General features: G+C 70.4%; 50 protein-coding genes (2 of these 50 cut by a window edge). 28 read left to right on the forward strand and 22 right to left on the reverse strand.

The window, feature by feature from the left end:
• The 19 genes from thrB to ACFPA8_RS06470 form a co-directional block, all read left to right on the forward strand.
• Nucleotides 1–179, forward strand: partial view of a homoserine kinase gene (gene thrB / locus ACFPA8_RS06380; protein ID WP_386443557.1) — the final stretch only. 769 nt of this gene lie to the left of the window's left edge; 179 of the gene's 948 nt are visible here — the last part of the coding sequence; its start codon lies beyond the left edge, outside the window; its stop codon occupies nt 177–179.
• A gap of 456 nt (nt 180–635) precedes the next feature.
• The gene (gene rho / locus ACFPA8_RS06385; protein WP_386443560.1) at nt 636–2,669 is read left to right on the forward strand and encodes a transcription termination factor Rho; all 2,034 of its coding nucleotides are present in this window, start codon (nt 636–638) and stop codon (nt 2,667–2,669) included.
• A gap of 354 nt (nt 2,670–3,023) precedes the next feature.
• A complete protein-coding gene (locus ACFPA8_RS06390; RefSeq protein ID WP_386443563.1) occupies nt 3,024–4,151 on the forward strand; it encodes an LCP family protein in 1,128 nt (375 codons plus the stop codon).
• A gap of 191 nt (nt 4,152–4,342) precedes the next feature.
• Nucleotides 4,343–4,570, forward strand: a complete 228-nt coding sequence (rpmE, locus tag ACFPA8_RS06395) for a 50S ribosomal protein L31 (RefSeq protein WP_189037388.1) — start codon at nt 4,343–4,345, stop codon at nt 4,568–4,570.
• Between the two features lie 104 nt (nt 4,571–4,674).
• Complete coding sequence (gene prfA / locus ACFPA8_RS06400) at nt 4,675–5,754, forward strand: peptide chain release factor 1 (protein WP_386443567.1); 1,080 nt, start codon at nt 4,675–4,677, stop codon at nt 5,752–5,754.
• A 34-nt stretch (nt 5,755–5,788) separates the two neighbouring features.
• The gene (prmC, locus tag ACFPA8_RS06405; RefSeq protein ID WP_386443569.1) at nt 5,789–6,670 is read left to right on the forward strand and encodes a peptide chain release factor N(5)-glutamine methyltransferase; all 882 of its coding nucleotides are present in this window, start codon (nt 5,789–5,791) and stop codon (nt 6,668–6,670) included.
• Nucleotides 6,670–7,317: an L-threonylcarbamoyladenylate synthase gene (locus ACFPA8_RS06410; protein WP_386443572.1), complete on the forward strand. Its 648-nt coding sequence runs from the start codon at nt 6,670–6,672 to the stop codon at nt 7,315–7,317. Before prmC ends, ACFPA8_RS06410 begins: the two co-directional genes overlap by 1 nt.
• 151 nt (nt 7,318–7,468) lie before the next feature.
• Nucleotides 7,469–8,143, forward strand: coding sequence for an arsenate reductase/protein-tyrosine-phosphatase family protein (locus ACFPA8_RS06415; RefSeq protein WP_386443575.1), 675 nt, complete (start codon nt 7,469–7,471; stop codon nt 8,141–8,143).
• Between the two features lie 67 nt (nt 8,144–8,210).
• Complete coding sequence (locus ACFPA8_RS06420) at nt 8,211–9,608, forward strand: MraY family glycosyltransferase (RefSeq protein WP_386443577.1); 1,398 nt, start codon at nt 8,211–8,213, stop codon at nt 9,606–9,608.
• 162 nt (nt 9,609–9,770) lie between these two features.
• Nucleotides 9,771–10,223 carry a hypothetical protein gene (locus ACFPA8_RS06425; protein WP_386443580.1) on the forward strand — a complete coding sequence of 151 codons (453 nt, stop codon included), beginning with the start codon at nt 9,771–9,773 and terminating at the stop codon, nt 10,221–10,223.
• Nucleotides 10,224–10,451: 228 nt separating this feature from the next.
• Nucleotides 10,452–11,285: a F0F1 ATP synthase subunit A gene (atpB, locus tag ACFPA8_RS06430; protein WP_386443583.1), complete on the forward strand. Its 834-nt coding sequence runs from the start codon at nt 10,452–10,454 to the stop codon at nt 11,283–11,285.
• A gap of 79 nt (nt 11,286–11,364) precedes the next feature.
• Entirely contained in the window at nt 11,365–11,601 is a 237-nt protein-coding gene (atpE, locus tag ACFPA8_RS06435; RefSeq protein WP_055488475.1) for an ATP synthase F0 subunit C, read from the forward strand.
• A 41-nt stretch (nt 11,602–11,642) separates the two neighbouring features.
• Complete coding sequence (locus ACFPA8_RS06440) at nt 11,643–12,185, forward strand: F0F1 ATP synthase subunit B (RefSeq protein ID WP_386443586.1); 543 nt, start codon at nt 11,643–11,645, stop codon at nt 12,183–12,185.
• The gene (locus tag ACFPA8_RS06445) at nt 12,182–12,997 is read left to right on the forward strand and encodes a F0F1 ATP synthase subunit delta (RefSeq protein ID WP_386443589.1); all 816 of its coding nucleotides are present in this window, start codon (nt 12,182–12,184) and stop codon (nt 12,995–12,997) included. Before ACFPA8_RS06440 ends, ACFPA8_RS06445 begins: the two co-directional genes overlap by 4 nt.
• A 118-nt stretch (nt 12,998–13,115) precedes the next feature.
• Nucleotides 13,116–14,687, forward strand: a complete 1,572-nt coding sequence (gene atpA / locus ACFPA8_RS06450) for a F0F1 ATP synthase subunit alpha (RefSeq protein ID WP_386443592.1) — start codon at nt 13,116–13,118, stop codon at nt 14,685–14,687.
• Between the two features lie 3 nt (nt 14,688–14,690).
• Nucleotides 14,691–15,635 (forward strand): F0F1 ATP synthase subunit gamma, encoded by a 945-nt coding sequence (locus ACFPA8_RS06455; protein ID WP_386443595.1) that lies wholly within the window; start codon nt 14,691–14,693, stop codon nt 15,633–15,635.
• A gap of 2 nt (nt 15,636–15,637) precedes the next feature.
• On the forward strand, nt 15,638–17,080 hold the full coding sequence (atpD, locus tag ACFPA8_RS06460) for a F0F1 ATP synthase subunit beta (RefSeq protein WP_386443598.1): 1,443 nt from the start codon (nt 15,638–15,640) through the stop codon (nt 17,078–17,080).
• Between the two features lie 105 nt (nt 17,081–17,185).
• On the forward strand, nt 17,186–17,566 hold the full coding sequence (locus ACFPA8_RS06465) for a F0F1 ATP synthase subunit epsilon (protein WP_386443601.1): 381 nt from the start codon (nt 17,186–17,188) through the stop codon (nt 17,564–17,566).
• A 187-nt stretch (nt 17,567–17,753) separates the two neighbouring features.
• The gene (locus tag ACFPA8_RS06470; protein ID WP_386444670.1) at nt 17,754–18,320 is read left to right on the forward strand and encodes a DUF2550 domain-containing protein; all 567 of its coding nucleotides are present in this window, start codon (nt 17,754–17,756) and stop codon (nt 18,318–18,320) included.
• 15 nt (nt 18,321–18,335) lie between these two features.
• Here ACFPA8_RS06470 and ACFPA8_RS06475 read toward each other — a convergent pair whose 3' ends face one another.
• The 3 genes from ACFPA8_RS06475 to ACFPA8_RS06485 form a co-directional block, all read right to left on the reverse strand.
• The gene (locus ACFPA8_RS06475) at nt 18,336–19,262 is read right to left on the reverse strand and encodes an AEC family transporter (protein ID WP_386443604.1); all 927 of its coding nucleotides are present in this window, start codon (nt 19,260–19,262) and stop codon (nt 18,336–18,338) included.
• Nucleotides 19,263–19,369: 107 nt separating this feature from the next.
• A complete protein-coding gene (locus ACFPA8_RS06480; RefSeq protein ID WP_386443606.1) occupies nt 19,370–20,059 on the reverse strand; it encodes a response regulator in 690 nt (229 codons plus the stop codon).
• Complete coding sequence (locus ACFPA8_RS06485) at nt 20,056–21,411, reverse strand: sensor histidine kinase (protein WP_386443609.1); 1,356 nt, start codon at nt 21,409–21,411, stop codon at nt 20,056–20,058. Before ACFPA8_RS06485 ends, ACFPA8_RS06480 begins: the two co-directional genes overlap by 4 nt.
• A 163-nt stretch (nt 21,412–21,574) precedes the next feature.
• On the opposite strand from ACFPA8_RS06485, the gene ACFPA8_RS06490 reads away from it, so the two are divergent.
• Nucleotides 21,575–22,186 carry a hypothetical protein gene (locus ACFPA8_RS06490; RefSeq protein ID WP_386443612.1) on the forward strand — a complete coding sequence of 204 codons (612 nt, stop codon included), beginning with the start codon at nt 21,575–21,577 and terminating at the stop codon, nt 22,184–22,186.
• A gap of 85 nt (nt 22,187–22,271) precedes the next feature.
• Here the strand turns inward: ACFPA8_RS06490 and ACFPA8_RS06495 are convergent, their stop codons facing one another.
• From ACFPA8_RS06495 to ACFPA8_RS06510, 4 genes are all read right to left on the reverse strand, one after another.
• Nucleotides 22,272–22,562 (reverse strand): hypothetical protein, encoded by a 291-nt coding sequence (locus tag ACFPA8_RS06495; RefSeq protein ID WP_386443615.1) that lies wholly within the window; start codon nt 22,560–22,562, stop codon nt 22,272–22,274.
• Between the two features lie 54 nt (nt 22,563–22,616).
• Nucleotides 22,617–23,765, reverse strand: coding sequence for a hypothetical protein (locus ACFPA8_RS06500; protein ID WP_386443617.1), 1,149 nt, complete (start codon nt 23,763–23,765; stop codon nt 22,617–22,619).
• A 202-nt stretch (nt 23,766–23,967) separates the two neighbouring features.
• Complete coding sequence (locus ACFPA8_RS06505; RefSeq protein ID WP_386443620.1) at nt 23,968–24,585, reverse strand: hypothetical protein; 618 nt, start codon at nt 24,583–24,585, stop codon at nt 23,968–23,970.
• Between the two features lie 65 nt (nt 24,586–24,650).
• Nucleotides 24,651–25,247, reverse strand: a complete 597-nt coding sequence (locus ACFPA8_RS06510; RefSeq protein WP_386443622.1) for a hypothetical protein — start codon at nt 25,245–25,247, stop codon at nt 24,651–24,653.
• Between the two features lie 725 nt (nt 25,248–25,972).
• Here ACFPA8_RS06510 and ACFPA8_RS06515 point away from each other — a divergent pair.
• Nucleotides 25,973–27,169 (forward strand): glycoside hydrolase family 3 N-terminal domain-containing protein, encoded by a 1,197-nt coding sequence (locus ACFPA8_RS06515; RefSeq protein ID WP_386443624.1) that lies wholly within the window; start codon nt 25,973–25,975, stop codon nt 27,167–27,169.
• Nucleotides 27,170–27,265: 96 nt separating this feature from the next.
• Here ACFPA8_RS06515 and ACFPA8_RS06520 read toward each other — a convergent pair whose 3' ends face one another.
• Nucleotides 27,266–27,838 (reverse strand): cob(I)yrinic acid a,c-diamide adenosyltransferase, encoded by a 573-nt coding sequence (locus ACFPA8_RS06520; protein ID WP_386443627.1) that lies wholly within the window; start codon nt 27,836–27,838, stop codon nt 27,266–27,268.
• 425 nt (nt 27,839–28,263) lie between these two features.
• Here ACFPA8_RS06520 and ACFPA8_RS06525 point away from each other — a divergent pair, with 425 nt between their 5' ends.
• From ACFPA8_RS06525 to ACFPA8_RS06535, 3 genes are all read left to right on the forward strand, one after another.
• Nucleotides 28,264–29,112 (forward strand): 3-hydroxyacyl-CoA dehydrogenase family protein, encoded by an 849-nt coding sequence (locus tag ACFPA8_RS06525; protein WP_386444673.1) that lies wholly within the window; start codon nt 28,264–28,266, stop codon nt 29,110–29,112.
• Nucleotides 29,113–29,357: 245 nt separating this feature from the next.
• Nucleotides 29,358–29,690 carry an STAS domain-containing protein gene (locus tag ACFPA8_RS06530; protein WP_386443630.1) on the forward strand — a complete coding sequence of 111 codons (333 nt, stop codon included), beginning with the start codon at nt 29,358–29,360 and terminating at the stop codon, nt 29,688–29,690.
• 141 nt (nt 29,691–29,831) lie between these two features.
• On the forward strand, nt 29,832–32,693 hold the full coding sequence (locus ACFPA8_RS06535) for an ATP-binding protein (protein ID WP_386443633.1): 2,862 nt from the start codon (nt 29,832–29,834) through the stop codon (nt 32,691–32,693).
• Nucleotides 32,694–32,731: 38 nt separating this feature from the next.
• Here the strand turns inward: ACFPA8_RS06535 and ACFPA8_RS06540 are convergent, their stop codons facing one another.
• Together ACFPA8_RS06540 and nucS are read right to left on the reverse strand one after the other, a co-directional pair.
• Complete coding sequence (locus tag ACFPA8_RS06540; RefSeq protein ID WP_386443636.1) at nt 32,732–34,471, reverse strand: enoyl-CoA hydratase-related protein; 1,740 nt, start codon at nt 34,469–34,471, stop codon at nt 32,732–32,734.
• A 223-nt stretch (nt 34,472–34,694) separates the two neighbouring features.
• A complete protein-coding gene (gene nucS, locus ACFPA8_RS06545) occupies nt 34,695–35,366 on the reverse strand; it encodes an endonuclease NucS (RefSeq protein WP_386443639.1) in 672 nt (223 codons plus the stop codon).
• 233 nt (nt 35,367–35,599) lie between these two features.
• Here nucS and ACFPA8_RS06550 point away from each other — a divergent pair, with 233 nt between their 5' ends.
• On the forward strand, nt 35,600–35,992 hold the full coding sequence (locus tag ACFPA8_RS06550) for an SCO5389 family protein (protein WP_386443642.1): 393 nt from the start codon (nt 35,600–35,602) through the stop codon (nt 35,990–35,992).
• Between the two features lie 53 nt (nt 35,993–36,045).
• Here the strand turns inward: ACFPA8_RS06550 and ACFPA8_RS06555 are convergent, their stop codons facing one another.
• Nucleotides 36,046–37,116, reverse strand: coding sequence for an LLM class flavin-dependent oxidoreductase (locus tag ACFPA8_RS06555; RefSeq protein ID WP_386443645.1), 1,071 nt, complete (start codon nt 37,114–37,116; stop codon nt 36,046–36,048).
• 215 nt (nt 37,117–37,331) lie between these two features.
• On the opposite strand from ACFPA8_RS06555, the gene ACFPA8_RS06560 reads away from it, so the two are divergent.
• On the forward strand, nt 37,332–37,667 hold the full coding sequence (locus ACFPA8_RS06560) for an ATP/GTP-binding protein (protein WP_386444676.1): 336 nt from the start codon (nt 37,332–37,334) through the stop codon (nt 37,665–37,667).
• Between the two features lie 88 nt (nt 37,668–37,755).
• Here the strand turns inward: ACFPA8_RS06560 and nrfD are convergent, their stop codons facing one another.
• The 10 genes from nrfD to mce form a co-directional block, all read right to left on the reverse strand.
• Nucleotides 37,756–38,709 carry an NrfD/PsrC family molybdoenzyme membrane anchor subunit gene (gene nrfD / locus ACFPA8_RS06565; protein WP_386444679.1) on the reverse strand — a complete coding sequence of 318 codons (954 nt, stop codon included), beginning with the start codon at nt 38,707–38,709 and terminating at the stop codon, nt 37,756–37,758.
• A 290-nt stretch (nt 38,710–38,999) separates the two neighbouring features.
• Nucleotides 39,000–40,064 (reverse strand): 4Fe-4S dicluster domain-containing protein, encoded by a 1,065-nt coding sequence (locus tag ACFPA8_RS06570; protein WP_386443648.1) that lies wholly within the window; start codon nt 40,062–40,064, stop codon nt 39,000–39,002.
• Nucleotides 40,061–43,372, reverse strand: a complete 3,312-nt coding sequence (gene fdh / locus ACFPA8_RS06575; RefSeq protein WP_386443651.1) for a formate dehydrogenase — start codon at nt 43,370–43,372, stop codon at nt 40,061–40,063. The genes ACFPA8_RS06570 and fdh overlap by 4 nt, the downstream gene beginning before the upstream one ends.
• A gap of 207 nt (nt 43,373–43,579) precedes the next feature.
• Nucleotides 43,580–44,578: an ABC transporter permease subunit gene (locus ACFPA8_RS06580; RefSeq protein ID WP_386443654.1), complete on the reverse strand. Its 999-nt coding sequence runs from the start codon at nt 44,576–44,578 to the stop codon at nt 43,580–43,582.
• A complete protein-coding gene (locus ACFPA8_RS06585; protein ID WP_386443657.1) occupies nt 44,575–45,918 on the reverse strand; it encodes an ABC transporter ATP-binding protein in 1,344 nt (447 codons plus the stop codon). Before ACFPA8_RS06585 ends, ACFPA8_RS06580 begins: the two co-directional genes overlap by 4 nt.
• 189 nt (nt 45,919–46,107) lie before the next feature.
• Entirely contained in the window at nt 46,108–46,878 is a 771-nt protein-coding gene (locus ACFPA8_RS06590; RefSeq protein WP_386443660.1) for an ABC transporter permease, read from the reverse strand.
• 2 nt (nt 46,879–46,880) lie between these two features.
• Complete coding sequence (locus tag ACFPA8_RS06595; protein WP_386443663.1) at nt 46,881–47,837, reverse strand: ABC transporter ATP-binding protein; 957 nt, start codon at nt 47,835–47,837, stop codon at nt 46,881–46,883.
• Between the two features lie 358 nt (nt 47,838–48,195).
• Nucleotides 48,196–49,149: a coiled-coil domain-containing protein gene (locus ACFPA8_RS06600; RefSeq protein WP_386443666.1), complete on the reverse strand. Its 954-nt coding sequence runs from the start codon at nt 49,147–49,149 to the stop codon at nt 48,196–48,198.
• A gap of 124 nt (nt 49,150–49,273) precedes the next feature.
• Complete coding sequence (scy, locus tag ACFPA8_RS06605; protein ID WP_386443669.1) at nt 49,274–52,618, reverse strand: polarized growth protein Scy; 3,345 nt, start codon at nt 52,616–52,618, stop codon at nt 49,274–49,276.
• 168 nt (nt 52,619–52,786) lie between these two features.
• Nucleotides 52,787–53,248 carry a methylmalonyl-CoA epimerase gene (mce, locus tag ACFPA8_RS06610; protein ID WP_386443672.1) on the reverse strand — a complete coding sequence of 154 codons (462 nt, stop codon included), beginning with the start codon at nt 53,246–53,248 and terminating at the stop codon, nt 52,787–52,789.
• 205 nt (nt 53,249–53,453) lie between these two features.
• Here mce and ACFPA8_RS06615 point away from each other — a divergent pair, with 205 nt between their 5' ends.
• Both ACFPA8_RS06615 and meaB read left to right on the forward strand, forming a co-directional pair.
• Nucleotides 53,454–54,671: an acetyl-CoA C-acetyltransferase gene (locus ACFPA8_RS06615; protein ID WP_386443674.1), complete on the forward strand. Its 1,218-nt coding sequence runs from the start codon at nt 53,454–53,456 to the stop codon at nt 54,669–54,671.
• 101 nt (nt 54,672–54,772) lie between these two features.
• On the forward strand, nt 54,773–55,762 hold the full coding sequence (meaB, locus tag ACFPA8_RS06620; protein WP_386443677.1) for a methylmalonyl Co-A mutase-associated GTPase MeaB: 990 nt from the start codon (nt 54,773–54,775) through the stop codon (nt 55,760–55,762).
• Nucleotides 55,763–55,863: 101 nt separating this feature from the next.
• Here meaB and ACFPA8_RS06625 read toward each other — a convergent pair whose 3' ends face one another.
• Nucleotides 55,864–56,544, reverse strand: partial view of a PepSY domain-containing protein gene (locus ACFPA8_RS06625; RefSeq protein WP_386443680.1) — the 3' portion only. 75 nt of this gene lie beyond the right edge of the window; only the last 681 of its 756 coding nucleotides appear in the window; its start codon lies off the right edge, out of view — the gene reads right to left on this strand; its stop codon occupies nt 55,864–55,866.

The raw sequence follows: 56,544 nt of genomic DNA on the forward strand, positions 1-56,544 counted from the left end.
CAGTTGTCTCGGGTGCGGGGCCCACGGTGCTCGCGCTTCCCGAGGGGGACGGAGCCGCCGAGAAGGTGGCCCGCCTGGCAGGAGAGCAATGGACGGCGAACAGGCTGAGCCTCGACGCCGCGGGCGCGTGCGTGCTGCCGCTCAAGGCGGACGGTACGGCCCGCGGCGCACCTCAGTGACAGGACAGGAACTCTCCGGGCCGGTCGGGGCCCGGGCAGAGGACGACGACCGGAGAGATCCGGGAGAGATCCGAGAGAGGGGGAATGTTTGTTGGATCCGGTAGTGTTAACCTCAAGTCTGTACTCGCAGTCTCGTGGTCCACACGTGAAATCCTGTGGTGGCCCGTAGAGTGCAGTGCTTGTGTGGTCCCCCAGGGCAGAGCCCCAGGGATCGCCTCTTCTTCCAGGAGCCTCCCACGCTGCTTCGCCTCGCTTGGCAGTCTCGAGCACGCTCCGGAGCCGACGTGCAGGACAACACGTCCTTTGTTGTACGTCGAACCATGAATTGATCTCCCCGCCACACATGCAGGCGGGACCACCGTTTCGGTCAGGTCCGCTCGTACAGGACCCCCGCCGGACAGCACGACCGGTCGCCGAGCCAGACAGGCCGACGTCCGCTCCAGGGAAGGACCCTTAGTGAGCGACACCACCGATCTGATGGGCGTGAACGCCGCTGCCTCCGAGGCCGGCGGCTCGGGTGGTACCCCTTCCGGGGGTACGTCCGGGAACAATGCCGACGCGCCTGCTACGGACGCTTCTGCCGCGCCTGCCTCCGGTGCTGCGCCCAAGCGTCGGCGCTCCGGCACCGGGCTTGAGGGCATGGTTCTCGCCGAGCTCCAGCAAGTCGCCTCCGGTCTCGGCATCAAAGGCACCGCGCGGATGCGCAAGAGCCAGTTGATCGAAACCATCAAGGAGAAGCAGTCGGGCGGTTCTGGCGGACCGTCAGCTGCTCCTGACCGTGCGAAGGACGCCGGGAACGCCGCCGACGGGGAAGCCGGGGACGCGGGCACCAAGCCGAAGCGCCGGGCGACCTCCAAGGCGCGTACGGGCGACGACGCCGCTGACGGCGGGCAGGACGCCCAGCAGATCGACATCCCCGGCCAGCCGGCCAACGAGGAGAAGGCCGCGGACGGGCGGCGCGGCCGCCGCGAGCGGAGTGAAGGCAACGGCAAGGCCGAGGCCGCCGTGGACGCGGCCGAGGGCCGGCAGCAGGACGGCGGCCAGTCCGGCAAGGGCGAGGCCCGTGGCGACGGCTCCCGGGGCGACCGCAACGACGGCCGGGGTGACGGCGGCGGGCGGCAGCAGCAGGACCGTCCCTCCAAGCGCGACCGTCAGCGCGGCCGCGGCAAGGGCGGCGACGGCGGCGGTCAGAGCCAGGGCGGCGGCCAGAACCAGAACCAGGGCGGCGGCGGCCGTCGTGACGACGACGATTTCGAAGGCGGCCGGCGTGGCCGCAGGGGCCGCTACCGTGACCGCCGCGGCCGTCGCGGCGGGCGTGACGAATTCGAGCCGCAGGTCGCCGAGGACGACGTCCTGATCCCGGTTGCCGGGATCCTCGACATCCTCGACAACTACGCGTTCGTGCGGACCTCCGGATACCTGCCGGGCCCGAACGACGTGTACGTGTCGCTGGCACAGGTCCGCAAGAACGGACTGCGCAAGGGCGACCACATCACCGGTGCGGTCCGTCAGCCCCGCGAGGGCGAGCGGCGGGAGAAGTTCAACGCGCTGGTGCGCCTCGACTCGGTCAACGGCGCGACTCCCGAGGGCGGCAAGTCGCGGGCGGAGTTCAACAAGCTCACCCCGCTGTACCCGCAGGAGCGGCTGCGGCTGGAGACGGAGCCGAACCACCTGACCTCGCGGATCATCGACCTGGTCTCGCCGATCGGCAAGGGCCAGCGAGGTCTGATCGTGGCACCGCCCAAGGCGGGCAAGACGATGGTGCTCCAGTCCATCGCGAACTCGATCACGGTGAACAACCCCGAGTGCCACTTGATGGTGGTTCTGGTCGACGAGCGGCCCGAAGAGGTCACCGACATGCAGCGGTCGGTCAAGGGAGAGGTCATCTCCTCGACCTTCGACCGTCCCGCCGAGGACCACACCACGATCGCGGAGCTGGCGATCGAGCGCGCGAAGCGGCTCGTGGAGCTCGGTCACGACGTGGTCGTGCTGCTGGACAACATCACCCGGCTCGGGCGCGCCTACAACCTCTCGGCTCCGGCCTCGGGGCGCATCCTCTCCGGTGGTGTGGACTCCACCGCGCTGTACCCGCCGAAGAAGTTCTTCGGTGCGGCGCGCAACATCGAGGACGGCGGTTCGCTGACGATCCTGGCCGCCGCGCTGGTGGAGACCGGTTCGCGCATGGACGAGGTGATCTTCGAGGAGTTCAAGGGCACCGGCAACATGGAGCTCAAGCTCGACCGGAAGCTCGCCGAGAAGCGCATCTTCCCCGCCGTGGACGTGGACGCCTCCGGCACCCGCAAGGAAGAGATCCTCATGCCGTCGGACGAGCTCCAGATCATCTGGAAGCTCCGCCGCGTGCTGCACGCCCTGGACCAGCAGCAGGCCATCGAACTGCTCCTGGACAAGATGAAGCAGACGAAGTCGAACACCGAGTTCCTGCTCCAGATCCAGAAGACGACGCCCACGCCCGGCAACGGCGGCGACTGACGAAGGCCGCTCCGCCGGGGCCTTGAGGGCCCGGTCGACGAGGACCGCCCCACCACATGTGGTGGGGCGGTCCTCGCTGTGCGTGACGGACGCTGAGAGCTTGCCCACACCCACGGCCCGCCGGCATACCGCTGCTCATCGCTGAGTTGGCGCATCGCCGCAGGTCGGACGCGTACGGCCACTCTCTGTACGAACCCGCGCCGATCATCACAGCAGAGGCGTCGAAGTCACCGTGTGTGCCACTCTTCGCGGGGCGTGACTCCGGTGCGGCACCCGGGCCCCGCCCGGCAGCGGTCGCGTACCCGCACCGGCAACGACGGCAGGCGCAGCCAGAGCAGGACTGAGGAAGTGACGATGGCGGACGACCACACGGACGGGCAGGCGGCGGCCGGGGGCCGCTCCCCGGGCGGTCTCCGTGCCACCGGACGCCGTCGTAAGCCGCTCGATCACCGCCGGCGGCTCCTCAAGGCGGCCGCCTGGACGGCGGGGGGCGTCTTCGTCCTCGGCGGGTCCGGGCTCGGCTTCGCCTACGTCAAGCTGAACGGCAACATCTCAGGCGTCGACATCAACGCCGAACTCGGCAAGGACCGGCCCGACGACGCCCCCGACGGCTCCGTGGACATACTCGTCCTCGGCTCCGACACCCGCTCCGGCGCCAATGCCGAGTACGGCAGGGGCCAGGCCGGTGCCCGCTCCGACACAGCGATGATCGTGCACGTCAACAAGGAGCACGACAGGGCGAGCGTGGTCTCGATACCGCGCGACACCATCGTCGAGCGCCCCGGGTGCGCGAAGGACGACGGCAGCGGTACGGCGCCCGCACAGCGGACGATGTTCAACTCCGCCTACGAGGTGGGCGGACCGGCCTGCGCGGTCAAGACCGTCGAATCGATGTCCGGCGTGCGCATGGACCACTACGTCGAGGTCGACTTCGCCGGCTTCAAGAAGCTCATCGACACCCTCGGCGGCGTCGAGGTCACCACCGGGAAGCCGATCGACGACAAGGACAGCCACCTGGCCCTGGAGCCCGGCCGCCACAAGCTCAGCGGCGAGCAGTCCCTCGGGCTCGTACGTACCCGGCACGCGGTCGGCGACGGCAGCGACCTGGGCCGCATCCAGCTCCAGCAGGCGTTCGTGAAGGCGCTGATGGACCAGGCCGACAGCGTCGGGGTCTTCAGCAGTCCGAAGAAGCTCTACAACCTCGCGGACAGCGCCACATCCGCCGTGACCACGGACTCCGAGCTGGACTCGGTCGCCGACCTCGTGGGTGTGGCCAAGCTGCTCAAGAGCGTGAAGTCCGACGACATCGCGTTCTCGACGCTGCCCGTCACCTACGACCCCGCCGACCCGAACCGGGTCGTGCCGATGGAGTCCAAGGCGCGGAAGATGTGGTCGGCGCTCAAGCGGGACGCGGCCATACCGGAGTCGGCGACGAAGGGCTCGGCGGGCGACCGGACCGACATCGGCGCCGTCGTGCGCTAGCCGCGCCCGGCGCTCCCGGGCGGGGCGCACCCGGGCCGTACGCCCGCTCATGTGCCGGATCGCGGAATAATCACCGCCCGCCCCCGGTTTTGGGAGGCACGGCCAGTGATGGCAGACTGGACCGTCGGCTCCGGTTCACGGAAGACAATCCGTCCTTCCGACCCGGCGCCCTCCCGGAACTAGGAGACACCTTGAAGCAGGACATCCACCCCGAGTACGTGGAGACCCAGGTCAGCTGCACCTGTGGCAACTCCTTCACCACGCGCAGCACGGTCGGCAGCGGCGTCATCCGCGCCGACATCTGCTCCGCGTGCCACCCCTTCTACACCGGCAAGCAGAAGATCCTCGACACCGGAGGCCGCGTGGCCCGCTTCGAGGCCCGCTTCGGCAAGAGCGCCGGTAACGCCAAGAAGAAGTAGCACCGCTCGAGCGCCGGTCCTCGGCACGCCCCCGCGCCGGGCGTGAGGGACCGGCGCTCTTTTGCGCTGCCCGGCACTTTCTTCTTCCACGTAAGGGACAAACGATGTTCGAGGCGGTCGAGGAACTGATCGGCGAGCACGCGGAGCTGGAGAAGCAGCTCGCCGACCCGGCGATCCACGCCGATCAGGCGCGCGCCCGCAAGCTCAACAAGCGGTACGCCGAGCTGACGCCCGTGATCGCCACGTACCGCTCGTGGAAGCAGGCCGGTGAGGACCTGGTGACGGCTCGCGAACTCGCCGCCGACGACTCCGATTTCGTCGCCGAGGTCAAGGAGCTCGAGGGGCAGCGCGAAGAGCTGACGGACAAGCTCCGGCTGCTGCTGGTGCCGCGCGACCCGAGCGACGACAAGGACGTCATCCTCGAGATCAAGGCGGGCGAGGGCGGCGACGAGTCCGCACTCTTCGCCGGCGACCTGCTGCGGATGTATCTGCGCTACGCCGAACGCGTCGGCTGGAAGACCGAGTTGATCCAGTCGACGGAGTCCGATCTGGGCGGCTACAAGGACGTGCAGGTGGCCGTGAAGTCCAAGGGGGGTTCCGGAGCGTCGGAGCCCGGCCAGGGCGTGTGGGCGCGGCTGAAGTACGAGGGCGGCGTGCACCGGGTGCAGCGCGTGCCGGCGACCGAGTCGCAGGGCCGCATCCACACCTCGGCGGCGGGCGTCCTCGTCCTCCCCGAGGCGGAGGACGTGGACGTCGAGATCAACGCGAACGATCTGCGCATCGACGTCTACCGCTCCTCCGGCCCGGGCGGCCAGTCGGTCAACACCACCGACTCCGCCGTGCGGATCACCCACGAACCCACGGGCATCGTGGTCTCGTGCCAGAACGAGAAGAGCCAGCTGCAGAACAAGGAGCAGGCGCTGCGCATCCTGCGCGCGCGGCTGCTGGCCGCCGCCCAGGAGGAGGCGGACCAGGAGGCGTCGGACGCCCGTCGCAGCCAGGTACGTACGGTGGACCGGTCGGAGCGGGTGCGCACGTACAACTTCCCGGAGAACCGGATCTCCGATCACCGGGTGGGCTTCAAGGCGTACAACCTGGACCAGGTGCTCGACGGAGAACTGGACCCGGTGATCCAGGCGTGCGTCGACGCCGACTCCGCGGCCAAGCTGGCCGCGGCCCAGTAGAGCGCTTGTACGGACGGGTGGTAGGGAACTCACGATGCTGCATTCGTCCGGGGGGCAGCCCCCGAACCGCCGCGGCCTGCTCGTCACCGAGGTGGCACAGGCGACCCAGCGGCTCGCCGACGCCGGCGTGCCCTCGCCGAGGTTCGACGCGGAGGAACTCGCCGCGTTCGTGCACGGCGTCAAGCGCGGTGAGCTGCACAGGGTCTCCGACGCCGACTTCGACGCCCGGTACTGGGAGGCGGTGGCCCGCCGTGAGGCGCGTGAGCCGCTCCAGCACATCACCGGGCGGGCCTTCTTCCGGTACCTCGAACTCCAGGTGGGGCCAGGGGTGTTCGTGCCCCGGCCCGAGACCGAGTCGGTGGCCGGCTGGGCGATAGACGCGGTCCGGGCCATGGACGTGGCCGAACCTCTCATCGTCGACCTGTGCACCGGCTCGGGCGCCATCGCGCTCGCCCTCGCGCAGGAAGTGCCGCGCTCGCGGGTGCACGCCGTCGAACTGGACGAGGGCGCCTACAGCTGGGCGGTGAAGAACGTGGAGGGCAGCCGCGTCGTCCTGCACCACGGGGACGCGCTCACGGCCCTGCCCGAACTCGACGGCCAGGTCGACCTGGTGGTCGCCAACCCGCCGTACATCCCGCTCACCGAATGGGAGTATGTGGCACCCGAGGCCCGGGACCACGATCCCGAACTCGCGTTGTTCTCGGGGGAGGACGGGCTGGTCACCATCCGCGGCCTGGAGCGCGCGGCGCACCGGCTGCTGCGCCCCGGCGGCGTGGTGGTCGTCGAGCACGCCGACACCCAGGGCGGCCAAGTCCCCTGGATCTTCACCGAGGACCGCGGCTGGGCCGACGCCGCAGACCACCCCGACCTCAACAACCGGCCCCGATTCGCCACAGCCCGCAGGGAGGTGCCGTGATGGCACGGCGTTATGACTGCACGGACTCGACCGACCGCAAGACCGGCCTGCGCGAGGCCACTTCGGCGGTCCGCCGCGGTGAACTCGTCGTACTCCCCACGGACACCGTCTACGGGATCGGCGCCGACGCCTTCAGCCCGGACGCCGTCGGCGACCTGCTGGAGGCCAAGGGCCGCGGCCGCAACATGCCCTCGCCCGTGCTCGTCGGCTCGCCGAACACGCTGCACGGCCTGGTCACCGACTTCTCCGAGTCCGCCTGGGAGCTCGTGGACGCCTTCTGGCCGGGCGCGCTGACCCTCGTCGCCCGTCACCAGCCGTCGCTGACGTGGGACCTGGGCGACTCGCGGGGCACCGTCGCCGTACGGATGCCGCTGCACCCCGTCGCGATCGAACTGCTCAAGGAGTTCGGGCCGATGGCCGTCTCCTCGGCCAACCTCAGCGGCCACCCCGCGCCGCAGGACTGCGACGCCGCACAGGAGATGCTGGGCGAGTCCGTCGCCGTCTACCTGGACGGCGGCCCGACGCCGGACTCGGTGCCTTCCTCCATCGTCGACGTGACGGGGAAGAACCCCGTGCTGCTGCGTGCGGGCGCCCTGAGCGCGGAGGAGCTGCGCAAGGTCGTACCCGACCTGGAGGTGGCGTCATGACAGGGGGCGTGCAGCCCCTCAGGACGCTCGTACGGCCGTCTCCGCCCTTCCGCCTCCGCACCCGCTCCCGTACCCGCCCCGCCGCGGCCGCAGGGACCGGCACGGCGCGCACGACCCCGACGAGCGCCCACCGGGCCGGGAGATGCCTGCAGTGAACACCCCGCACGGGCGTGGCACCGCGGACCCCGGCGGCATAAGCGGCACCGATGGCATCTTCCGCATCCTCCACGTCTCCACCGGCAACGTCTGCCGCTCGCCGCTGACCGAGCGGCTGACGCGGCATGCCCTGGCGGAGCGGCTGGGGGACGGGCGCAGCGGCGGCATCGTCGTGGAGAGCGCGGGCACCTGGGGGCACGAGGGCGCACCCATGGAGGAGCACGCCGCCGAGGTGCTGCTGGAGCTCGGAGCGGACCCCGAGGGCTTCCGCGGACGGGAGCTGCTGGACGAGCACGTCATCCGTGCCGACCTGGTGCTTACGGCGACCCGTGACCACCGTGCGCAGGTCGTCTCCATGGGGCACTCGGCGGGACTCCGCACCTTCACGCTGAAGGAGTTCACGCGGCTGGTGAAGGCGATAGACGCCGCCACGCTCCCGGACGCGGCTTCGGCGCAGGGCGTCGTCGAGCGGGCCAACGCCCTCGTGCAGGCTGCGGCGGCACTGCGCGGCTGGCTGCTGGCCCCGAGCCCCGAGGCGGACGAGATCCACGACCCGTACGGGGCACCGATCCCGTATTTCCGCTCCGTGGGTGAGGAGATCAACAATGCCCTCGAACCGGTCGTCACGGCGCTGACCGGCGTGCCCGCCCGTATGTATCCCCACACGTGAAACCGCCGGTGGCGGGCAGGTGTCTTAGGGTGTGGGGCCAAGGAGAAAGCAAACCTCTGGGGAGCCCGTGCGTGAATACCTGCTGACGCTCTGCGTCACGGCTGCGGTCACCTATCTGCTGACCGGGCCGGTGCGGAAGTTCGCCATCGCCGCAGGAGCGATGCCGCAGATCAGGGCGCGCGACGTGCACCGCGAGCCGACTCCGCGCCTGGGCGGCATCGCGATGTTCGGCGGGCTGTGCGCGGGGCTCCTGGTCGCCTCCCAACTCACCAATATCGGCGAGCTGTTCATCCTCTCCGACGAACCCCGCGCGCTGCTCTCCGGCGCCGGGCTGATCTGGCTGCTGGGCGTCCTCGACGACAAATGGGGAGTGGACGCGCTCGTCAAGCTCGGCGGGCAGATGATCGCGGCGGGCGTGATGGTGCTCCAGGGCCTGACCATCCTGTGGCTGCCGGTGCCCGGTGTGGGCAACGTCGCCCTGACCCAGCTGCAGGGCACGCTGCTCACGGTCGCGCTGGTCGTGATCACGATCAACGCCGTCAACTTCGTGGACGGGCTGGACGGCCTGGCATCCGGCATGGTCACCATCGCCGCCGCGGCGTTCTTCATGTACGCGTACAGGATCTGGTACGGCTACGGCATCGAGGCCGCGGCTCCGGCGACCCTGTTCGCGGCCGTGCTCATGGGCATGTGCCTCGGCTTCCTGCCGCACAACATGCATCCCGCGCGCATCTTCATGGGGGACTCGGGCTCGATGCTGATCGGGCTCGTACTGGCCGCGGGCGCCGTCTCCATCACCGGCCAGGTCGACCCGGACCTCGTGGTGGAGCACACCCGGTCCGTACGGGCGGCGGTCCACCAGATGGTGCCGCTGTACATGCCGCTGCTCCTGCCGTTGACGATCATCGCGATCCCGGTCGCGGACCTGGTGCTGGCGATCGTGCGCAGGACGTGGCGGGGGGAGTCGCCGTTCGCGGCCGACAAGGGCCACCTCCACCACCGCCTGCTGGAGATCGGGCACTCGCACAGCCGCGCGGTGCTGATCATGTACTTCTGGTCGGCGCTGATCGCCTTCGGCGCCGTCGCGTTCTCCGTGCAGTCCGCGAGCATGGTGATCGTGCTGGCCGTCGTCTGCCTGTGCGCCATCGGGCTCGTCGTGCTGCTGATGCCGCGCTTCACGCCCCGAGTGCCGGGCTGGGCCCACGCGTTCGTGCCGCCGCGGTACCGGCACAAGATCGCCGGTGATGCGCCCTTGGCCGGGGAGAATGTCCAACTTGCCGCCGATGAGCAGGAATCGGGCGATCCGTCCACGAAGGCCGGGACCGTGACGGCTGAGGGTGCGAAGACGGGCCAGCAGCCCCAGCCGGCCTTCGCCGGACTCAACGGCGCGACGGCCATCGGGGGCAACCAGCAGCAGGGGACGCGCAGTTCAGCGTCCTCGTGTGACGGCCAGCACACCAAGTAGGTAAAGACCTCATCAAATAGTTTGTGATACCGTTCACGAAACCCGGCGAGGGGGCCGAAGGACCGTAGTGCGACGGTCCTCGGCGTGAGGTCCGCTCCTCCTTCGCGCCGGGGAGACAGTCGTCCAGGGCGACACTCACCCCCGATCTTCGGAGCAACTCCCATGCAGTCGAACGACGCTCGCATGCTCTTGCAGTGCGCCGTCCCGACCGCCCTCGCTGGTGTCGTGGCCGCCGTTGTGAGTGCCGTACTCACAGGCAGTAAGGGCGCCGTCGGCGCGGCCGCCGGCGCCACCGTGGTGATCCTCTTCATGGGGATGGGCCTCGTCGTGCTGCAGCGCACGGCGAAGTCCCTGCCGCACCTCTTCCAGGCGATGGGGCTGCTGCTCTACACGACGCAGATCCTGCTGCTGGCCCTGGTGTTGATCTTCTTCAAGAACACGACCCTCTTCGACACCAAGGCGTTCGCCTTCTCGCTTCTCGCCGCCGCTCTCGTGTGGGTCGCCGCGCAGGCGCGGGCGCACATGAAGGCGAAGATCCTCTACGTGGAACCCGATTCGTCCGGCAGTGCCGGTGGTGACAACAAGAAGACCGCTGCCACAGGGGCCAATTCATGATCCCCGGCAGAGGTAGGGTCGGGATAAGCGACCGCTCCGGCAACTGCTATCGTCCGTTGCCAACTGCGGTCCAGCAGGCGCAGGCGGCTGAGTTCGCCCGTCCCACGGGACGGAACGGGCGGCCCCGCTCGCTGACAAGCTGCCGCCCCCACATTCGTCAGAACAGTCCAGTGCCGCTCCGTGGCCGCGTGCCGCGCCGACACATCGAGGTAGCCGTATCCATGCGCCATGCAGAAGGAGTTCGCGGTGAGTGCTGACCAGATGCTCGCCTTCGACACCGATTGCCACCTCTTCGGTGGATGTGGCTTCAAGGAAGTCTCGCCGGGCCTGCACTCCTTCGTCTTCAAACCGATCGCCAACGTCGGCGGCGTCGACATCAACAAGACCATGCTGCTGGCGCTGTTGGGGACGATCGCGATCCTCTGGTTCTTCTGGGCCGCGTTCAGCAAGCCCAAGATCGTGCCGGGCAAGCTCCAGATGATCGGTGAGGCGGGCTACGACTTCATCCGCCGCGGCATCGTCTACGAGACCATCGGCAAGAAGGAGGGCGAGAAGTACGTCCCCCTCATGGTCTCCCTCTTCTTCTTCATCTGGGTGATGAACCTCTGGTCGGTCATTCCGCTCGCCCAGTTCCCGGTGACGTCGATCATCTCGTACCCCATGGGTCTTGCGCTGATCGTCTACATCCTGTGGGTCTCCCTGACCTTCAAGCGGCACGGCTTCGTCGGCGCGTTCAAGAACTTCACCGGCTACGACAAGTCACTCGGCCCGGTGCTGCCGATGAGCATGACCATCGAGTTCTTCTCGAATCTGCTCGTGCGGCCCTTCACCCACGCGGTGCGGCTCTTCGCGAACATGTTCGCTGGCCACCTGCTGATCGTGATGTTCACGATCGCCAGCTGGTACATGCTCAACGGCATCGGGATCGCCTACGCGGGCGTCTCCTTCCTGATGACCATCGCGATGACCGCCTTCGAGCTGTTCATCCAGGCTGTCCAGGCGTACGTCTTCGTCCTCCTGGCGTGCAGCTACATCCAAGGCGCACTCGCCGAGCACCACTGAGACCCCCTGCCCGTACACGACCACCTGGTTGTCCGGTGGCCAACCCCCACCGGTCCGTGAAACAGAAGGAAGAAACGGCATGTCCGCTCTCCAGAACCTTGCTGCTGTCAGCGGCTCCCTCGGCTCCGTCGGCTACGGCCTCGCCGCCATCGGCCCGGGCATCGGCGTCGGCATCGTCTTCGGCAACGGCACCCAGGCGCTCGCCCGTCAGCCCGAAGCCGCTGGTCTGATCCGTCAGAACCAGATCCTCGGCTTCGCCTTCTGTGAGGCGCTGGCCCTGATCGGCATCGTCATGCCGTTCGTCTACGGTCCGTGATCGTCGCTCACTGACCGAATCACTCGTCGAAAGGCACTGATGTGATCGCCCTGGTAAACATGGCGGCCGAGGAGCAGAACCCCCTCCTCCCGCCGCTCCCAGAGCTCGTCATCGGCCTGATCGCTTTCGCCATCGTCTTCTTCTTCCTCTGGAAGAAGCTGCTCCCGAACATCAACAAGGTTCTGGAGCAGCGCCGAGAGGCCATCGAGGGTGGTATCGAGCAGGCTGAGGCGGCTCAGGAAGAAGCCGCTGAGGTCCTCAAGCAGTACAAGGACCAGCTCGCCGAGGCACGGCACGAAGCCGCGCGTCTGCGCTCCGAGGCGCAGGAGCAGGGCGCCACGCTCATCGCGGAGATGCGCGCGGAAGGCCAGCGCCAGCGTGAGGAGATCGTCGCGGCCGGTCACGCCCAGATCGCGGCCGACCGCAAGCAGGCCGCTCAGGCGCTGCGCCAGGACGTGGGCAAGCTCGCCACGGACCTGGCCGGCAAGCTCGTCGGGGAGTCCCTCGACGACCACGCGCGTCAGAGCCGCACCATCGACCGTTTCCTCGACGAGCTCGAGGAGAAGGCCGAGGCTGCCCGATGAACGGCGCGAGCCGTGACGCACAGGCCGCCGCCCGCGAGAACCTGACGGCGTTGACCGACAACACGTCGGTCGACGCCACTCAGCTCGCCGACGAGCTGGCCGCCGTGACAGGGCTGCTCGACCGTGAGGTGTCCCTGCGCCGGGTCCTGAGCGACCCGTCGCGGAGCGGTGAGCGCAAGGCCGAACTGGTCGGGAACGTATTCGGCGGCAAGGTGGGCGGCCCGGCCGTCGACCTGATCTCCGGCATGGTGCGCTCCCGCTGGTCCGCCACGCGTGACTTCGTCGACTCCGTCGAGATGCTGGCGGACTACGCCGACCTCGTCGCCGCGGAGCGGGACGGCTCGCTGGAGGAGACCGAGGACGAGCTGTTCCGGTTCTCCCGGACGGTCTCCTCGTCCCCCGAGCTGCGGGCGGCGCTCGCCAACCCCAGCGCGTCGGCCGAGGCGAAGTCGCGGCTGCTGCACACGCTGCTGGGCGGCAAGGCGAGGCCCGCAACGGAGCGCCTGATCACGCGTCTCGTGAGCCAGCCCCGTGGACGTAGCCTGGAGGGTGGCCTGGAGTCCCTCTCCAAGCTGGCTGCAGAGCGGCGTGACCGCTCCGTGGCGGTCGTCACCTCGGCGGTGCCGCTGAGCGACCAGCAGAAGCAGCGTCTCGGATCGGTACTGGCGAGGCTGTACGGCCGTCAGATGCACCTCAATCTCGACGTGGACCCCGAGGTCCTCGGCGGAATCATGGTGCGCATCGGAGACGAGGTCATCAACGGCTCCATCGCGGACCGCCTCAGCGAGGCGGAGCGCCGCATGGCGGGCTGAGCTCCGGCAGTACGCCGGGTGCGCGGCCCGCGCTCACCAACTCAACAGCATCACTTAGCGGCCCGAGTTGGGCCGTAGAAGATCGATACGGTCCCAACAAGGAGAGCAGGGAACCCAGATGGCGGAGCTCACGATCCGGCCGGATGAGATCCGGGATGCGCTGGAGAATTTCGTCCAGTCGTACGAGCCGGACGCGGCCTCGCGCGAAGAGGTCGGGACGGTCAGCGTTGCCGGTGACGGCATCGCGAAGGTCGAGGGACTGCCCTCGGCCATGGCTAACGAGCTGCTGAAGTTCGAGGACGGCACCCTCGGCCTCGCCCTCAACCTTGAGGAGCGCGAGGTCGGCGCGGTGGTCCTCGGTGAGTTCAGCGGCATCGAGGAGGGCCAGCAGGTGCGCCGCACCGGCGAGGTCCTGTCGGTTCCGATCGGCGACGGCTACCTCGGCCGCGTCGTGGATCCGCTGGGTGCCCCCGTCGACGGCCTCGGCGACATCGAGTCCGAGGGCCGCCGCGCCCTCGAGCTCCAGGCCCCCTCGGTCATGGACCGCAAGTCGGTGCACGAGCCGATGGAGACGGGCTACAAGGCCGTCGACACCATGACCCCGATCGGCCGCGGCCAGCGTCAGCTGATCATCGGCGACCGGCAGACCGGCAAGACGGCGCTGTGCGTCGACACGATCATCAACCAGCGCGACAACTGGCGTACCGGCGACCCGGACAAGCAGGTCCGCTGCATCTACGTCGCCATCGGCCAGAAGGGCTCCACCATCGCGTCCGTGCGCGGTGCGCTGGAGGAGGCCGGCGCGCTGGAGTACACGACGATCGTCGCCGCTCCCGCGTCCGACCCGGCCGGCTTCAAGTACATCGCGCCCTACACCGGCAGCGCGATCGGCCAGCACTGGATGTACCAGGGCAAGCACGTCCTCGTCGTCTTCGACGACCTGACCAAGCAGGCCGACGCCTACCGCGCCGTGTCCCTGCTGCTGCGCCGCCCGCCGGGCCGCGAGGCCTACCCGGGCGACGTCTTCTACCTGCACTCCCGGCTGCTGGAGCGCTGCGCGAAGCTCTCCGACGACATGGGCAAGGGCTCCATGACGGGCCTGCCGATCGTCGAGACGAAGGCGAACGACGTGTCGGCGTTCATTCCGACCAACGTCATCTCCATCACCGACGGCCAGTGCTTCCTGGAGTCCGACCTGTTCAACGCGGGTCAGCGCCCGGCGCTGAACGTGGGTATCTCGGTCTCCCGTGTGGGTGGTTCCGCGCAGCACAAGGCGATCAGGCAGATCACCGGTTCGCTCCGCGTGGACCTCGCCCAGTACCGCGAGCTGGAGGCGTTCGCCGCCTTCGGCTCCGACCTGGACGACGCCTCGAAGGGCGCGCTGGAGCGCGGCAAGCGTGTGACGGAGCTGCTCAAGCAGTCGCAGTACAACCCCTTCTCGACCGAGGACCAGGTCGTCTCCGTCTGGTCGGGCACCAGCGGCAAGATGGACGACGTGCCGGTCGAGGACATCCGCCGGTTCGAGCGCGAACTGCTGGAGTACATGCACCGCGAGCACAAGGGCCTGCTGACCAGCATCGTCGAGGGCGGCAAGATGTCCGACGACACGGTCCAGGCCCTCGGTGACGCGGTGGACGCCTTCAAGAAGCAGTTCGAGACCTCGGACGGCAAGCTCCTGGGCGAGGACTGAGCCATGGGTGCTCAGACCAGGGTCTACAAGCGGCGGATCAAGTCCGTCAAAGCGACCAAGAAGATCACCAGGGCGATGGAGATGATCGCCGCCTCGCGCATCGTCAAGGCGCAGCGCAGGGTGGCGGCGTCCCAGCCGTACGCGACCGAGCTCACCCGTGCGGTGACCGCGGTCGCCACGGGCTCGAACGTCGAGCACCCGCTCACCACCGAGGTGGAGAAGCCGACGCGGGCCGCGGTCCTGCTCATCGTGAGCGACCGCGGTCTGGCGGGCGGCTACAACTCCAACGCCATCAAGGCGGCCGACCAGCTCACCAACCGGCTGATCGGGGAGGGGAAGGAGGTGGTCAACTACATCGTGGGCACCCGCGGTGTGACCTACTACCGCTTCCGTGAGCGTGCGATCACGCAGTCGTGGTCGGGCTTCACGGACAACCCCACCTACGCCGACGCCAAGGCAGTGGCCGAGCCGCTGATCGAAGCGATCCAGGCCGAGCGGGGCGCCGACCACAGCGTGGACGAACTCCACATCGTGTACACGGAGTTCATCTCGATGATGACGCAGACGCCGGTCAAGAACCGGATGCTGCCGCTGAGCCTCAAGGAGACGGCGGAGGAGTCCGCGGAGGTCATCGAGAGCCACATCAAGCGGGGTCCCGAGATCCGTCCGCTGTACGACTTCGAGCCTTCGGCGGAGGAGGTGCTCGACGCGCTGCTGCCGCGGTACGTCGAGAGTCGCATCTACAACGCGCTGTTGCAGGCCGCCGCTTCGAAGCACGCCGCCACGCGGCGCGCGATGAAGTCGGCGACGGACAACGCCGAGGAGCTCATCAAGTCGCTGACGCGGCTTGCCAACGCGGCCCGCCAGGCCGACATCACCCAGGAAATCAGCGAGATCGTCGGTGGCGCGAGCGCGCTGGCTGACGCTTCTGCGGGGAGTGACCGCTAACCATGACCACTACTGTTGAGCAGGCCACGGCGGCGGGCCGCGTCGCACGGGTCATCGGCCCGGTCGTCGATGTGGAGTTCCCCGTCGACGCGATGCCGGACATCTACAACGCGCTGACCGTCGAGATCGCGGACCCGGCCGAACAGGGCAAGAAGAAGATCCTTACCCTCGAGGTCGCGCAGCACCTCGGCGAGGGTGTCGTCCGCGCCATCTCGATGGAGCCGACCGACGGCCTGGTCCGCCAGGCCGAGGTCACCGACACCGGCAACGGCATCACCGTGCCCGTCGGCGACGTCACCAAGGGCCGGGTGTTCAACACCCTGGGCCGCATCCTGAACGAGCCGGAGGCCGAGTCCGAGGTCACCGAGCGCTGGCCGATCCACCGCAAGGCCCCCGCCTTCGACCAGCTCGAGTCCAAGACCGAGATGTTCGAGACGGGCCTGAAGGTCGTCGACCTGCTGACCCCGTACGTCAAGGGCGGAAAGATCGGCCTGTTCGGCGGCGCCGGCGTCGGCAAGACCGTCCTCATCCAGGAAATGATCATGCGTGTGGCGAAGCTGCACGAGGGCGTTTCCGTCTTCGCGGGTGTGGGCGAGCGTACGCGTGAGGGCAACGACCTCATCGACGAGATGGCCGAGTCGGGCGTCCTCCCGCAGACCGCGCTGGTCTTCGGGCAGATGGACGAGCCGCCGGGCACCCGTCTCCGCGTCGCACTGGCCGGCCTGACCATGGCGGAGTACTTCCGCGATGTGCAGAAGCAGGACGTGCTGTTCTTCATCGACAACATCTTCCGCTTCACCCAGGCGGGCTCCGAGGTCTCCACGCTGCTCGGCCGCATGCCCTCCGCGGTGGGCTACCAGCCGAACCTGGCCGACGAGATGGGTGTGCTCCAGGAGCGCATCACCTCGACCCGTGGTCACTCCATCACTTCGATGCAGGCGATCTACGTGCCCGCGGACGACCTCACCGACCCGGCCCCGGCGACGACGTTCGCGCACCTCGACGCGACGACCGTCCTCTCGCGGCCGATCTCCGAGAAGGGCATCTACCCGGCGGTCGACCCGCTGGACTCGACGTCCCGGATCCTGGACCCGCGTTACATCTCGCAGGACCACTACGACTGCGCCCAGCGCGTCATCGGAATCCTGCAGAAGTACAAGGACCTCCAGGACATCATCTCGATTCTCGGCATCGACGAGCTGTCCGAGGAGGACAAGCTCACCGTCAGCCGGGCCCGCCGTATCGAGCGCTTCCTGTCGCAGAACACCCACGCGGCGAAGCAGTTCACCGGCCTGGACGGATCGGACGTCCCGCTGGACGAGTCGATCGCGGCCTTCAACGCGATCGCCGACGGCGAGTACGACCACTTCCCCGAGCAGGCGTTCTTCATGTGCGGTGGCCTGGAGGACCTCAAGGCCAAGGCCAAGGATCTCGGCGTCTCCTGACGCCAGGCCCGTACGGTCGGCGGGGCCGGGCCGGGGTGCGACAGCCCTCGGTCCGCCCCCGTCTCCGCACCCCTTATCCTTTTCCTAACCTACGAAGGAGCCACTGTGGCTGAGCTGCACGTCGAGTTGGTCGCCGCGGACCGTCAGGTCTGGTCGGGCGAGGCCAGCCTGGTCGTCGCGCGCACCACTTCGGGCGACATCGGCGTCATGCCCGGCCACCAGCCGCTGCTCGGCGTGCTGGAGCCGGGTTCGGTCACCATCCGCACGGCGGGCGAGAGCGGTGAGGGCTCGGTCGTCGCCGCGGTGCACGGCGGGTTCCTCTCCTTCGCGGACGACAAGCTGTCGCTGCTCGCGGAGATCGCGGAGCTTGCGGATGAGATCGACGTCGCGCGGGCCGAGCGAGCCCTCGAGCGGGCCAAATCGGAGGCCGACGCGGCCGCCGAGCGGCGCGCCGAGGTCCGGATGCGAGCGGTGGCGGGCCGCTGAGACGGCCGACGCCGGGCGCGAAGCCGGGCACGACAGGTACGAGGCTCAGCCGCGGGCTGTTCCGGGTCACCCCGGACCAGCCCGCGGCTGAGCCCATACAGAGGGGGGCGCGGGATCCAGGAGATCCGGCGTCTCCGCGGGCACCGCGTCACATGCGGTACGAGAGAGTGCGAGGAGGTCGGTGATGATGGTCCTCGTTCTGTCCCTGTGCGGCGCGGCCCTGCTGCTGGCGCTGGCGGGCCTGTTCGCCTTCGGGGTACGCCGCCGGCTGCTTCAGCGTTCGGGCGGCACCTTCGACTGCAACCTGCGGTGGGACGCCCCTGCGCCTCCTGTGTACGCCGACGAGACCGCCCACGACGACCAGGCGCGAGGCCCGGGCCCGGGGCAGGGCCCCGCCCAGAGCACAGGCCGAGGCGCGGGTCCGGGAGGCGCCCCCGGCCAGGGGGGCCAGGGCCACGGGGGCAAGGGCTGGGCCTACGGCATCGCCCGCTACAACGGTGACCAGATCGAGTGGTTCCGTGTCTTCTCCTACGCTCCGCGCCCCCGACGCTTCCTGGAGCGCAACTTCATCGAAGTGATTCAGCGCCGCCACCCCGAGGGCGAGGAAGAGCTGGCGCTCCTCTCCGACGCGGTGATCCTCGCCTGCTCCCTGCACGGCACGCGGGTCGAGCTGGCGATGAGCGAGGACGCGCTCACGGGCTTCCTCGCCTGGCTGGAGGCGGCACCGCCCGGCCAGCGGGTGAACGTCGCCTGAGCAACGCCACCGGCGTCAGCCGAGGACCGCGGCGACGAGCACCAGCACGGGTGCCGACGCCAGCGTGGAGAGCAGGATGGACTCCCTGGCCAGCCGGGTGCCGAGGCCGTAGCGCGCGGCGTAGGTGAACAGGTTCTGCGCCGAGGGCAGCGCCGAGGTCACCACCACGGCGAACAACGCCTTGCCGGGCAGGTCGAAGACTCCCGCACCGATCGCCCATGCCACCAGCGGCTGTCCGACGGCCTTGCACACCACCGCCAGAACGACCGGCAGCCGCTCGTGTTCACGTGAGAGCACGGCGCTTCCGCGCAGCGACATCCCGAACGCGAGCAGCACGGCCGGTACGGACATCGCCCCGACCAGGTGGACGGGTTCGAGCACGGGGCCGGGAAGGGTCCGCCCGGTGGCTGCCACCGCGACGCCCGCCAGGGACCCGATGACGACCGGGTTGCGGACGGGCGTGGTGAGACGCCGCAGAACGCCGCCGCGCCGCCCGGAACGTGCGGAGAAGACGTCGAGTGCGGTGAGCGCGACGGGGGAGACCACCAGCAGCTGGAAGAGGATGATCGGCGCCATCAGCGAGGCGTCCCCCAGCACGTATGCGGCCACGGGAATGCCGAGGTTGCCCGCGTTGACGTAGCTCGCGCAGAGGGCACCCACGGTGCTCTCGCCCGGAGGCCAGCGCCGGAGGGCCGCCACCGCCGCGTAGAGCCCTGCCATGGCGAAGGTGCTGAGTGCCGTGATCAGCAGCGGTCCCGAGGTGAGCACCGTGAGATCGGCCCGCGCCATGGTCTCGAAGAGGAGCGCGGGGGTGGCGACGTGGAACGCGAGCTTGGTGAGGACCTCGGGACCGTTGGCCCCCAGCAGCCCGAGACGGCCGAGGACGTAGCCGGTGCCGATGATGCACGCGATCACCGCGAACCCCGCGATCACTCCGGCCATGACGGGCCGCTCCGCACTTCGGACGTCACTTCGTGCATGCTGCAATTGTCCGTGTCCGTACATGCGGAGGTGCACGCGGGTGTCCTCAGTGGGCCGGCGAGCGGTGCTCAGGTTCCGGCGATGCCCGACTCCTGTGCCAGAACGGCGGCTTGGGTGCGGCTGCGCAGTCCGAGCTTGGCCAGCAGCCGGCTGACGTGGGTCTTCACCGTGGCCTCGGCCATGCCGAGCCGTGCGGCCGCCTCCGCGTTGGAGAGGCCCTCGCCGAGGCAGCCGAGCACGTCGCGTTCGCGTGGGGTCAACTCCGCGAGCTCCGGGGGCTCCCGGCGGGTGAACGCGGTGCTCCGTCTGCTGCCGGGACGGGCGAACTCGGCGATGAGGCGCCGTGTGACGGCCGGGGCGACCATTCCCTCGCCGCGTGCGACAGTCCGTACGGCGTCCACGACCTGTGCGGCTTCGCTGTCCTTGAGCAGGAAACCGGCCGCTCCGGCGCGCAACGCCCCGAAGACGTACTCGTCGAGGTCGAAGGTGGTCAGCACCAGCACGTCGGACAGGCGCTCACGGGTGATCCGTTCCGTTGCGGAGACGCCGTCCAGGCGGGGCATCTGGACGTCCATGAGCACGACGTCGGGGCGCAGTTCACGCGCCAGCCGTACCGCCTCCTCGCCGTCGCCGGCCTCTCCGGCGACCTCGACGCCCCGGGCGTTGCGCAGGATCAGCACGAGACCGGCCCGTACGGCCTGCTGATCCTCGGCGACGAGCACACGGACGGGGGGCGCGGCGGCGGACTCGTCCCTCAAGGGGATCTCCTTTCCTCGACGGGCAGTTCGGCCCGGACCTCCCAGCGCCCGTCGCCCCCGTCGCCTGCCACGGGGCCCGCGTACAGATCGCCCCCGAGCAGTTCCACACGCTCGCGCATGCCGATCAGGCCGGCGCCGGAGCCCGGTGCGCGCGGGGCGTCGTGGCGGCGGGTGCTCTCCAGGGGGCTGGTGACGCGCACAGCGAGGGCCGGTGCCGTGCCGCCGGTACGGGCACGGCGCAGCTCCACCGCGACGGTGCCCCTCCCCGAGTGCTTGAGGGCGTTGGTCAGCGACTCCTGGACGACGCGGTACGCGGCCAGCTCGACCGGCGCGGGCAGCGGCTGTTCGGACGCGGGGTCCCTGTCGTCGTGCAGCGTGAAGCGCAGTCCGGTGCCGGCCGCCCCGGCCCGTGCCCGGTCGAGGAGAGCGTCCACTCCGGCCAGGGTGGGGGACGTCGGTGGTGTCCCGTCGTCGTGCGGGTCCCGGAGCAGTCCGATGAGGCGGCGCATCTCGGCGAGTCCCTGCACGCTGTTCTCACGGATGACGCCGAGCGCCTCGCCGGCGGCCTTGCGGAACGGCTCGTCGGGCGTGCCCTCGTGTTGTCGGCCCTCGTCCTCGTCGCCGCTGCTCATGGAGAGGGCGGCCGTGGAGTGGATGGCGATGGCGGAGAGGTGGTTGGCGACGACGTCGTGCAACTCTCTTGCCATGCGGGCGCGTTCGGCGGTGACGGCCTGCACGCGGTCCATCTCGGCCAGCAGCGCGGTCTGTTCGGCGCGCAGCCGCTCGGCGGCGGCAGCGTTGCGGTGGTCGCGGATGACCATCCCTGTCCACGCGGGCACGACGGTGATGCCCGCGCAGAGCACGCCCAGCAGCAGCGTCTCCGGTTTCCGGAACACGGCCATCAGCCCCAGGGTGACGGCCACGGTCGTGGCGACGCTGACCGGGAGCACGGCACGGGCGACACGGGCCGGCCCGTACAGGACGGCCGCGTAGACGATGTCGGTGAAGACGATCACCGTGGCGAGCAGGGAACCCATCACGAAGTCGCCGACAAGCGCGGCGACCGCGACCGCCAGCACCCACGGCTGCGCGGACCTGCGGCCGAGGGCGGTCAGGCACACGACGGCGAGCGGGACGAGCAGCCAGGCGCCGTAACGGCGGCCCGTGTCGGGGGTGTTGTAGAGCCCGAAGTGCCACAGGATCAGGCCGCCGGCGAACCCGAAGAGTGCGATGAGTACCCCGTCGCGGTGCGGGCGCAGCCCCCCGAGCCGGTGCGCGGCGCGGTGCGGGTGCCCGCGCAGGCCCGCGAAGGGACGCGGGCGCGCGTTCATGGAGAGGGACGTGCCTGGCATGCACCCATCTCAGCACGGGCGCCGGCGCGACGCGTCCCCGCTCCGGATGACGCCGGTACATCGAAGGATGCAGGCCGGGCGCGTACGAATCGTCGCCGGTGAGGACGTCCGGGCCCCGGGCGGCTGGAACGCTGGACGCGGAGCCGAGACGGAGGAGGCGTGCGTGATCGTCACGTTGATCATCATTTGCGAGGTCGGCTTCTGGGTGCTGCTGGCGGCCGGCCTCGCGCTGCGCTACCTGGCGCGGATGCCGCGGGCCGGGGTCGCCGTGCTGCTCTGCGAGCCGCTGCTGGAAGTGGTGCTGCTGGTGGTCACCGCGGTCGACCTGCGCAACGGTGCCGAACCGGACTGGAAGCACGGCCTGGCCGCGGTCTACATCGGCTTCACCGTCACGCACGGCCACTACATGATCAAGTGGGCGGACGGGCACGTCCTGCACCGGTTCGCCGGGGGGCCGCGGCCGGCCGGACCGCCGCGGTACGGCATGGCCAGGGCAGTGCACGAGTGGAAGATGTGCGCGCGTGCCGTCGGGGCGGCGCTGATCGCCGCGCTGCTGCTTCAGCTGGCGATCTGGTACGTGGGCGACGGCGGGCAGAGCGGTTCGCTGCGCGAGTGGCAGGAGAAGATGGGGCTCGTCGTCGGCATCAGCGTGATCATCGCGCTGTCCTACACGATCTGGCCCAAGCGCCCGGAGCACGGGGACCACTGTCGCGGGGGGAACTCAGAGGCGGCGGACGAGGCGGGGCCGAAGCCCCTTCGGGGCAGGGGCAGTTGAGCGACGGCCGCGATGCGGCGGGCGACGCCCGGCACCCGGATCCCGCTGCCGACGGCTCGTGGGTGTCCCGGCCCTGCGTGGGTGCCTACGGGTCGGCTGTTCCCGGACCGGCGGTCTGGGGATCGGCGTTCTCGGGATCGGCGGTCTCGGTCTGGGGATCGGCGGTCTCGGTCTGGGTATCGGCCGTCCCGTCCCGGTCGCGGAGCCGTGTGGCCAGCCGGTAGTCCACGTGCACGTCCCGGTAGTCGGTTCCTGCCTCGACGCGGTCCGGCAGATTGGTCCGCTCGCTGAGTGAGACCGACTCCCGTCCCGGCGACCCCTCGAAGCGGACCGCGGTCAGGGGCTCATCGGCGAACCGCAGCTCGTCGGCCTGCACCGACGCCGTCAACTCGATGTCGGGGGAGCCGGAGAGACCGGCGCCGTGGCCGTTTCACGGCGGTTCGTCGCGGTCCCGCCTGCGGGCAGGGCGGCGCCGCGCCCGTTCCTCCGAGCTGCCGGATGTCGTCCTGCCGGCCTTCTTCGCCGTACGGGTGGCGCTCTTGCCCGCCTTGCGGACCGTACGGCCCGACTCGTCGATGACCTTGCCCGAGCTCTCGCCGACGTCCCGGGTTGTCTCGCCCACGCCCTTCCCGACGTCCCCGGCCGCCTTGCCGGCGCCTTCGCTCACGTTTTTCGCCGTCTCTCCGGCGCCTTCGCCGACGTCCCCGACTGCCTTGCCGGCGCCTTCGCCGACGTTCTTGGCCGTCTCTCCGGCGCCTTCCCCGACGTCTTCGACGGCGCTGCCCGCACCTTCGCCGACGTCCCCGACTGCCTTGCCGGCACCTTCGCCGACGTTCTTGGCCGTCTCTCCGGCGCCTTCCCCGACGTCTTCGACGGCGCTGCCCGCGCCCTCTCCCACGTCCTCGACCGCTCGGCCGGCACCTTCTCCGACCTGCTTGACTCCTTCTCCGGCGCCTTCGCCGACATCCTGGACGGCGCTGCCCGCGCCTTCGCCGACGTCCTCGACAGCCTTGCCGGCGCCTTCGCCGACGTCCTCGACGGCCTTGCCCGCTCCCTCGCCGACGTCTTCCACCGCTGAGGAAGCCCCGCGTCCGAGTTCGCCCACGGCCTCCCCGGCACCTCCGCCGATCTCCTTCGCGGCGGCCCCCAGACCCGAGGTGAGGTGTTCGAGGATCTGCGGGTTGCGGTCGATCGTCGTCAGCACGCGGCCGATGACCTGCGCGACGTTGTCGAGACGGACCTTGAGCAGGGCCTGTACGTCCACGCCCTTGATGCCCAGGTGCACGCGTCCCAGCTCGACGTCGGCACCGACGTTCAGCTTGAGGATGTCCAGGACCTCGGCCTGCAGGGAAACCCGGGCCCGCAGGTCCTCGACCTCGAGATCGATCTCCTCGACGTGCAGCTGCGGTACGTCCAGGAGGACGTCGGGGTCGGCGTTCCGTGCAGGCTGCGTCACACCGGAGGGGTAACCGTCCGGGGATTCCTCCGGCTCGTCGCCGTAGTCCTCGTCGTACGCCTCGACCTCGCGGCTCCGGTCGTCCTGTTCCTCCTGGTCGGAGGTGTAGTCCTGCTCACTCATGTCGCTCCCCGTGTGTGCGGGTGCGTGCAGATCTCTCAATCCACCGTAAAACGGATGTTCTATACCTGCCTGACATGCTGGAGGGCCTGGCCATGGGTGCACGGTTGAAGGACGTGAGCGCGCAGAAAGGCCCGGCCACGCGTGCACGGGAACGCGGGCCGGGCCGGCGGTGGGGGGTGGCGACCTGGGGGGAGCGCCTCACTCAGCCGCAGTGCTGCTTCTTCTCCTTCTTGGTCATCTTCCGGGTGTGCTGCGTCTTGGTGCTGGGGGTGTCCGGCTTGGGGCCCTTGGCGGTGAACGGTACGTACCAGATGTGGTGGCCGTAGAACTTGTCCTCGAAGTGCATCTCGTACGTGCCCTCGACCTCCTGCATGGCGGCCTCGCGCGTGATCCAGCCGACCTTGCCGGGCTTGACCTCGACGTTGGTCTGCTGCTCCTCCGTGTGTGAGCTCTCCCAGGAGTGCTGGTAGCTCGCCTGGATGGTCACCTTGAACAGGTCCGTGAAGCCGTACTCGGCGGTCATGGAGACGCCGACCGTGTTGGTCTCCCCGGTCGTGTCGGACCATCCGACGCTCGAACGCTGGGTCTTGTCCGTGCAGTTGAAGGCGCTGTCGCCGACCTGGTGGGCCTCGCCCATGGAGTCCTCGGGCAGGCCGGAAGGGTGGAAGATGCACACGTCCGTGCCGTCGTTGCACTTCTCCAGCAGTTCTCTGGTGGTGGGTTGCTCCTCCTCGGCCTGTGCGGCCGTGGGGAAGAGTGCTGTGGCGCCCAGGGTGGTGACGGCTATCACCAGCATGGACAGCTTCTTGCGGCGGTTCATGATGCCTCCGACGAGGGTGGGGGTAAGGCGGGTGTTGCCGGGACCGTTGCTGCGTGCACGGCGCCTCAGCTGAAGCTGATGGACTGCGAACGGTCGTCCAGCGCGTCGCCGATGTCCGGGGTGAGCTCGTCGAAGGGCCCGTCGCGGTCACCGCCGAGGCCCGTCTCGGAATACAGGTTGAGCGTGCAGTTGCCCCAGGGCTGGACTGCGGAGATCTTGTTCCTCCACTCCTCGGCCAGGTCGATCTCGAAGTCGACGTCGTCGGCATCGCCGTCGCAGAGCTCGGTGTTCTTGACCGTCAGCGAGCCGCCGCCGTACTGGGGGTCCGCGAAGAGGGTCGCCGCCATGACGTTGCCCTCGCCCTGGGTGGTGTCCGAGGACGCGAGCGGCGCCGCGTCGGCACCGGCCGCGCTGCTCTTGGCGGACTTGCCGGACGCGTCGACGAGCTTCTCGCTGCCGGGTACGCCGGTCGCCTCGGTCAGGCTCTCGAAGCACCGGGTCTCGCCGGATTCGGCGTCCAGGGTGCAGTGGTTCCCCTGCCCCTTGACGTCGGCGCCTCCCTCGGAGATGGCACCGTTCGCGACGGGTACTGCTATGACGCCCGCCAGGAGCGCCACCGCGGCGACGGTGATCCGGGTACGTCGCTTCGTATTGCTGGCCATACAGAACTCCAACCCCTCATGGCTGACCTGCAGTTATTAGGTCCAGGCCTGTAAGGCGATAGTACTCACGGAAATAGAGAGCAAAAGAGAAGCGTGGGGTCGCCCCTATGTCACCCGGGTTGCGTGCGGGAATGCCGCCCCCGGTTTCCGGTGCGTATTGCCTGGTGGCCGCAGTGCGGCAGGTCCAGCAATGCGGTACGCCCGATTCCGTCCATTTAATCGGCCATCAGAGGTGTGCGGCAACTGTCGAGGCAATGCGGATTGCTGAGACGGGCACGGCTCTGAACAGGGGATTCACCCCAACCGATCGACCCTGGAAGGTGCCTGAAATGGAAAACCTCAGCGCAGACTGAAGGAAGACTTAACAAAAGCTTAAGCCGGGGATTCCCGTCCGGTGCGAGGGAAAAACCGGGACATCCGGCTTTCATTTCCGAGGCGTTCTTCCCCATTCGGCGCGACGCCAACCCGATTGCTGCCGGAGTCCGGCGCCGGCGTAATCGACCACCGCGCGCACCGGTCCTCATTGGAGGCACCACTGTCGGCGGCCACAACGATGCGGTTACGTGAGAGTCCGTCAGCACTGCCCTCTGTCCGACGGATCGCGTGGCCCCTAGGGTGCGTCGCTTGGATCTTCGCGAGCCCGCGAAGATCCAAACGACGTGCCCTGGCGTGCTGCGTGCCGCATCACGCCACAGTGTCCCGCCCGTACGTGGAGGTACCCGGAGATGATCAGCAAGCGAGCCGCCGGTGCCGGCGGCGTCGTCATGGGCGTCCTCGCCCTGGCCGCCGTACCGATGACGCTCACCGCGGGGGCGTCACCGGGCGGCGCGGAGGGCGGCCCGCAGGCGCGGAGCGGGCAGAACCCCGGCCCGGCCGGACCTTCCTGCACCGCGCGGACGTCGGCCGGGATGACGCTGGAGCAGCAGGTGGGCCAGCTCTTCATCGGCGGAGTGGACGCCGACGAACCCGCGGAAGCCGAACTCGCGGCCGTCCGCGACCTCCACCTGGGCGGGGTCATCCTCACGAACGGCAGCCAGGCGGGAGCGGAAACGACGCGTCAGGTCAGCGAGAAGGCCCAGGCGGCGGCGACGACGGGCGGCGTGCCGCTGTGGGTCTCGGCGGACCAGGAGGGCGGCAAGGTCCAGCACCTGAAGGGTCCCGGCTTCGACGCGATGCCCTCGGCCGTCGAGCAGGGGAAGCTCGACCCGGCGCAGCTGCGCTCCCAGGCCGAGGGCTGGGCCGGCCAGTTGAGCTCGGCGGGCGTCAACGTGAATCTGGCACCCGTACTGGACACCGTGCCCGAAGAACTGGGGGACGAGAACGAACCCATCGGCCGGCTCCAGCGCAACTACGGCACGACACCCGAGACCGTCGCCGCCCATGGCACTGCCTTCCAGGCGGGCATGACGGACGCCGGTGTCACCCCGGCCGTCAAGCACTTCCCCGGCCTGGGGCGGGTGATCGGCAACACCGACCACAGCAAGGACGTCAAGGACGACGTCACCTCCCGGGACGACGCCTACCTCCACCCCTTCGAGGAGGCACTCTCCCAGGGCGACCCGCTCGTGATGATCTCCAGCGCGCGCTACACGAAGATCGACCCCGACAACATGGCGGCCTTTTCCCAGACGATCCTCACCGGGATGCTCCGCGACGACCTGGGCTTCGACGGCGTGATCGTCTCCGACGACCTGGGCGCGGCCAAAGCCGTCGAGGACGTACCGCCGGCCGAGCGGGCGCTGCGCTTCCTCGACGCGGGCGGCACCGTCGCCCTCAGCGTGGACGCGGGCGTACTTCCCGAGATGGTCGACGCGGTGCTCCAACGGGCTCGCACCGACGAACAGTTCCGCGCCGGCGTGCAGGCCGACGCGGAACGCGTGGTGAAAGCCAAGGGCGCCGCGGGGCTGCTCGACTGCGGCTGACCGGCTGACCGGCCGACCGGCCGACCGGCCGCGCTCCGCGCGTGCGCCGGGCGCCGCCCGACCGGACCGGCCGGACCGACCGGACCGGCCGGTGTCTCAGCGGTTCTCGCCGGGCACCCACAGCACGTCGCCGATCTCCTTGTTCGCGGAGCGCGCCAGGATGAAGAGGAGGTCGGAGAGACGGTTGAGATACGTGGCCGTCAGCGGGTTCATGCTCTCGCCGTGCTCGTCCAGGGCGGCCCATGTGGAGCGCTCGGCCCGCCGTACGACCGTGCAGGCCTGGTGGAGGAGTGCCGCACCCGGGGTGCCGCCGGGGAGGATGAAGCTCCGCAGCTTCTCCAGCCCCTCCAGGAAGCTGTCGCAGTCCTCTTCCAGCTTGTCGATGTAGGTCTGTTCGACGCGCAGTGGCGGGAACTCCGGGTCCTGGACGACGGGTGTGGCCAGGTCGGCGCCGACGTCGAACAGGTCGTTCTGCACGCGGCCCAGCACCGTGGCGATCTCCTGCGGCAGGTCGCCGAGTGCGAGCGCTGCCCCGATCGACGCGTTGGCCTCGTTGGCGTCCGCGTAGGCGGCGATGCGTGTGTCGGTCTTGGACGTGCGGCTCATGTCGCCGAGGGCCGTGGTGCCGGTGTCGCCGGTACGGGTGTAGATGCGCGTCAGATTGACCATGCAGTCGAGACTATGCCCTTGCGCCCGTGAGGCTCCGTCCGTCCCGGGGGCTCCACCGGCACGGCGACGACGGCGAGCTTCCACCACACGAGCACAATGCTGATGCGTACGGACCGGCGCACGCCGATGAAGCCGACGAGCACGGAGACCGCCGTGGGCGGTACCGGGACCGCCCGTCGCCGTGCGGGACCCCGCCGCGGGCGAGTCCGTCAAGTGTGCGGCGCGGCCCGTGGATTGAGCTGCCGCCGGACCTCCCTCGCAGGACGCACCCGCCGAACTCGGTCATGCGGTGCGGATCGGGCACCGTCGATGTGATGTCCGCCATGTGAGACGTGACGCGTGTCTCTTCACCGCCACAAGATCTTCGTGAGGCGCTAATGTCCGGCCAACAGGCGTACTAGTGAAGGCAAGGCTAGGTGGCAGTCGTGGCGAAGAAGCTCGCCGTCATCGGTGCCGGGCTCATGGGCTCCGGTATCGCGCAGGTCTCGGCCCAGGCGGGCTGGGACGTGGTGCTCCGTGATGTGACAGGCGAGGCGCTCACTCGGGGTACGGACGGGATCAAGCGTTCGTACGAGAAGTTCGTGAGCAAGGGCAAGCTCGAAGCGGGGCTGGCGGAGGCCGCACTGGAGCGCATCACCACGACCACCGACCTGGACGCCGCAGCCGATGCGGACGTCGTCGTCGAAGCCGTATTCGAGAAGATCGAAGTCAAGCAGGAGATCTTCAGCAGGCTCGACACGATGGTGAAGGACGAGACGATCCTCGCCTCCAACACTTCCGCCATCCCCATCACGAAGATCGCGGCGGCGACCGCACGCCCCGAACGGGTCGTCGGCACACACTTCTTCTCGCCCGTGCCCATGATGGCGCTGTGCGAACTCGTGCGCGGACACCGCACCACTGACGAAACCCTGGCCGGTGCACGGCAGTTCGCGGAGTCGGTCGGCAAGACGTGCATCGTCGTCAACCGTGACGTGGCCGGCTTCGTCACCACTCGCCTCATCTCCGCGCTCGTCGTCGAGGCGGCGAAACTTCACGAGTCCGGCGTGGCCACGGCCGAGGACATCGACACGGCCTGCAAGCTGGGCTTCGGTCACGCCATGGGGCCACTGGCCACGGCAGATCTCACCGGCGTCGACATCCTGCTGCACGCCAGCGAGAACATCTACACCGAGTCGCAGGACCCGAAGTTCGCGCCTCCCGAGTCGATGCGCAGGATGGTCGACGCGGGTGACATCGGGCGCAAGAGCGGTCGCGGCTACTACGAGCACTGACCGGTACCGCCGGCACCGGCCGACCGCCGGCGGCACGGCGAACAGAACCGGCGGCAACAGCAAACAGAAGAGGCAAGACCGAAAACCGTTCGACGGCGGCGCGTTCACGGCGGCGTCCCCCGCGAGGGTGAACTCCGTATCGGTTCGACCACGGACAGCAACCAGGCCACCCGAAACGCAGTCAGTCGTAGTGAGACATTCAGACGTAAAGGTACGCGGACCAGTAACAGATCCGGGGAGCAGCTATGCATATCAGGGGCGACCACGCCGAGCTGGCCGTCGGGGGTCGCCTCGATGTCCGGAGCGCGGCGGACGCCCGTACGGTCCTGCACTCCGCCGTCGACTCCGGTGACGGCGACCTGGTGCTCGACCTGGCCGGACTCGACTCCTGGGACGCGACAGGACTCGGCGTGATCATGGGAGCGCACCGCAGGGCGGGCAGATGCGGACGCAGGCTGGTACTCCGTGACGTACCCCCGCAGATGCAGCGGCTGCTGGTCGCGACCCGGCTGCACCGCATCCTCGCCATCGAGGGCGGCCTCCCGGTCGCGGAGACCCAGATCCTCACCAAGCCGTAACTGCCGGAGCGGTTCAGGTCTTGCCCGCTTGGTAATACTGTGCCGAAGCAGCGCCCGGTACTGCCGTTCGCGTCGACCTGCGACGGAAGAAGCCGATGAAGGCGGGGCGTGCTCGTACCGCAGTTACTGGGGGCATCCATCATGGTTCAGCACGGCGACAATCAGCACGGCGGTGAGCAGGAAGAAAGCAGCAACGGTGCCGCCGCACCACCGGGAGGCGCCGACGGCGGCGCACCTCCTGCCGATCACGGTTCCCCGCAGCGGGAAGCCGCCGACGACGCCGGTACCGGGCAGGAGCCTGCTCCCGTACCGCTCGTGCGGATCGTCGCGGGATCGCATCTCATCACGGTCAATCCCGTCGACGGCAGCGAGATCGAGCCCTGCCCGCCGGACGAACTGCCCGGCGCGCCCCGGAAGCTGGGCCCCGGTGAACGTCCCGCGAGCGCCTTCGCCGCACCGGCCCCGTCGAAGGCCGCGGCGGCTGCCGACGGCGACGCGCCGGCCGGAGCGTCCGCGATACCGATGCTGGAGCGCGACGAAGAACGCGACGAGCTCGCCCGCGAACTCGCGCGAGGCCGCACCATCCGCCTGACCGGACCTTCGGGCGTCGGGCGCACCACTCTGCTGGACGCCGTCGCCGAGGACGTCGCCGAACTCGCCCCCGACGGCGTCGTGCGTCTGAACGGTCACCACAGGACGCCGGACGACTTGTTGCAGGAACTTTTCTCCGCCGTCCACGACGCGTCCCGGCACCGTCCGTCGGATGACGAACTGCGGGCCGCGCTGCGCGAAATCGGCGCGGTCGTCATCGTCGACGACCTCGGCTTCGGCGGCGAGGCGCTGGACCAACTGCTCGAAGCCACCCCCGAATGCGCATTTCTCCTCGCCGCCACGCCGGACGTCCCCGCCCCCTCTGCGGACGCCCACGTGGAAGAGGTCGCGCTGACCGGTCTCAGCCGGACCGGGTGCCTGGAACTGCTCGAACTCGTCGTCCGGCGCCCCCTGACGGACGAGGAGTCCGACGCGGCGGGCGATCTCTGGTTCGGCGCCGAGGACGCCATGGAAGGCCTTCCGCTGCGCTTCGTGCAGGCCGGCGCGCTCCTGCGGCACGGCACGGCCGAGGACTTGACCAGTGCGACGTCCGCAGGCGAAGCGGCCGGCAGTGATGCCCCGGGCGGCCGCACATCGTCCGGCGCTGCCCGCGGCGTGACCGCCGTCGTCGCCGATCATCTGTCACCCGAGGCGCGAGAGGTGCTGCGTTTCGCCCTCGCTCTCGGCGGCGAGCTCCCGCACCAGAAGCATCTGCCCGCCCTGGTCGGTGAGCCCAAGGCAGCGGACTCCGTCGCCGAGCTGGCCGGTGCGGGTCTCGTCACCGCCCACGGCGCGCGTCACAAGCTCGCCGCCGGTGTCACCGCGGAGCTGAAGGCCGCAGGTTTCGCGGACGGCACGCACCACCGGGCGCTGAGCGCGGCGCACCACTACTGCTGGTGGACGGGGCAGCCTTCGGCCGGCCCCCGGCAGGTGGCCGGAGAGGCCGACGCGGTACTCGCAGCCGTGCACGGCGCACACCGCGGCGGTCACGCGAGTTCAGCGGTGCTGCTCGCGCGTACGGCCGCTCCGATTCTCGCGGTCTCGCTGCGCTGGAGCGCGTGGGAGCGGCTGCTGCGTGCCGGGCAGGAAGCAGCGCGAACCTCGGGCGAAGTGGCACAAGAGGCTTACTTCCACCACGAGTTGGGCGTGCTGGCACTCTGCACCGGAGAGCTGCAGCGGGCGCGGGTGGAACTGGAGGCGTCGATAGCGCTGCGCGGCGCGCTGTGGGACCAGCAGGGCACCTACACGGGACGGCGGGCGCTGGCCCTGGTCGCGGACCTGATGGGCGAGACGGAGACCGGCCCGGAGACTGCGCCGGCCTCCGAGCACGCCCAGGAGCACGAGGCCGAACCCGTGTCCCGTGCGTACGAGCATGCGACGCCGCACGAGGACTCCGTGCCGCGCGAGGACGCGACGGCGTACGAGGACGTCCAGCCGCCGCAGGACGCGGAACCGCACCCACGGCCCTATCCGTCGCGGTTGGGCCCCGCCTTCCGGCAGGGAGCCGGAGTCGGAGCCGGCGTCGGAGCCGGAGCGCGGGCGCCGCGCCACGGGGACGAGAACGAGACGACACCGATCGTGGCGGTCACCGCCGCTCTCCGGACTGGGGACGGGGGAGGCGGCAAGGTCGACAAGACCGAGAAGGCCGGCACGTTCGCTGCGGGCACGCACGGCCCGTCCGGTCGTCAACGGTCGGGCAAGCGCGCCAACATGGCCGCCGCGGGTGCCGGTGCCGTACTCATGGCGGTACTCGGCGCGATCATGGGCCTCGGCTCCATGCCGGACGACGGACCCGGTCCCGACGACGGGGGCAACAAGCCCGGCGCCTCGACCTCTCAGCCGGACGAGAGCGACCTGAACGCGGACGACCCGGACTCCAGCAGCCCGGCGCGGCGGGCAGGCAAGTCCAAGAAGCCCGGCGACGACAGCAGCAAGCCCGAGGCGTCGGACAGTTCGAGCCGGCCCGGTCCGAGCGACAGCAGTTCGGCACCTGAGGAGGACCCGTCGAGCAGCGACCCCGGCAATTCCGGAGGTTCGAACGGCAACTCGTCGGGCAGCGACGGCGGTACCGACGGCGGTGCGGACGGCGGTACTGACGGTGGCACCGATGGCGGTACGGATGGTGGCGCCGACGGTGGGACCGATGGCGGTACTGACGGTGGCACCGATGGCGGGACCGATGGCGGCACGGACGGTGGTACCGACGGCGGGACCGATGGCGGTACGGACGGTGGTACCGACGGCGGTACTGATGGCGGCACGGACGGTGGTACGGACGGCGGCGCCGACGGTGGTACCGACGGTGGTACGGACACCGGCGGCGGCAGCAACAGCGGCGGGACGTCCGACGGAGGCACTGGCGGCGGTACCCCGTCGCCCACCGGTTCTCCGACCGGTTCCCCCATCGTCTGACGGGCGACGCCAGGGACGACGGAACGTACGCCCCGGACTCAGGTCGCGGGGCGTACGCCGGTGGTCGGTTCCTTGCGTACGAAGGCCCGACGCAGCGCGTGATAGGGCTCGTCCGGACCGAAGAACTGGCCGCGCATGACGCGCAGTTCCTCCCGGCGGTACTCCTGCAGCGGTTTGCGCGTCTCGTCCCTGCGGAGTGCCGCCGCCTTCTCCGCGAGGCGTCCGCCCAGCTCCCGGTCCAGCGCCGCCTGCGTCGCCATCCGGGAGGTCACGCCGGCGAAGTCCTGGGGGGCGGCGGGAACGAGCCGGTCCACGAGCCCCATCGCTGCGGCGGCACCGGCACTCACCGGTGCCGCCTCGCGCATGAGGCGTGCGGCTGCGGTTTCCCCGACGCGGCGGGGCAGGGTGTACGTCCAGTACTCGGAGCCGTACAGCCCCATCAGGCGGTAGTGCGGGTTCAGCACGGCTCCCTGCCTGCACCACACTTCGTCGGCCGCGAGCGCGAGCATCACCCCGCCTGCGGCCGCGTTGCCGCCGAGCGCCGCGATCACGAGGCGGTCGGTGGTCCGCAGCAGCGCCTCGACCAGATCGTCCATCGCCTGGATGTTCTCCCACGACTCCTGCGCCGGGTCCGCGGCGGCTTCGATGACACCGAGGTGGATGCCGTTGGAGAAGAAGTCGCGGGCGCTGCCGAACACGAGCACCGATGTCGGACGGGAGAGCGCGTGACGGTAGGCCGCGAGGAGGCGGCGGCAGTGGTCCGTGCTCATCGCGCCGCCGGGGAAGGAGAACCAGAGGAAGCCCGTCCGGCCGTCGGCGGTGCCCTTCTCCTCGTACCGGATGTCCGTCCAGGTCCGCCGGCCCGCCGGCAGAACCAGCGGAGCGGGCACCTCCGGTACGGCCGGCAGGCGTTCTCCCAGCGCCCGCACCGCCGGCTGCTTGAACGTGCGCGGGCCGCCGGGTGTGCGCCGTGGCCTGAGCTGCGGGATCCAGACCGCCCCGTCCCGTGTGGCACGGCAGATCGCACCCGTGCGCGTGGCCACGATCTCGCCCGGGGCGCCCCGCAGTCCGTCCTCGGGGTGGCCGCCGTGCAGGAACCATTCAGCCCCGAGCAGTTCGTCGAGCACGCCGGGCTGCGAGTCTGCGGCACGCAGCTTGCGGAGGACGGTTGCGCAGGAGTCGGCGGCCCAGTCGATGCGGCGCCGGGCCTGACCGAAGTACGGGCGCACGGTCACGTCGGTCTCGCCGTCGTGCTGGGACCGCGGCTTCCAGTTGCCTGACTCGTAGCGCTCGACGGCCAGTCTCACAGCGGCTGTTGCGGCGTCGGCAGCCTCGTTGCGGTAGATGTCGCTCTTGCCGGGACCGGCCCCTTCCCCGGTGCCGCCCCCGGCAGGAGCGGCGTCCCCGGCGCCCGGAATCCGGAAGGGGACGGAGGCCCAGACGTCTCCCGCGTCCATCTCGGCCTCCGCCTCGAGCACGGTCACCGCCCACTCCTGTGCTCCGGTCGCCACGGCCCAGTCCAGAGAGGACGGGCCGCGGTCGCCGGGCGGACCCGGATGGACGACGAGGCAGGTGTGTGCGGACCAGACGTCGCGGGGGATCGCCGTTCTGAGCATCGGCGCGACGACGAGTCCGGGAGTGTGGCGGCGTACGGCTGCGCGCAGGGCCTCGTCGTCGCCTCCCACCGCTACGTCCAACTCATGGCCGCAGTCGGTCAGTTCGGCGTGCACTCGCTGGGTGAGGCTGTTGAACGCGCTGGCCACGAGCAGAATCCGCACCGCACACCTCCGGGTCCGAGCACACCGGGCCGTCCCCCGGGCGCAGACAGCCTCGGACGGTAGTCCCGTGTGTGGGGCGGAGGCCGGAGCCGTGCGGTGGCACTTGGCGTGCGTACCCCGTACGAGCGTATGAACGTACTGCCGGCGGGACCGGGGCACCGCGCGGCGAACCGGGCACCGCGGGCCCCCGGCCGGCGGCTCCCGGTCGCGTAGCGGGCGGGCCTCAGAAGAGCCGCAGCCGGTCGTCCTCGATGCCCCGCAGCGAGTCGTAGTCGAGCGTGACGCATCCGATGCCGCGGTCGGTGGCGAGTACGCGGGCCTGCGGCTTGATCTCCTGTGCCGCGAAGACGCCCTTGACGGGGGCCAGCCGGGGGTCGCGGTTGAGAAGGTCGAGGTAGCGCGTCAGCTGCTCCACGCCGTCGATCTCGCCGCGCCGCTTGATCTCGACGGCGACGGTCGCGCCCTTCTCGTCGCGGCCGAGTATGTCGACGGGACCGATCGCGGTCGGATACTCGCGGCGGATGAGGGTCCACCCCTCGCCGAGGGTCTCCATCCGGTCGGCGAGGAGTTCCTGCAGGTGGGCTTCGACGCCGTCCTTGATGAGGCCGGGATCGGTGCCGAGTTCGTGCGAGGAGTCGTGCAGGATCTCCTCCATTGTGATGATCAATTTCTCGCCCGCCTTGTTCTCCACCGTCCAGACCGGGTTGGAGGTCTCCTCGGACTCCTTGACCGTGCACGGAGGCGACATCCAGTTGAGCGGTTTGTAGGCGCGGTCGTCAGCGTGGACGGAGACCGATCCGTCGGCCTTGACCAGGATGAGACGCGGAGCCAGGGGGAGATGGGCCGTGAGCCTGCCGGCATAGTCGACCGAGCAACGGGCGATGACGAGACGCATGGTCGGTCACGCTAGCGGACGCACTGCCCCCGATGCGATTCGCCCTTGATCCACCCGTTCGGCTGTGGCCGGATGTATGCCCATTCGCATGGTGCGGTCACTCTCCGCCCCTTAACGTTAACGATGGGGGGTGTCGCCGTACGGAATCGTGTGATCACGCGTCGCCGTCACGGGTCCCCTCCAAATCATCAGGAAGACCCCTAAATCCCCAGGGGTCGCGAGAGGAGAACCCCATGTCGCTCGACGTCTCACCGGCACTGTTGGCACAGGCGGAACGGGGCGAGGTCGACGAGAAGGACTTCGTCGACTGCGTCCGTTCCTCCCTGCCGTTCGCCTGGGAGATGATCAGCTCCCTGGTGGCGCAACTGAAGGTGGACGGCGGCGAGTTCGCCGACAACCAGACGCCGCCGCCGAACGAGCAGGCCCGCGGACAGCTGCTGCGCGCCCTGGCCAGCGACGCGATACGCGGCGCGCTGGAGCGGCACTTCGGCGTACGTCTCGCCTTCCAGAACTGCCACCGGGTGGCCGTCTTCCCGCTGGACTCCATGGTGGACGACCGGCTGGCCCGCTTCACGTCCGTCCGCGGACAGCTGCTGAACCAGTCGCCGACGCTCCGCGACTGCTGAGCTGACCGCACGCCGCGGGCCGGCAGGCGGCACGCCGAGGCCGGGCGGGGGGCTCACTGCGCAGGGGGGAGCTGCGTCAGGACCTCTTCGCCCAGCCGCTGTACGTTCCGCTCGGTGGCCGCCAGGTCGCCCGTCCCCTCGACGAGCAGGGCGTACCGGTTGATTCCGGTGCGCTCGCTCGTCGCCGCCAGCCGGTCCGCACACAGCGCGGGTGTCCCCACGGGGTGCAGCTTGCACAGGAGTTCGGTGTAACCGTGCGGGTCGCGCATCGTCCGCTGCCGGCCGTCCACCGTGCGGTGCGCGCCCAGTCCGGTACGGAACCAGCCCGGCATGGACTTCTGGAGAGCCTCGGCCGCTTCCGCGGTGTCGTCCCCGACCTGTGCCACTCCGGCGGAGACGTGCAGCGACGCCGCCTGTTCGATCTCCTCCGGACTGTGCCCGGCGTCCCGCGCCTCGCGGCGCCACATCGCGACGACCTCGGCCTTCTCTCCGTCGTCGCAGTGCATGCCCAGCAGCATCGGCAGGCCGCGCTGCGCCGCGAGGCGGACCGTCCCGGGAGAGGTGCACGCGACGACGACCGGCGGACGGGCCGGGGAGCCGCCTCGTTCGGTGCCGCCGGACGGAAGCAGAGGCTCGTCGCAGCGAGGCACGACCTCGACCTCACGGAACTGGTAGCGCTCGCCGTCGGTGCCCACCCGTGCCTCCCGCAGCCAGCGCATCAGCAGGTCCAGCGACTCCGGGAAGCCGTGCTCGTACGCGTCGAGGCCGCCGCCGAGGACTTCGAGATCGACCCACGGTCCGCCTCGGCCGACGCCGAGTACGAAACGCCCTCCGGACGTCAGGTGAAGCAGCGCCGCCTGTTCCCCGAGGGCGACGGGGTGGGCGTTGGGCAGCACGGTCACTGCCGTGCCGACGTCGATGCGCCTGGTGCGTCCCAGCAGCAGCGCCGCGAGCGTCACCGCCGAGGGGCAGACCCCGTACGGCACGAAGTGGTGTTCGGCGAGCCAGACGGAATCGAGACCTGAGGCCTCCGCCACCTCCGCGGTACGGATCGCTCGGTGCAGTGGCTCTCTCTGGCTCTGCCCGGGGAACTGTGCGGCCAGCACGAACGCTCCAACTCGCATGCTGCTCCCTCCTCTTGGGCTTCGCGGGTACCCAACAGGCAATAACGGCTGACACGTGCCAAGGGCACGGCCTGTGCGCGCATTCTTCCGATGAACGGCATTCGGCAACAGGGGAGTTGACAGACCGGCCCTCGTTCTGCGCCGGGCTGCGGGCATCCCGCCGAATCATGGCTACGCTGGAAGGCCCCGATTCCGCCGAGCTGTCGAGGTGTCCTGTGTCCCCGCGCCGTAACCGTCCCCGCGGCGGTGCACCGAGATCCTCTGCGTCCGCGGGCGGCGGTCGCGACGACGCGCCCGGCCTGCGGTACGGCCTGGAGCGCACGGAGGAGTGGCGCGGAGAGGACTGGGCCGTGCGCCACGTCGCCGGTACGACGGGCAAACGCTACCGGTGTCCTGGCTGCGACCAGGAGATCCCGGCCGTCCCTCACGTGGTGGCCTGGCCGCGGACGGGAGACGTCGACGACCGGCGGCACTGGCACAAGGCCTGCTGGAACGCGCGTGACCGCCGGAGTGTGCGCGTCCAGCGGTCGCGCAACGCCCCCCGCCACTGACCCGCCGTACGCCATCGGGCCGCCCGGGGTCGCTGTGGCGACCTGATCACGGTGAGCCGCGCGCCGACGGCCCCCGGCGGTGTGCCTGTCAGCTCCGCGCATCCTTCTCGCCCGGTGTGCCTTCCTGAGCCCGTGCCCGGTCCTGCTGCTCCCGCTCCCGCAGCCTCTCCCGCTGCGGCACGACCGTGTACTTGGGGTCCTTGGCGGACTCCAGCCCCGCCTGGAAGACGCCCAGCCGTGTGCACGCCGAAGCAGCGAGCAGCGCCGCCCCGGAGACACCCGCGGCCAGGCGGCTGCGCCCCGCGAACAGTGCCGCTCCCGCCGCGCCCGCGGCGGAGAGGGCTCCGGCGGTACGCATCCAACGGCCGCCGCTGCCCCGGCGGTAGACCTCGGCCACGAGACCGAGTCTGCGCTCCATCGCCTTGACTGCCGCGTTCTCCAGGGCTGTCGCGGCGAGGGCGGCGGTACGGGCCGGTCCGTTCTCGGTGAGCGGAGAGGCGGCAAGGGCCATGCCGGAGGCGGCGGCCGCGGCCGATCCGACGAAGACGAAGGGGAGTTCGCGGTAGCCGCCGTGCCACGCGGGCACGGCCGTGTCCGCCGCCAGCACCGCCGTGTACGCGGCCACCGCGGGGCCGAGCAGCGCCGCGCCCACCGTTGCCGTACGGCCGAGGCGGGGCAGACGCCCGCTCACCTCGCACAGGCTCGCCGCGCCCGAGGCGGGTCCGTACGCCGCGAGCAGCCAGGAGCCGACGCTCATGGGGGAGGTGGGCTTGAAGACCCGCAGCATGTTCGCGAAGCGGCCGGGACGGCCGAGGTCGTGGATGAGAGCAGCCGCCGAACCCGCGACCGCCACCGTCGACGTGACCTTCAGCGCACGGGCCGTGACGGGACGGCCCGTCAGCTCGGCGCCGGCGGCCAGCACGGAGCCCGCGCCGGCGAGACCCCCGAGGAAGAAGTACCCGGCGATGTTCGCCGCCTTCCACGCCGGCCGGTTGAGCACCGGTCTGCCGTAGTACGAGGTGAACTCGGCCTCCGGCACCATCGGCTGCTCGCCTCGGCGACGCCTGCGGCCCGCCCGGCCGCCGCGGTGCCGGCCGCCGCCCCCGCCGGGACCGGGGGCGGTTCCGCGGTCCCGGTGGCCGTGGCCGTCCGTCAGGTCGTGGCCGCCGACGAGCGCCGCACGGCCCGGACGCTCACCCCGGACGCCGTCCTTCGTGACGTCGGAGATGCTGCCGCCGTGCTGCAGCCGCGCCGGGTCCTCGTAGATCTCCCCGTACGGACGGTGGCCGTTGCGCTGCACGTCCTCGTCGCTGTGCGCCTCCGCGTCGCCGCTCATCGCGGGAACCTCCTCGCCGGTCGGCTGTTTCTTCCGTGCACGGCGAAGGCGGCCGCCAGCCCGCCGAGCAGGGCGAGCGCCGCCGCCCCGGCGTGCCGCCACATGTCGGGCAGGTCGCGGGTGGTGACGACCGGGTCCGGCGGCAGCCCGTACACCTCGGGGTCGTCGAGCAGCAGGAAGAAGGCTCCGTCGCCGCCGACCCCGTCCTCCGGGTCGTGGCCGTAGAGGCGGGCGTCGCTGACGCCCGCCTCCCGCAACTGGTCGACGCGGGCCTGCGCCCGCTCGCGCAGTTCGTCGAGGGGCCCGAACTGGATGGACTCCGTCGGGCAGGCCTTCGCGCAGGCGGGTTCCTGCCCGGCGCCCAGCCGGTCGTAGCACATCGTGCACTTGAACGCCCGGCCGTCGTGCGGACGTTGCTCGATGACGCCGTAGGGGCAGGCGGGCACGCAGTAGCCGCAGCCGTTGCAGATGTCGTCCTGCACGACGACGGTGCCGAACTCGGTGCGGAAGAGCGACCCGGTGGGGCAGACGTCCAGGCAGGCGGCGTGCGTGCAGTGCTTGCACACGTCGGAGGACATCAGCCAGCGCAGTTCGGTGCGTCCGTCGGCCTCGGGCGGAGCCTGAGCCGCCGGGGCGGTGCCGGGTTCCCCCGTCGGCGTCGCGGGGCCATGTGCGGCGAGCGCGAGCACGTCCAGGCCGCTGTGGTCGACGTCGGCGTGCGCGTGCCCCACGGGTTTGCTCTGCTCGATGAAGGCGACGTGCCGCCACGTCGAGGCGCCCAGACCCTGTGAGTTGTCGTAACTCATTCCGGTGAGTTCGAGGCCGTCCTCGGGAATGGCGTTCCACTCCTTGCACGCCACTTCGCACGCCTTGCAGCCGATGCAGACGGAGGTGTCGGTGAAGAAGCCGACGCGCGGCGGGTGGCCGGTGTGGCCGGCGTCGCCTGCCGGATCGTCCTCCGCGCCGGCGAGCAGGTTGCGTCCGACGAGTGAACCGGCGCCGGTGCCGTGGGTGTCGCTGCCGCCGCCGCGGGTCTCGTTGCCGGTCAGGGAGCCCGTCATCCCAGCGCCTCCGTTCCTGTCGCCTCGCTCACGCCGCCGCGCTCGCGGTACTCCTGGAGCAGCTGGAGCAGCTCCGGGCCGCGGGGGCGGCGGCCGGGCCGGATGTCGGCGGTCAGCGCCTTCACCTCCTGGATGTGCACGTTCGGGTCGAGCGCGATGGACGTCAGCTCGTTGGCCGAGTCGCCGGTGCTGTAGCCGTTGCCGCCCCAGTGGTACGGCAGGCCGATCTGGTGGACGGTGCGCCCTCCCGCCCGCAGCGGCGACATCCGCCGGGTGACCAGCACCCGCGCCTCGACCGCGCTGCGCGCGGTGATGACGGTCGCCCATCCGGCGTGCTCCAGGCCGCGTTCGGCGGCGAGCTCCGGGGACACCTCGCAGAAGAACTCGGGCTGGAGCTCCGCCAGATACGGCGTCCAGCGGGTCATGCCGCCCGCGGTGAAGTGCTCGGTGAGCCGGTACGTCGTCACCACGTACGGATAGACGTCCGAGCCGGGTTCCGTTCCGCTGTTGTGGTAGCGGTTGCGCTCCCGGGAGAAGACCTCCCGTACGGGGCTGCGCTGCTGACGCCGGTGGACGGGGTTGGCGACGGGGGAGTCCTGCGGCTCGTAGTGCGCGGGCAGCGGGCCGTCGAGGAGCCCGGCCGGTGCGTACAGCCAGCCCTTCCCGTCGGCCTGCATGATGAACGGATCGACGCCGCTGATCGCGTCCGGTCCCGTGGCGCCCGGTTCGGGACGGTAGGAGGGCGGCCGGTCGGCGATGAAGTCGGGGTTGTCGTGGCCGGTCCAGATGCCCTGCTTCCCGTCCCACCACACCAGTGCCTTGCGGTCGCTCCACGGGCGGCCGGCGGGGTCGGCGGAGGCCCGGTTGTAGAGGATGCGGCGGTTGGCGGGCCACGCCCACGCCCACTCGGCGGCGATCCAGTCCTGCTCGGTGTGCGGCTTCTTGCGGGCCGCCTGGTTGACGCCGTCGGCGTAGACGCCGCAGTAGATCCAGCAGCCGCAGGACGTGGAGCCGTCGTCCTTGAGCTGCTGGTAGCCGGAGAGCGGCTCGCCGTCCGGGCCGTACCCGTTGATCTCGGCCAGCACGGCTTCGGCGCCGGGTTCGCCGTGCCGCCCCTCTGTCGGGTAGTCCCAGGTGAGGTCGAGCAGAGGACGGTCCATCGGGTCGGTGGAGTCCTTCAGCCGCTCCCTGATGCGCTTGCCGAGGTGGTAGACGAACCACAGGTCGCTGCGTGCCTCGCCGTCGGGTTCCCTGGCGGCCTCGTGCCACTGCACGTACCGGTTTGTGTTGGTGAACGAGCCGTTCTTCTCGGTGTGCGAGGCCGCCGGGAAGAAGAAGACCTCGGTGCCGATGTCCTCCGTGCGCAGCTCTCCGCTCTCGATCTCCGGCCCGTCCTTCCACCAGGTCGCCGACTCGACCAGTGAGAAGTCGCGGACGACCTGCCATTCGAGGTTGGCCATCCCCATGCGCTGCATACGGGAGTTGGCTGATCCGACGGCCGGGTTCTCGCCCATCAGGAAGTAGCCCTTGCAGATGCCGTCGAGCTGGTTCAGCACCGTCTCGTACGTGCTGTGCGAGCCGGTGAGGCGGGGCAGGTGGTCGAAGCAGTAGTCGTTGTCCTCGGTGGCCGCGTCGCCCCAGTACGCCTTCATCAGGCTGACGAGGTAGGAGCGCATGTTGCCCCAGAAGCCCTTGTCGGCGCGGACCGCCTGGACGAACTTGTCCAGAGTCTCGTTCTCGTGCGCGTGCGGCATCGGGATGTATCCGGGCAGCAGGTTGTACAGCGTCGGGATGTCGCTGGAACCCTGGATGCTCGCGTGGCCCCGCAGGGCCTGGATCCCGCCGCCGGGCCGTCCGATGTTGCCCAGGAGCAGCTGCAGAATGCAGGCGGTACGGATGTACTGGGCGCCGACCGTGTGCTGTGTCCAGCCGACCGCGTAGCAGAACTCGCTGGTCCGGTCCGGGCCGGAGTTCTCCACCAGGGCCCGGCAGACCTCCAGGAAGGTCTCCTCGGGAATGCCGCAGGTCTCCTCGACCATCTCCGGGGTGTAGCGGGCGAAGTGACGCTTGAGGATCTGGTAGACGCAGCGCGGGTCCTGGAGCGTGCGGTCCTGCCGGGACTCCGCCTCGCCCTCGAGGCCGGGACCGCCGGAGCCGTGCGACTCCGCCATCCCCGCGGACGCCGGGGTGCGCGGCGTGCCCCGCGTGCCCGGGGTGTCCCCGGCCTGCTCCGCCTCACGCGTCCGCTCCTCGTACAGCGCGTCCCGCTCGCCGGAGGCGGCCTGTATCGTCCCGCCGCCCTCGTACTGCCAGGTTTCCATGTCGTACTGCCCGGTCCCGGGGTCGAAGCCGGAGAAGAGTCCGTCGAGGTCCTCGGTGTCCTGGAAGTCCTCACCGACGATCGTCGCCGCGTTGGTGTACTCGAGGACGTACTCACGGAAGTCGGAGCCGGTGCTCAGCACGTGGTTGATGATCCCGCCGAGGAACGCGATGTCGGTGCCGGCCCGGATCGGCACGTACAGATCGGCGAGCGCACTCGTACGTGTGAAACGCGGATCGACGTGGATCACCTTGGCGCCGCGCGCCTTCGCCTCCATCACCCACTGGAAGCCCACGGGGTGCGCCTCGGCGAAGTTGGAGCCCTCGATGACGATGCAGTCGGAGTTCTGCAGGTCCTGAAGGAAGGTGGTGGCGCCTCCGCGGCCGAAGGAGGTGCCGAGGCCCGCGACGGTCGAGCTGTGGCAGATACGGGCCTGGTTCTCGACCTGCACCACGCCCAGGGCGGTGAACAACTTCTTGATCAGGTAGTTCTCTTCGTTGTCGAGGGCCGCGCCGCCCAGCGTCGCCAGGCCGAGGGTGCGGTTCACGCGCAGACCCTCGTGCTCCCACTGCCACGATTCGCGCCGGGTGCGGACGACACGCTCCGCCACCATGTCCATGGCGGTGTCGAGATCCAGCCGTTCCCAGTCCGTGCCGTACGGCCGCCGGTAGAGGACCTCGTGACGCCGGGAGTCGCCGGTCGTCAGCTGCAGCGTCGCCGAGCCCTTCGGGCACAGACGGCCGCGGCTGACGGGGGAGTCGGGGTCGCCCTCGATCTGGACGACCTTCCCGTCCTCGACGTAGACGTTCTGGCCGCACCCCACGGCGCAGTACGGGCAGACGGACTTCACGACCCTGTCCGCGGTCTCGGTCCTGGACCGCAGCCCGCGGGTGCGGGCGGAACTGGCGGCCGCCCCGCGGCCCAGCGGATCCTCCCCGGTCAGCTGCCGGTACACCGGCCAGTTCTCGATCCAGGTGCGTACACCCATCACCCGACCTCCGTCCGCGCGGTCACGTAGTCGCGCCGGAGGGGTGCCCGTCCCGCCGGGGTCTACTCGTGGAGTGCAGGCGTACGGCCCGAACGGGCCACGGGTACGCGGACCACGGCCCGGGCGAGCCGGTACGGCCGGCCCCGCCCGGCCAGCCGGACGTCGCAGCAGACGGACGTCACGGCGACGCGGACGTCGGACGTGGCGTCACACGTCGCGGTTGTTGAGCATGACGAAGGCGCCGGCGAGCGCGACCGCGGTGACCGCCGCGAGGATGCCCAACAGGGGCCATCCGGTGGCGTTCTGGTCCTCGCCCGCCATGGGGATGCGGTACAGCGAGGCCAGTCCGTTCAGCGGGGAGTACTCCATGAGGAACTCGCGCACCTTGCGCAGCGACTCGCCCGCCATGAACAGCGACATCACCAGCGGCAGCAGGACGAGACCGAGCATGGCGGTGATCGCGCCCGCCGAGTGCCTCATCAGCGCCCCGACGGCAAGGGCCAGCAGCCCCAGCAGCGCGACGTACAGACCGGCGCCGACCGTCGCCCCGAGCCACTGGCTGCCGTCGGCGACGAGCTGGCCGTTCTCGATGGAGCCCTCGAACTCCTCCATCTGCCGTGCGAAGGGCGGGATCTCCTGATCGCTCAGCAGCGCCGAGTTGATGAGCGCGGTGATGGTGCAGGCGACCGTCGTCATGACGAAGGCGAGCAGGAAGAAGATCAGGGCCTTGGCGATCAGCACCCGGCCGCGGTTGGGACAGGCCGTCATGGTGGTGCGGATCATGCCGGTGCCGTACTCGGAGGTGATCACCAGCACGCCGAGGGTGATGATGCAGATCTGGCCGAGCATCAGGCCGAAGAGTCCCGGCGCGAGGAGCGGCATCCCCGTGAACGTACCGCCGCTGAGGCCGAGCGCGGTGAGCAGGCCGATGCCGACGGTGAGCAGGAACATCACGCCGAGCGTCCACACTGTCGAGCGCACCGAGCGGATCTTCGTCCACTCGGAGGCGATGGCGTGGCCGAGGTGGGTGCGCCGGAGCGGGATGGGGGAGGCGTAGCCGCCGCCCATGGGGTGACCCTGCGGCGGGGCCGGCGCCGCGGTGGCCGTGCCGTTCGCGTGCGGGCCGGGCTGACCGTGGGGGGCGGGCTGCGGCTGGTACTCCCCGCTCCGGGGCGGCTGTTGCGGCTGCTGGTCGGGGGTGGTCATCGGGCGTCGTCCTCGCTGTCGGACCGGGAAGCGTCGTCGGAGCCGTCTTGGCGCTCGGGCTGAGCGGGCTGCACGGGGGGAGCGGGCTGCGCGGCCGGAGCCGGCGGTGCTGCCTGCGGCGCGGGCGGGGTCTGCGGCGGCGTCTGCCACACCTGCCCGGCCGCCGGTGCCTGCCCGGCGGCGTACGGGTTCGGCTGTCCACCCGGTACGGCACCCGGCGCGGGACCGTAGCCGGGCGCTTGCCCGTAACCCGGAGCGCCGGCGTGCGGCCCGCCCTGGAAGGGCGCTCCGGGAGGGGGAGCGCCCCAGCCGCCGGGCGCCCCGGGGACGCCCGGTGCACCCGGTACGGGCGGCGGCCCGTGCGGCCCGACGGGAACACCCAGCTGCGCGGCCACCTGCTGTTGCAGCCCCGCGCGCTGGTCCACGGTGGAGCGGTAGTCCACAGCACCCTGCGTCAGCTGCATGTACGCCTCCTCGAGGGAGGCCTGATGCGGGGAGAGCTCCCACAGCCGTACGTCCGCGCTGTGCGCCAGGTCGCTGATCTGCGGCAGTGGAAGCCCGCTCACCCGCAACGCGCCGTCCTCCTCCGGCTGCACCCGGCCGCCCGCCTCGTTCATGGCGGACGTCAGCTTCTCCCGCTGCTCCGGTTCGCCCTCGGGCGTGCGGACGCGGGCGAAGCCCACCGAGTTCTGAGCGATGAACTGCTTGACCGAGGTGTCCGCCATCAACTGCCCGCGTCCGATGACGATCAGATGCTCGGCGGTCAGCGCCATCTCGCTCATCAGGTGGGAGGAGACGAAGACGGTGCGTCCCTCGCCGGCCAGCTGTTTCATCAGATTCCGCACCCAGAGGATGCCTTCGGGGTCGAGTCCGTTGACGGGCTCGTCGAAGAGCAGTACCTGCGGGTCGCCGAGCAGAGCGGCGGCGATGCCCAGGCGCTGTCCCATGCCGAGCGAGAACCCCTTGGAGCGCTTCCTGGCCACCTGCCTCAGGCCCACGACGTCGAGCACCTCGTCCACCCGTCGGGCCGGGATGCCCGACAGCTGCGCCAGCGACAGCAGATGGCTGCGCGCGGAGCGTCCGCCGTGCACCGCCTTCGCATCCAGCAGGGCGCCCACCTGGCGGGGTGCGTTGGGCAGCCGGCGGAAGTGGTGGCCGCCGATGGTCACACTGCCGGCCGTCGGGGTGTCCAGCCCGAGGATCATGCGCATCGTCGTGGACTTCCCGGAACCGTTGGGCCCCAGGAAGCCCGTGACTGTGCCGGGCCGTACCTGGAAGGACAGGTTGTAGACGGCCGTCTTGGCGCCGTAGCGCTTTGTCAGGCCGTACGCCTCGATCATCCGCTTCGTCCCTGGACGCAGTTCGGGGCTGGTCGCCCCCGGGCATGGCCTAGGAGGTTACAAGCCCGCCGATCGGTTCCATCCGATGGTTCGTACAAGCGCTCGTACGGCGCTCCTGCCGCGTGGGCGGCTTCGGCGGGCTGCGAACCCCAGGCGTCACACGACAGTTGGTGCCCGCTCATGCTCGATTCAGGCGTCACGCCGCTTCAGGACGATCCAGCCCGCGACGAGCGCGGCCACCGTCCAGGCGGCCATGATGAGCAGCCCTTCGTACGGCCCGTACGGACGGTTCAGCGACTCCGGAACCACGGCGGTCACCGTCTTGCCGGCCTGGTCCGGCAGGTACTGGGCGTACTCCTTCGTCGCTTCGACGGTCCCCAGGATGTTGGAGATGAGGAAGAAGAACGGCATCAGGATGGCGAACGCCAGCAGGGGACTGCGCAGCACGAAGCTCAGGCCCATCGCGAAGAGCGCGATCAGCGTCATGTAGACCCCGCCGCCGAGCACGGCCCGCAGGACGCCCTCGTCCTCGATCGAGACACTGCGCTCGCCGAGCAGCGCCTGCCCGACGAAGAACGCCAGGAAGCTCGTGGCCATCCCGACCACCAGGACGAGCGTCCCGGCGACGAAGACCTTCGAGAGGAGGAAGACGGTGCGCTGCGGCACGGCGGCGAGCGAGCTGCGGATCATGCCGGTGCTGTACTCGCCGGCGACGACCATCACGCCGAAGGCGATCATCGCCAGCTGTCCGAGGCCGGAGCCGGAGAAACTCGTCTGCACGGCGTCGAAGTTGAGCTGCTCCTGCTTGCTGAGCTTCTCGAACTGGGAAGCGGTGAAGGCGCAGATGAGGGCGGAGAGACCGACCGTCACCGTCAGGGCGGTCGCCAGCGTCCACACTGTGGAGCGCACGGAACGGATCTTGGTCCACTCCGACCGTAGAACCCGGGTGGTGTGCGGCATCGTTAACGCCTCCTCCTGCCGGCCTGGCCGCTCCGCCCGTCGGGCGTGGGACCCTGCTCATGCGCGTGATATTCCACGGATCCCGCCGTCAGCTGCATGAACGCCTCTTCCAACGACGCCTTCTGCGGGCTCAGTTCATGCAGGACGACTCGGTACCAGGCGGCCATCTCGCCGATCTGGGCGGGTTCCATCCCCTCCACCTGCATCGCGCCGTCCTGCTCGAAGACGGGCATGACGCCGACGCTCGCCAGGACGTCCCGCATCCGCTCCGGCTCGGGCGTGCGTACCCGCACGAAGGTGCGCGAGTTCTCGGCGATGAAGTCCGCCATCGAGGTGTCCGCGAGCAGCTTGCCGCGGCCGATGACCACCAAGTGCTCGGCGGTCAGCGCCATCTCGCTCATCAGGTGGGAGGAGACGAAGACGGTGCGACCCTCGGAGGCGAGGTGTTTCATCAGGTTGCGGATCCAGTGGATGCCTTCGGGGTCGAGGCCGTTGACGGGTTCGTCGAACATCAGGATCTTCGGGTCGCCGAGCAGGGCGGCGGCGATGCCCAGCCGCTGCCCCATGCCGAGGGAGAAGCCCTTCGGGCGCTTCCTGGCGACCTCCCGCAGGCCGACCAGGTCCAGCACGGCGTCGATGCGCTTCTTCGGGACGTTGTTGGACTGCGCCATGCACAGCAGGTGGTTGTAGGCGGTACGGCCCCCGTGCACCGCCTTGGCCTCCAGCAGGGCCCCGATGTAGTTGAGCGGGTCCCGCAGTTGGTCGTAGCGCCTGCCGTCGATCCGGACGTCCCCACTGGTGGGTTTGTCCAGGCCGAGCATCATCCGCATCGTCGTCGACTTGCCGGCGCCGTTGGGTCCGAGGAAGCCCGTGACGATGCCGGGGCGCACGCTGAACGTGAGACGGTCGACCGCTGTCTTGTCTCCGTACCTCTTCGTCAGCTCGCGCAGCTCAATCATGCACCGACGCTATGCGGGCGCAGGCCCCTCCGCCAGTCCGTTTGAAGGCTCCGTACGAAACGTTTCCAGCAGACCAGGGGGCGCTTCCACACGTTACGGGCCCTCCCGGCGAGGGGCCCGTACAGGGACGGAAACCCCCGTTCCAGGACGCGCGGGCACGCGCATTCCGGCCAAGCCCTCGGAGGGGCACGTTCCGGCCGTGCGTCTCAGCCGCGCCGCGGGAGCACGCCGGGGCGCCGACGGAGCGGGGAGCCGGACGCAGACGGGACCGGGCCCGGCACCAACAGGTGCCGGGCCCGGTCCCGTCTTCCGTCTCACGGACGTCGCGGGGACGTCAGGGACAGATCGGCGACACCCGTCAGCGGGACTGCTGCGCGGGGACGCTGCGCGAGGCCGAGTCCTCGTCGGAGTCGGCGTCCTCCGCGCCCTGGCCCGCCGCCGCGACTGCCGCACCCGTGAGGGTGGCCAGCATCTCGCGGACGTTGGTGAGCTGCGCGTTGATGCTGTCGCGGCGGTTGGTGAGTGCGGCGAGCTCGCGCTCCGACTCGCTGCGGACGCGGTCGGCCTTGGCGTTGGCGTCGGCCACGATGTCCTCGGCCTGGCGCTGGGCGGTCTCCACCGTCTGACGGGCACGGCGCTCCGCGTCCGTACGCAGCTTCTCCGCCTCCAGGCGCAGCTGCTCGGCGCGGTGCTCGATCTCCGCCAGCCGCTTCTCCGCCTTCGCCTGCCGGGAGGCGAGGTCGCGCTCGGACTGCTCGCGGCGCTTGGCGAGGTTGGTCTCGAAGTCGGCCGCGGCCTGGGCCGCCTTGGCGCGGGTGTCCTCGAAGAGCGAGTCTGCTTCCTCGCGCTTGGACTGTGCGTCCTTCTCCGCTTCCGAACGGAGAACGCTCGCTTCGCCCTTGGCCTTCTCGACGATGCGTGCGCCCTCGTCCTCGGCCTTGGCCTTGCGGTCCGCGGCGAACGCCTCGGCGTCGTTGCGTACCTGCTGGGCCGCGGCCTCGGCGAGCTCGCGGTGCTGGTCGGCAGCCTTACGGGCCTCGTCCCGCAGGTCCTTGGCCTCCTCCTCGGCGAGGCGGAGGATCTTCTCGACACGGGCGCCGAGCCCCGCGTAGGACGGCTCGGCGTCGTTTACCTGTGCCTGGGCGTTCTGCGTCTCGAGGTGCAGCTCCTCGATGCGCTTTTCCAGAGAGGTGATGCGGGCCAGCGCGCTGTCACGGTCGGCGACGAGCTTCGTGATGCGGTCGTCCACCTGCCCGCGGTCGTAGCCACGCCGCACGAGCTCGAAGCCGAAGGGGGAGGAAGTGTCGCTCATGGGGTTCCTGTCGAGTCAGACGGGTTATCAGACGGGGAGTGTTAGGGGGAATCCTAGGGGCCAAGACGGCGTGTCATCGAGCCATTGCGGGTTTGATCTGGAGAATGTGCGCTCGTTCGAGTGGCTAGCTCCCGGAATCCTTGCCACCGGACCGAGTCGTACCTGCGCCAACTCCCGCCGCGACGCCGTTGGTTGATCCGGCGTCGGCGGCGCCCTTCTTGCCGCCGCCTTCGCCGCCGGAACCTGGCGTCTCGAACGACTCCAGCGCCTCCAGCACGTCCTGCACGCGGGAGATCTCGGCGTTGATGTTCTCCTGCCGCCGCTCCAGCACCTCCAGTTCGCGCTGGCCGGCCTCCACCGTACGCTCAGCTTCAGCTTCCGCTTCCGCCCGGATCTGATCGGCCTCACGCAGGATGTCGGACTTGCGTGTTTCGGCGTCCTTCAGCAGGCCCTCGGCCTTCTTCACCGCGGCGATACGGACGTTGCTCGCCTCGTTGTCGGCCTCCCGCACGAGCCGGGACGCCTTCTCCTCGGCGTCCCGCAGCTGCTCCTGCGCGGCCTTGACCAGCTTGTCGCAGCGTTCTCCGGCGGTCTGCAGCGCCTCCGAGGACTCCCGGCGGGCACGCTGGTGCAGGCTCTCGATCTCGCGCTCGACGCGGACGCGCTGCTCCTCGGTGCGCTCCCGGATCGCGGCGGAGTCGCTGCGGGCCTCCTCCAGCATGGTGTTGGAGTCCGTGCGGGCCCTCTCCACCAGGTCGCGGCTCTCGTCGCGTGCCTCGCTGACCAGCCGGTCCGACTCCCTGCGGGCGGCGCCGACCATGCTGTCGGCCTGCTCCTCGGCGCTGGTCTGCGTACGTCGCGCCTCCTCGCGGGCCTCCGCCAGCAGCCGGTCGGCCTGTGCGGCGGCGTCGTTGCGCCTCCGGGCGGCCTCCTCGCGCGCCTCGTCGAGGAGCCGGTCGGACTCGGCACGGGCGCGTTCCGACTCCTCCAGGGCCTCCGAGACCGTCGTCTCCGCCATCGCCTTGGCGGCCTCGGTCTCCTCCTGCGCCTCCTGGCGCAGCTCCGCCGCGGTCCGCTCGGCCGACAGGCGCTTGCGCGCGATCTCCTCCTCGGCCCGCTCGTGCAGCCCGGCGACGGAGTCGCGCACCTGCTGGGCCGTCTCCTCGGCGGCGCCGACCATGTCCGACGCGCGCCGCTCGGCCTCCTCCACGAGGCGGGCCGCCTCGGTCTGCGCGTCCTCGACCCGCTGCCGTGCCGCGGCCAGCAACTCGTCGCTCTGTTCGCGTGCTTCGCGGCGTTCCCGGTGCGCCTCCTCGCGGGCCTCCGAGAGCAGCTGCGCCGCCTCGCGGCGCCTGCGCTCCGCCTCCTCGCGGGCCGCCGAGAGCGCCTCCGCGGCCTCCGCGTTCGTACGTTCCGCCGCCGCGTTGGCCTCCGACCGGATGCGGTCGGCGGTGTCCTGGGCCTCGGCGCGCAGCCGCTCCGCCTCGGACGCGGCGTCGCTGCGCAGCTGCACCGCCAGCGCCTCGCCCTCGGCGCGGGCCTGCGAGGCGTCCGCGTGCGCCTCCGAGCGCAGCCGCTCCGCGTCCTCCTCGGCCTGCGCCTGCAGCGTGCGCAGCCGCTCGGCCGCCTCCGAGCGCAGCCGCTCCGTCTCGGTACGGGCCTCCTCGCGCAGCCGCTCGGCCTCGGAGCGGGCGTCGGACAGCTCACGCTCGGCGTTCTCGAGCTTGGCCTCGGCCTCTTCGTGCAGCCGCTCCAGCTCCGCCGCGGCCTCCGCCTTGCGGTCGCGGGCCGCCTGCTCGGCCTCCTCGCGGACGCGGCGGCCCGCCTCGTCGGCGTCCGTACGCGTCTGGTGGGCCTGCTCCTCGGCCGTGGAACGCAGCTCCTCCGCCTCGGAGTTGGCGCGCTCCAGCGCCTCGTCGGCCTGACGGCGCAGTGTCGTCGCCCGCTCGATGGCCTCCGTGCGGACCCGCTCGCTCTCGGCGGCGGCGTCGCTGCGCGTGTCCTCCGCGTCGGCCTTGGCCTTGATCAGCAGCTCTTCCGCGCGGTTCGCGGCCTCCTCGATCTGCTGGACGGCGTCGCGGCGGGCCTCGCCGCGGATGCGCTCGCCCTCCTCGATCGCCTCCGCGCGCAGCTGCTCGGCCTCGTCCCGCAGCCGCCGGGCCTCCTCCTGGAGCTCGACGGTCTTCTCGCGGTACTCCTTGGTGTCGTCCTTGGCGGCGCCCTCGAGCTCCTCCACGAGGCTGCTCGCCTCGTTGCGCAGCCGGGCGGCCTCCTCCTCGGCCTCGCGCCGGACCCGTTCGGCCTCCTCGGACGCCGAACGCGTGGTGGCCTTCGCCTCCTCGGACGCCTTGTCCAGTACGTCCTCAGCCGTACGGGCCGCCTCCGCGAGCCTGTTGGCGGACTCCTCGGCCGACCTGGACCTGGCCTCCTCCTTGGCCTCCGCGACGACCTGCTCCGCCTCGGCCTTGGCCTCCTCGCGCAGCCGCTCGGCCTCGGCCTTGATGGCCTCCGACTCCTTGGTGGCCTCGCTGACCATCCGGGCCACTTCGCCCTTGGCGGTCCGGGTGCGCTGCTCGGTGTCGGCCTCGGCGTCGGCGATCTGCTTCGCGGCGGCATCCGCCGCCTCGTTGAGCTTCCGGTCGGCCTCGGCGCGCGCCTCGCGCAGCGCGGCCTCCGCCTCCTGCATCCGCTCGCCCGCGCGCCGTACCAGGTCGGCGGCCTCACGGCGGGACGACTCGGACTCGGTGGTGGTCGAGCTGCGCAGCTGCTCGGCGTGCTCGCTGGCCTCCTGCGCCTGCGTGGAGGCGGCGCTGAGCAGCCGCTCGGCCTCCGCGCGGGCCCGCCGCAGGATCGAGTCCGCCTCGGCACGTGCCTGGTCGGCCTCCGAGTTCAGCCTGTTGCGGGTCTCCTCGGCGTGGCGCTGAGCCTCTTCGCGGGCCTGGGCGAGGGCGCGTTCCGTCTCGGCGCGCGTCTCCTCCATGAGGCGCTGCGCCTGCTGTTCGGTACGGGCGCGCAGCTGCTCGGCCCAGGCGACGTTCTCGTTGACGTGGGACTCGACGGTCGAGCGGCGTTCCGAGAGTTCCTGGTCCAGCTGCTGCCGGCGGCGTACGGCCTCGGCGTGCAGCTCCGACTCCAGCCGGGACTGCTGCTCGGCGCGCTCCTGCAGGAGCCGCTGCGTCTCCATCCGGGCGTCGCGCAGCTCGCGCTCGGCGTCGGCCCGCATCTGGTCCGCCTGCAACTGGGCGTTGCGGAGCAGGGCCTCGGCCTGCTGGGAGAGGTTGTCGTATCCGGCTGGGCGCGTGGCAAGAGCGCGGCGCGCCTCGTGCAGCTTGGCGCGCAGCACTTCGACCTGATAGCCGAGGTCGTCGGCATGGTCGACGGCCTTCTCCCGCTCCTTCTTCAGCCGCTCCATCTCGGCCTCGAACTGCGAGAGGTGGTCGTCAGCCTCGTAGCGGTCGTAGCCCCGCACTGCGCGGTCCCATCCGTCCCCTGGTCGTCTTGGTGAACTGACCCCTCGTGGAATGGTGTCAGATCATCGGCGGAAATCGGGCCGGATCCCCAGCCCGGATCCTCCCTCGGGAGGTGCGGAGGCCCCGCCCCGGCCGAGTGGTCACTCTACCGGGCTGAGAAGCGGGCGTCAGTGGTCCGTGGATGCCGAGGAGACGGAGGAGGCCGATGAGCCGGCAGCGGTCACCAACTCCGTGAGGACGCCGTGGCAGTCCTTGGGGTGCAGGAAGGTGATGCGGGAGTCCATCGAACCCCTGCGCGGCTCGTCGTACAGAACGCGTACGCCGCGTTCCCGGGCCGCCTCCGCGTCGGCGTCCACGTCCGCGGTGCCGAAGGCGATGTGGTGGACACCCTCCCCGTTCTTGGCAAGCCACTTGGCGACGGTGGAGTCCTCCCGCACGGGCTGGAGCAGCTGGATGTAGGACGAGCCGCCGTCGTCCGTCCCGTTGATGCGGAGCATGGCCTCACGTACGCCCTGCTCGTCGTTGACCTCGGTGTGGAAGACCTCGAAGCCGTACGTGGCACGGTAGAAGTCGACGGTCCTGTCAAGGTCGAAGCAGGCGATCCCGATGTGGTCGATACGCGTCAGCATTTCCCCAGTGCAGCGCCTCACCGCCTGGTTACGCAACGTGCGCACGGTCACACCCGCTGACCGGTGACCCGGGACCGTACCGCTCAGTACATTGGCGGTGGGCCCTTAACCCTCGTTAACTTCCCCCTCTGCACCTCGCGATCCGGGGGACACACCCCAGGAGCTCCGGGCTTCGGAGGGACCCTCAGGAAGGGATCTGAACTTCATGACTGGTACGGCAGCACGTACGTCCGGCACCTCCGTGATCGTCGCCGGGGCGCGCACCCCCATGGGGCGGCTGCTCGGCTCCCTCAAGTCCTTCTCGGGCGCAGACCTGGGCGGGTTCGCCATCAAGGCGGCGCTGGACCGTGCGGGGATCGGCGGCGACCAGGTCGAGTACGTGATCATGGGGCAGGTGCTCCAGGCCGGGGCGGGGCAGATCCCGGCGCGCCAGGCCGCCGTCAAGGCGGGCATTCCGATGAACGTGCCGGCACTGACCGTCAACAAGGTCTGCCTCTCCGGCCTGGACGCGATCGCGCTGGCCGACCAGCTCGTACGCGCGGGGGAGTTCGACATCGTGGTCGCCGGCGGCCAGGAGTCGATGACCAACGCCCCGCACCTGCTGCCGAAGTCCCGCGAGGGTTACAAGTACGGCGCCGTCCAGATGCTCGACGCCATGGCCCACGACGGGCTGACCGACTCCTTCGAGAACGTCGCCATGGGCGAGTCCACGGAGAAGCACAACACGCGGCTCGGCATCGCACGTCCCGAGCAGGACGAGATCGCGGCGCTGTCGCACCAGCGCGCCGCCGCCGCCCAGAAGAACGGCCTCTTCGACGCCGAGATCACGCCGGTCGAGATTCCGCAGCGCAAGGGCGACCCCGTGGTCTTCAGCCACGACGAGGGCATCCGGGGCGAGACCACCGCCGAGTCGCTGGGCAAGCTGCGCCCCGCCTTCGCGAAGGACGGGACCATCACCGCCGGTTCGGCCTCCCAGATCTCCGACGGCGCCGCAGCGGTCGTCGTCATGAGCAAGGCCAAGGCCGAGGAGCTGGGCCTGGAATGGCTCGCGGAGATCGGCGCGCACGGGAACGTCGCCGGACCGGACAACTCCCTCCAGTCGCAGCCCTCCAGGGCGATCCAGCACGCCTTGTCGAAGGAGGAGGGCGGGCTGAGCCCCGCCGATCTGGACCTGATCGAGATCAACGAGGCGTTCGCAGCCGTCGCCGTGCAGTCAATGAAGGACCTCGGTGTCAGCACCGAAAAGGTGAATGTGAACGGTGGCGCGATCGCCCTCGGCCACCCCATCGGCATGTCCGGCGCCCGTATCGTGCTCCACCTGGCGCTGGAACTGCGCCGCAGGGGCGGCGGAACCGGTGCCGCAGCGCTGTGCGGCGGGGGCGGACAGGGCGACGCGCTGGTGCTCCGGGTTCCCGGCAAGTAGGCGTTCGCCGGGCAGCTCCGGCAGCCGGGCCCACCTGTGGGCACCGGCCGCCGGGCCCCGGCCCGAGGTCCGCAGCACGAGAAGCGAGGAGCGCGACAGGCATGGCGGCAGACGTCCCCACGCTGGTGGAACAGGCGAGAGAGGGAAGGCCGAGGGCCGTGGCCCGGCTGATCTCCCTCGTGGAGGGGGCGTCGCCGCAGCTGCGCGAGGTCATGGCTGCGCTGGCTCCGCTCTGCGGCAACGCCTACGTCGTGGGCCTCACAGGATCGCCCGGAGTCGGCAAGTCCACGTCCACATCGGCGCTGGTCGGCGCGTACCGGCGGGCGGGGCGACGGGTGGGGATCCTCGCCGTCGACCCCTCGTCGCCTTTCTCGGGCGGTGCGCTGCTGGGCGACCGGGTGCGGATGGGCGAGCACGCCTCCGACCCCGGCGTCTACATCCGCTCCATGGCCACCCGCGGGCACCTGGGCGGTCTCGCCTGGGCGGCACCGCAGGCCGTCCGGGTACTGGACGCGGCAGGGTGCGACATCGTCCTCGTCGAGACGGTCGGTGTGGGCCAGAGCGAGGTGGAGATCGCGGCACAGGCAGACACGAGCGTCGTTCTCCTCGCACCGGGGATGGGGGACGGGATCCAGGCCGCCAAGGCGGGCATCCTCGAGATCGGTGACGTGTACGTCGTCAACAAGGCGGACCGGGAGGGTGCTGACGCCACGGTCCGCGAACTCAACCACATGCTGGGCCTCGGAGAGGCCCGGTCGCCGGGCGACTGGCGTCCGCCCATCGTCAAGACGGTCGCGGCACGGGGCGAGGGCGTGGACGAGGTCGTCGAGGCCCTGGAGAAGCACCGCGCGTGGATGGAGGAGCGCGGCGTACTCGCGGAGCGGCGGTCACGGCGCGCGGCGCACGAGATCGAGACGATCGCGGTGACGGCGCTCCGGGAGCGCATGGGGGAGCTGAGGGGCGGGCAGCGGCTCGACGCGTTGGCCGAGCGGGTCGTCGGCGGCTCCCTCGATCCGTACGCCGCCGCCGACGAGCTCGTCGCGGGGGTCGCGGGGGCCGCGGCGGGCCAGGCCCGAGGCGTGCAGGACTGAGGCGTGCGCACGCGAACGCGAGAGGCGCCGGGGCTTCGGCAGCCCCGGCGCCTTCGCGTTCGGAGGGTCCGGTCGCCGGACGGACGCCGCCGCCCGGCCGGTCAGTCTTCGTCGTTGTCGTTGTCGCTGTCGTTTTCGTCGTCGTTGTTGTCGTTGTCGCTGTCGTCCTTCTCGGCCCGGTCGTCGGCGTCGTCCTGGTCCTCGTCACCGTCGTCGTCCGACTTCTGCTGACCGATCTTGCCCGACTGCGCGTCCACGACCAGCTCGGAGTCCTTCTTGTCCTTGCCGGTCACCTCGACCTCCCACGCGCGGTCGCCGTCGTCGCCGAAGTCCACCGAGGTGACGGTGCCCTGGCCGGCGGCCTTCTCCGCCGCGTCGGCCGCGGAGACCTTCAGGCCGGAGGGGACGGTGTCGTCCGCGTCCTCCTCGCCGCCCTCGGCGTCGCCGAGCACCTTCCCTGTCCTGGCGTCGAGCGTGACCTCGTGGGACGAACCGCCCTCGGTGACGTCGACCTCCCAGACGGGGCCGTTCCTGCCCTCGTCCAGGTCGATACCCGTGACGGTGCCGGGCACGGCCTTCAGGGCTGCGGCTGCCGCTTCCGACGCGTCGACGCGAGCGGAGGCGGCCTCACGCTTGTCGTCGTCGCGGTCGTCGCGGTCGTCGCGGTCGTCGCGGTCGTCGCGGTCGTCGCGGTCGTCGCGGTCGTCCTTGTCGTCCTTGTCGTCCCGGTCCTGGACCTGGACGATGCCCGCGGAGCGCTGCTGCTCGCCGTCGTCCGCGAA

It is taken from the genome of Streptomyces ovatisporus, from assembly GCF_042653885.1.
GTDB lineage: Bacteria > Actinomycetota > Actinomycetes > Streptomycetales > Streptomycetaceae > Streptomyces > Streptomyces ovatisporus.

What these genes read in the sequence shown, in the direction of transcription:
- ACFPA8_RS06590 (WP_386443660.1), bottom strand. Translation starts at nt 46,878, where the DNA reads ATGCCGCACACCACCCGGGTTCTACGGTCGGAGTGGACCAAGATCCGT.
- ACFPA8_RS06470 (WP_386444670.1), top strand. Translation starts at nt 17,754, where the DNA reads ATGGTCCTCGTTCTGTCCCTGTGCGGCGCGGCCCTGCTGCTGGCGCTG.
- ACFPA8_RS06580 (WP_386443654.1), bottom strand. Translation starts at nt 44,578, where the DNA reads ATGACCACCCCCGACCAGCAGCCGCAACAGCCGCCCCGGAGCGGGGAG.
- ACFPA8_RS06530 (WP_386443630.1), top strand. Translation starts at nt 29,358, where the DNA reads ATGCATATCAGGGGCGACCACGCCGAGCTGGCCGTCGGGGGTCGCCTC.
- nucS (WP_386443639.1), bottom strand. Translation starts at nt 35,366, where the DNA reads ATGCGTCTCGTCATCGCCCGTTGCTCGGTCGACTATGCCGGCAGGCTC.
- ACFPA8_RS06515 (WP_386443624.1), top strand. Translation starts at nt 25,973, where the DNA reads ATGATCAGCAAGCGAGCCGCCGGTGCCGGCGGCGTCGTCATGGGCGTC.
- fdh (WP_386443651.1), bottom strand. Translation starts at nt 43,372, where the DNA reads ATGGGTGTACGCACCTGGATCGAGAACTGGCCGGTGTACCGGCAGCTG.
- atpE (WP_055488475.1), top strand. Translation starts at nt 11,365, where the DNA reads ATGTCCGCTCTCCAGAACCTTGCTGCTGTCAGCGGCTCCCTCGGCTCC.
- ACFPA8_RS06390 (WP_386443563.1), top strand. Translation starts at nt 3,024, where the DNA reads ATGGCGGACGACCACACGGACGGGCAGGCGGCGGCCGGGGGCCGCTCC.
- ACFPA8_RS06475 (WP_386443604.1), bottom strand. Translation starts at nt 19,262, where the DNA reads ATGGCCGGAGTGATCGCGGGGTTCGCGGTGATCGCGTGCATCATCGGC.
- ACFPA8_RS06595 (WP_386443663.1), bottom strand. Translation starts at nt 47,837, where the DNA reads ATGATTGAGCTGCGCGAGCTGACGAAGAGGTACGGAGACAAGACAGCG.
- ACFPA8_RS06455 (WP_386443595.1), top strand. Translation starts at nt 14,691, where the DNA reads ATGGGTGCTCAGACCAGGGTCTACAAGCGGCGGATCAAGTCCGTCAAA.
- ACFPA8_RS06570 (WP_386443648.1), bottom strand. Translation starts at nt 40,064, where the DNA reads ATGACGGGCTCCCTGACCGGCAACGAGACCCGCGGCGGCGGCAGCGAC.
- ACFPA8_RS06425 (WP_386443580.1), top strand. Translation starts at nt 9,771, where the DNA reads ATGCAGTCGAACGACGCTCGCATGCTCTTGCAGTGCGCCGTCCCGACC.
- ACFPA8_RS06510 (WP_386443622.1), bottom strand. Translation starts at nt 25,247, where the DNA reads ATGGCCAGCAATACGAAGCGACGTACCCGGATCACCGTCGCCGCGGTG.
- atpD (WP_386443598.1), top strand. Translation starts at nt 15,638, where the DNA reads ATGACCACTACTGTTGAGCAGGCCACGGCGGCGGGCCGCGTCGCACGG.
- ACFPA8_RS06505 (WP_386443620.1), bottom strand. Translation starts at nt 24,585, where the DNA reads ATGAACCGCCGCAAGAAGCTGTCCATGCTGGTGATAGCCGTCACCACC.
- ACFPA8_RS06445 (WP_386443589.1), top strand. Translation starts at nt 12,182, where the DNA reads ATGAACGGCGCGAGCCGTGACGCACAGGCCGCCGCCCGCGAGAACCTG.
- prmC (WP_386443569.1), top strand. Translation starts at nt 5,789, where the DNA reads ATGCTGCATTCGTCCGGGGGGCAGCCCCCGAACCGCCGCGGCCTGCTC.
- atpA (WP_386443592.1), top strand. Translation starts at nt 13,116, where the DNA reads ATGGCGGAGCTCACGATCCGGCCGGATGAGATCCGGGATGCGCTGGAG.
- mce (WP_386443672.1), bottom strand. Translation starts at nt 53,248, where the DNA reads ATGCTGACGCGTATCGACCACATCGGGATCGCCTGCTTCGACCTTGAC.
- ACFPA8_RS06520 (WP_386443627.1), bottom strand. Translation starts at nt 27,838, where the DNA reads ATGGTCAATCTGACGCGCATCTACACCCGTACCGGCGACACCGGCACC.
- ACFPA8_RS06500 (WP_386443617.1), bottom strand. Translation starts at nt 23,765, where the DNA reads ATGAGTGAGCAGGACTACACCTCCGACCAGGAGGAACAGGACGACCGG.
- ACFPA8_RS06410 (WP_386443572.1), top strand. Translation starts at nt 6,670, where the DNA reads ATGGCACGGCGTTATGACTGCACGGACTCGACCGACCGCAAGACCGGC.
- prfA (WP_386443567.1), top strand. Translation starts at nt 4,675, where the DNA reads ATGTTCGAGGCGGTCGAGGAACTGATCGGCGAGCACGCGGAGCTGGAG.
- atpB (WP_386443583.1), top strand. Translation starts at nt 10,452, where the DNA reads ATGCAGAAGGAGTTCGCGGTGAGTGCTGACCAGATGCTCGCCTTCGAC.
- ACFPA8_RS06615 (WP_386443674.1), top strand. Translation starts at nt 53,454, where the DNA reads ATGACTGGTACGGCAGCACGTACGTCCGGCACCTCCGTGATCGTCGCC.
- ACFPA8_RS06585 (WP_386443657.1), bottom strand. Translation starts at nt 45,918, where the DNA reads ATGATCGAGGCGTACGGCCTGACAAAGCGCTACGGCGCCAAGACGGCC.
- ACFPA8_RS06600 (WP_386443666.1), bottom strand. Translation starts at nt 49,149, where the DNA reads ATGAGCGACACTTCCTCCCCCTTCGGCTTCGAGCTCGTGCGGCGTGGC.
- ACFPA8_RS06485 (WP_386443609.1), bottom strand. Translation starts at nt 21,411, where the DNA reads ATGCCAGGCACGTCCCTCTCCATGAACGCGCGCCCGCGTCCCTTCGCG.
- ACFPA8_RS06535 (WP_386443633.1), top strand. Translation starts at nt 29,832, where the DNA reads ATGGTTCAGCACGGCGACAATCAGCACGGCGGTGAGCAGGAAGAAAGC.
- ACFPA8_RS06550 (WP_386443642.1), top strand. Translation starts at nt 35,600, where the DNA reads ATGTCGCTCGACGTCTCACCGGCACTGTTGGCACAGGCGGAACGGGGC.
- meaB (WP_386443677.1), top strand. Translation starts at nt 54,773, where the DNA reads ATGGCGGCAGACGTCCCCACGCTGGTGGAACAGGCGAGAGAGGGAAGG.
- nrfD (WP_386444679.1), bottom strand. Translation starts at nt 38,709, where the DNA reads ATGGTGCCGGAGGCCGAGTTCACCTCGTACTACGGCAGACCGGTGCTC.
- ACFPA8_RS06555 (WP_386443645.1), bottom strand. Translation starts at nt 37,116, where the DNA reads ATGCGAGTTGGAGCGTTCGTGCTGGCCGCACAGTTCCCCGGGCAGAGC.